A 55,579-nucleotide genomic window follows, 5' to 3' on the forward strand; every position below is an offset into this window, starting at 1 on the left:
GCTGAAAACACTATATAAGTGAGAACCTTGGGTTTGGAACGGTCAAGCAAGTCTTGACAACAAGCGGTTGTTCCCCCATAATCATCAGTTCTCTGCGGAGGGGTGCCCGAGTGGCTAAAGGGGGCAGACTGTAAATCTGTTGGCTTACGCCTACGTTGGTTCGAATCCAACCTCCTCCACCAGAATGCAAGTTGCAGCAGTTGTTTGGGAATCCATGGATCCTTGCGGGTGTAGCTCAATGGTAGAGCAGAAGCCTTCCAAGCTTACGACGAGGGTTCGATTCCCTTCACCCGCTCCAGCAACACAGAAGTAGCGCCCATGTGGCTCAGTGGTAGAGCACTCCCTTGGTAAGGGAGAGGTCGGCAGTTCGATCCTGCCCATGGGCACCAGAAGTACTCGGTGATTGTTTGCGCCCGGCGCAACGTACGGAAAAATCCTCTTAGGAGTCGAAAATGGCCAAGGGTAAGTTTGAGCGGACCAAGCCGCACGTGAACGTCGGCACGATCGGTCACGTTGACCACGGCAAGACCACGCTGACGGCAGCGATCACGACGGTTCTGACGCAGAAGTTTGGCGGCGAAGCGAAGGCATACGACCAGATCGACGCGGCGCCGGAAGAAAAGGCGCGTGGTATCACGATCAACACGGCACACGTCGAGTACGAAACGGCTAACCGCCACTACGCACACGTCGACTGCCCGGGCCACGCTGACTATGTGAAGAACATGATCACGGGCGCAGCGCAGATGGACGGCGCGATCCTGGTGTGCTCGGCCGCTGACGGCCCGATGCCGCAAACGCGTGAGCACATCCTGCTGGCGCGTCAGGTTGGCGTTCCGTACATCATCGTGTTCCTGAACAAGTGCGACATGGTGGACGACGCTGAGCTGCTGGAGCTGGTCGAGATGGAAGTTCGCGAACTTCTGTCGAAGTACGACTTCCCGGGCGACGAAACGCCGATCATCAAGGGTTCGGCCAAACTGGCGCTGGAAGGCGACAAGGGCGAGCTGGGCGAAGTGGCGATCATGAATCTGGCCGACGCGCTGGACACGTACATCCCGACGCCGGAGCGCGCAGTTGACGGTGCATTCCTGATGCCGGTGGAAGACGTGTTCTCGATCTCGGGTCGCGGCACGGTGGTGACGGGTCGCGTTGAGCGCGGCGTTGTGAAGGTTGGCGAGGAAATCGAAATCGTCGGTATCAAGCCGACGGTGAAGACGACCTGCACGGGCGTGGAAATGTTCCGCAAGCTGCTCGACCAGGGTCAGGCAGGCGACAACGTCGGTATCCTGCTGCGCGGCACGAAGCGTGAAGACGTGGAGCGTGGCCAGGTTCTGGCCAAGCCGGGTTCGATCAACCCGCACACGCACTTCACGGCTGAAGTGTACGTGCTGAGCAAGGATGAAGGCGGTCGTCACACGCCGTTCTTCAACAACTACCGTCCGCAGTTCTACTTCCGTACGACGGACGTGACGGGCTCGATCGAGTTGCCGAAGGACAAGGAAATGGTGATGCCGGGCGACAACGTGTCGATCACGGTGAAGCTGATCAACCCGATCGCGATGGAAGAAGGTCTGCGCTTCGCAATCCGCGAAGGCGGCCGTACGGTTGGCGCAGGTGTGGTTGCCAAGATTCTCGAGTAACGCCAGACAGTTCTCGTTGATCGGTAGTTTCGGGGTTGGCGGTGTCGTCAACCCCAAAATGGTTTAGGGGTATAGCTCAACTGGCAGAGCGTCGGTCTCCAAAACCGAAGGTTGGGGGTTCGATTCCCTCTGCCCCTGCCAACTCTCGCGCCTTATGTGGCGCTTCGTTAAGGTGTTATGGCGAATCCTTCCGTCGAAACTGTAAATACATCCGGCGATAAGCTGATGCTCGTCGCGGGCGTATTGTTAGTCTTGGCCGGGTTCGTGGGGTTCTTCTGGCTTGGTGGCCAGGAATGGTACGTCCGCGGAGCCGCCTTGGCTGTAGGTGCGATCGCGGGTGTTGCAGTCGGTCTTCTCTCCGCGCCTGGCAAGGGTTTCATCGCTTTCGCCAAAGACTCGTATAAGGAAGTCCGTAAGGTTGTTTGGCCTACCCGCAAAGAGGCTACCCAGACAACGCTCGTAGTGTTCGGCTTCGTGTTCGTCATGGCGATCTTTCTCTGGGTTAGCGACAAATCCATTGAATGGGCGATTTTCTCGGTGATTCTGGGTTGGAAATGATATGAGTGATACTCCGGCATCCCCGAGCGGCAAGCGTTGGTACGTCGTGCACGCCTACTCCGGTATGGAGAAGAGCGTGCAGCGTGCGCTTCAGGAGCGTATCGAACGTGCCGGCATGCAAGACCAGTTTGGTCAAATCCTCGTTCCGACTGAAGAAGTGGTCGAGGTAAAAGGTGGTCACAAATCGGTGACCGAGCGTCGTTTCTTTCCGGGCTACGTGTTAGTCGAGATGGAAATGACCGACGAGACGTGGCACCTCGTGAAAAATACGGCGAAGGTGACGGGTTTCGTAGGTGGTGCGCGTAATCGCCCGAGTCCGATCTCTCCGCGCGAAGTCGAGAAGATCATGTCGCAGATGCAGGAGGGCGTGGAGAAGCCACGTCCGAAGACCCTGTTCGAAGTCGGCGAAATGGTGCGAGTGAAGGACGGTCCGTTCACGGACTTCAACGGTAGCGTCGAAGAAGTGAATTACGAAAAGTCGCGCGTCCGTGTTTCCGTTACAATCTTCGGCCGCGCTACGCCGGTCGAACTGGAATTCGGCCAAGTCGAAAAGCTGTAATCCAGAATTCTACGGAGCGCACCAGTCGGTGCGCTCCGTATTTCGCGCTTACGGTCCGCGTAATGGCCGTTGAGGAGCGTCAGTATCCGATTTTCCGGGGAACACGCGCTACTACTCACTGAACAACCGCATGTGCCCATGTGGTGTTCCAAAGAGGTTTTCAACATGGCAAAGAAAATCATCGGCTTTATCAAGCTGCAGATTCCTGCAGGTAAAGCCAATCCGTCGCCGCCGGTCGGTCCGGCACTGGGTCAACGCGGCCTGAACATCATGGAGTTCTGCAAGGCGTTCAACGCGCAGACCCAGGCACTGGAACCGGGTCTTCCGATTCCGGTCGTGATCACCGCGTTCGCGGACAAGAGCTTCACGTTCGTTCTGAAGACGCCGCCGGCAACGGTTCTGATCAAGAAGGCAGCGAAGATCGACAAGGGTTCGAGCAAGCCGCATACCGACAAGGTCGGCAAGATCACCCGCGCTCAAGCTGAAGACATCGCCAAGACCAAGATGCCCGATCTGACGGCAGCTGATCTGGACGCAGCGGTTCGTACGATCGCTGGTAGCGCCCGCTCGATGGGCATCACCGTGGAGGGCGTGTAAATGGCTAAGCTTTCAAAGCGTCTGCAAGCATTTGCAGCCAAGGTTGATCGTCAAAAGCTCTACGCGATTGACGAAGCTCTGTCACTCGTGAAGGAATGCGCAAGCGCGAAGTTCGACGAGTCGATCGACGTCGCAGTGCAACTCGGCATCGACGCGAAGAAGTCGGACCAAGTGGTTCGTGGTTCGGTCGTTCTGCCGGCTGGTACCGGTAAGTCGGTCCGTGTCGCCGTTTTCGCACAAGGCGAAAAGGCTGAACAGGCTCGTGCGGCTGGCGCTGAAGTCGTCGGTATGGAAGACCTGGCCGAACAAGTCAAGGCCGGCAAGCTGGACTTCGACATCGTGATCGCTTCGCCGGACACGATGCGCGTTGTCGGTACGCTCGGTCAGATCCTCGGCCCGCGCGGCCTGATGCCGAACCCGAAGGTCGGTACGGTTACGCCGGACGTCGCGACTGCGGTGAAGAACGCCAAGGCTGGTCAGGTGCAATTCCGTGTCGACAAGGCCGGTATCATCCATGCCACGATCGGCCGTGCTTCCTTCGAGCCGACGGCTCTGCGTAGCAACCTGAACGCTCTCGTCGACGCGCTCCAAAAAGCGAAGCCGGCAACGAGCAAGGGTGTTTATCTGCGCAAGGTTGCACTGTCGAGCACGATGGGCGTCGGCGTTCGCGTCGATCAGGCATCGATCGCAGCGCAGTAATAGAATTCATCGCCTCGGCGAGAGTCGAGGCGGTTTTATGGGCTTTGGGCGGTCGCAAAGTGGCAGTCTGCATTGAGCGACCGGTTGTCAAAGACCGTTGGCGGGCACGCAGCGGGTAGGCGGGTCCTTAATGTAAAGCCAACGCAGATGGCGAACCCGAAAAGGTTTTGTAGTGATGAAGCCGGTCAATGTCCGCAGCAATGCGAATATTGGGCGGTTGAGATACTCCTGACTGGTCGGACGCCGTTATTGAACGCGGTACACAAGGCGCACGCTGCGTGTATCGAATCTGGAGGTTAACCGTGCCACTTAACAAAGAAAGCAAGCAGGCCGTCGTCGCTGAGGTTGCCGCGCAAGTCGCGAAAGCCCAGACCGTGGTTCTGGCTGAGTATCGTGGAATCGCGGTTGGCGATCTGACCAAGCTGCGCGCGAAAGCGCGTGAGCAACAGGTTTACCTTCGCGTGTTGAAAAACACGCTGGCGCGTCGCGCTGTTGAAGGTACCCCGTTTGCTCCGCTGGCAGAGCAGATGACTGGCCCCCTGATCTACGGCATCTCGGAAGATGCAATTGCTGCTGCTAAGGTCGTCAATGACTTCAGCAAGAGCAATGACAAGTTGGTCATCAAGGCTGGTTCCTACGAAGGCAAGGTGATGGACAAGGCTGGCGTGCAAGCGCTGGCGAACATCCCGAGCCGCGAAGAACTGCTCTCCAAGCTGTTGTACGTTATGCAAGCACCTGTTTCCGGCTTTGCGCGCGCTCTGGCCGCGCTGGCAGAAAAGAAACAAGGCGAAGAAACCGCTGCGTAATGCACTTCAGTCGAGCGTGATTGATCGCTGGCTGTATCCGAATTCAATTTAGGAGTATTTCAAATGGCAATCGCAAAAGAAGACATCCTCGAAGCCGTAGGCTCGATGTCGGTTCTGGAACTGAACGAGCTGGTTAAGGCGTTCGAAGAAAAGTTTGGCGTGTCGGCAGCTGCTGTTGCAGTGGCAGGCCCGGCAGGCGGCGGCGCTGCTGCTGCTGCTGAAGAGCAAACCGAATTCACGGTCAACCTGACGGAAGTCGGCGCGAACAAGGTTTCGGTCATTAAGGCTGTTCGTGAACTGACGGGTCTCGGCCTGAAGGAAGCGAAGGACCTGGTCGACGGTGCACCGAAGCCTGTTAAGGAATCGGTACCGAAGGCTGCTGCTGAAGAAGCCAAGAAGAAGCTGGAAGAAGCCGGCGCGAAGGCTGAAATCAAGTAAGTTTCAGCGCGCTGTGCGAAGGCTGGCGGTTTTCCACCGCCGGCCTTTTTGTGCTTTGTGGGGACCACGTTTTTGTCAGCTAATTTCGGCAAAAACTGAAGCCCCAGAAGCCAAAGAAAATCGCCATTCGGCAACATTGACCGGCGATTCTCTTTGTCTTCTGAAGCGACTGCAGAAGGCAAGTTTGGTCGGGTAGCGGGCAACATAGGCATCCGCTGCCGTCAGCCAGCGGTTGGTAGCGGCCAACCACCAAGCTTCTAGGCTCGTTCAAGCCATCGGACGGCCATCGGGTCTCAGTCGGTGAACACTCGGGTTGTCTCATCAAGGTATCCTGCCTCGACAACAATGCCCGCCGTGATTCGGAGATCGTATGCAATATTCCTTCACCGAGAAGAAGCGCATTCGCAAGAGTTTTGCGAAGCGCCCCATCGTTCACCAAGTACCTTTCCTGCTGGCTACCCAGCTTGAATCATTCAGCACGTTTCTGCAAGCAGACACGTCGTCGACGCAACGCAAGCCGGAAGGCCTGCAAGCTGCGTTTACCTCCGTTTTCCCAATTGTTTCGCATAACGGGTTCGCTCGTCTAGAGTTCGTCAGCTACATGCTGTCGCCGCCGGCATTCAACATCAAGGAATGTCAGCAGCGCGGTTTGACGTACTGTTCGGCCCTGCGCGCGAAAGTGCGTCTCGTGCTGCTCGACAAGGAATCGCCGAGCAAACCGGTCGTGAAGGAAGTGAAAGAACAGGAAGTGTACATGGGCGAAATTCCGCTCATGACGCCGACGGGTTCGTTCGTCATCAACGGCACGGAACGTGTGATCGTTTCGCAGTTGCACCGTTCGCCGGGCGTGTTCTTCGAGCACGACAAGGGCAAGACGCACAGCTCGGGCAAGCTCCTGTTTTCGGCACGTATCATTCCTTACCGCGGTTCGTGGCTCGATTTCGAGTTCGACCCGAAGGACGTGCTGTACTTCCGCGTCGACCGTCGCCGCAAGATGCCGGTCACGATCCTGCTGAAGGCAATCGGCCTCACGCCGGAACAGATCCTCGCAAACTTCTTCGTGTTCGACAATTTCACGCTGATGCCGGAAGGCGCACAGATGGAATTCGTGCCGGAGCGTCTGCGTGGTGAAGTCGCGCGTTTCGACATCACGGACCGTGATGGCAACGTGATCGTCCAGAAGGACAAGCGGATCAACGCGAAGCACATTCGCGACCTCGACAACGCCAAGACCAAGTTCATCTCGGTTCCGGAAGACTATTTGCTCGGCCGCGTGCTGGCGAAGAACGTCGTCGACGGCGACACGGGTGAAGTCATCGCTAACGCGAACGACGAAATCACGGAAACCGTGCTCGAGAAGCTGCGCGAGTCGAAGATCAAAGACATCCAGACGCTCTACACGAACGATCTGGATCAAGGTCCGTACATCTCGTCGACGCTGCGTATCGACGAAACCGCGGACAAGATGGCCGCGCGCATCGCGATCTACCGCATGATGCGTCCGGGCGAACCGCCGACCGAAGAAGCGGTCGAGGCGCTGTTCAACCGTCTGTTCTACAGCGAAGACGCATACGACCTGTCCAAGGTGGGTCGTATGAAGTTCAATCGCCGTGTCGGCCGCGACGAAATCGTCGGACCGATGACGCTGCAAGACGACGACATCCTCGCCACGATCAAGATCCTGGTCGAGCTGCGTAACGGCAAGGGCGAAGTGGACGACATCGACCACTTGGGCAATCGTCGTGTGCGTTGCGTCGGCGAACTGGCGGAAAACCAGTTCCGCGCGGGTCTCGTGCGTGTCGAGCGTGCTGTGAAGGAACGCCTCGGCCAGGCCGAAAGCGAAAACCTGATGCCGCACGACCTGATCAACTCGAAGCCGATTTCGTCGGCGATTCGCGAGTTCTTCGGTTCGTCGCAGCTGTCGCAGTTCATGGACCAAACGAACCCGCTGTCGGAAATCACCCACAAGCGCCGTGTTTCGGCACTTGGTCCGGGCGGTTTGACGCGTGAGCGCGCTGGCTTTGAAGTCCGCGACGTGCACCCGACTCACTACGGTCGCGTGTGCCCGATTGAAACGCCGGAAGGTCCGAACATCGGCCTGATCAACTCGCTCGCTCTGTACGCGCACCTGAACGAATACGGCTTCCTCGAAACGCCGTATCGCAAGGTCGTGGACAGCAAGGTGACGGATCAAATCGATTACCTGTCGGCGATCGAAGAAGGCCGTTATGTGATCGCTCAGGCGAACGCGGCCGTGGCGGAAGACGGCTCGCTGACCGACGAACTGGTGTCGTCGCGTGAAGCAGGCGAAACGCTGATGGTCACGCCGGACCGCATCCAGTACATGGACGTGGCGCCGTCGCAGATCGTGTCGGTGGCAGCATCGCTGATTCCGTTCCTCGAGCACGATGACGCGAACCGCGCATTGATGGGTTCGAACATGCAGCGTCAGGCTGTGCCGTGTCTGCGTCCTGAAAAGGCCGTGGTCGGTACGGGTATCGAGCGCACGGTGGCCGTCGACTCGGGTACGACGGTTCAGGCATTCCGCGGCGGCGTGGTCGATTATGTCGACGCAGGCCGTATGGTGATCCGCGTGAACGACGACGAAGCTGTTGCTGGCGACGTCGGCGTGGACATCTACAACCTGATCAAGTACACGCGTTCGAACCAGAACACGAACATCAACCAGCGCCCGATCGTGAAGGTCGGCGACATCGTGTCGCGTGGCGACGTGCTGGCTGACGGCGCATCGACCGACCTCGGCGAACTGGCTCTCGGCCAGAACATGCTGGTCGCGTTCATGCCGTGGAACGGCTACAACTTCGAAGACTCGATTTTGATCTCGGAGAAGGTGGTTGCCGACGACCGTTACACGTCGATCCACATTGAAGAACTGAACGTCGTTGCTCGCGATACGAAGCTCGGACCGGAAGAAATCACGCGCGACATCTCGAACCTGGCTGAAGTGCAACTTGGCCGTCTCGATGAGTCGGGCATCGTCTACATCGGCGCTGAAGTCGAAGCAGGCGACGTGCTGGTCGGCAAGGTCACGCCGAAGGGCGAAACCCAGCTGACGCCGGAAGAAAAGCTGCTGCGCGCGATCTTCGGTGAAAAGGCTTCGGACGTGAAGGACACGTCGCTGCGCGTGCCGTCGGGCATGAGCGGCACCGTGATCGACGTTCAAGTGTTCACGCGTGAAGGCATTCAGCGCGACAAGCGCGCGCAACAGATCATCGACGATGAACTGAAGCGCTATCGCCTCGACCTGAACGACCAGCTGCGTATCGTGGAAGGCGACGCGTTCCAGCGTCTCGCACGTATGCTGACCGGCAAGGTCGCGAACGGCGGTCCGAAGAAGCTCGCGAAGGGCACGAAGATCGAACAGGCTTACCTGGAAGATCTGGATCACTACCATTGGTTCGACATCCGCCTCGCGGACGAAGAAGCAGCGGCACAGCTCGAAGCGATCAAGGACTCGATCGAACAGAAGCGTCACCAGTTCGATCTGGCGTTCGAAGAAAAGCGCAAGAAGCTCACGCAAGGCGACGAATTGCCGCCGGGCGTGTTGAAGATGGTCAAGGTGTATCTGGCAGTCAAGCGCCGCCTGCAGCCTGGCGACAAGATGGCCGGCCGTCACGGTAATAAGGGTGTGGTGTCGAAGATCGTTCCGATCGAAGACATGCCGTACATGGCCGACGGCCGTCCGGCTGACGTCGTTCTGAACCCGCTCGGCGTGCCGTCGCGGATGAACGTGGGTCAGGTTCTCGAAGTGCATCTGGGTTGGGCCGCGAAGGGTCTCGGCTGGCGTATCGGCGAAATGCTGCAGCGTCAGGCGAAGATCGAAGAACTGCGCGAATTCCTGACCAAGATCTACAACGAGTCGGGCCGCGCCGAAGAGCTGGACAGCTTCACGGACGACGAGATCGTCGAACTGGCGAAGAACCTGCGCGAAGGCGTGCCGTTCGCTACGCCGGTGTTCGACGGTGCGACGGAAGAAGAAATGTCGCGCGCGCTGGATCTGGCATTCCCGGACGACATCGCGAAGAACCTCGGCATGACGCCGTCGAAGAACCAGGTGCGTCTGTACGACGGCCGCACGGGCGAAATGTTCGAACGTACGGTGACGGTCGGCTACATGCACTACCTGAAGCTGCACCACTTGGTCGACGACAAGATGCACGCGCGTTCCACGGGCCCGTACTCGCTCGTGACGCAGCAGCCGTTGGGCGGTAAGGCGCAATTCGGTGGCCAGCGTTTCGGTGAAATGGAAGTGTGGGCGCTCGAAGCGTACGGCGCATCGTACGTGCTGCAGGAAATGCTGACGGTGAAGTCGGACGACGTGACAGGCCGGACCAAGGTTTATGAAAACCTGGTCAAGGGCGATCACGTGATCGACGCCGGCATGCCGGAATCCTTCAACGTGTTGGTGAAGGAAATCCGCTCGCTCGGTATCGATATCGACCTCGACCGCAACTAATCGGACTACGGAGAGAAAGCAATGAAAGCTCTGCTCGATCTATTCAAGCAAGTCCAACAGCCTGAAGTTTTTGACGCGATCAAGATCGGTCTGGCTTCGCCGGACAAGATCCGTTCGTGGTCGTTCGGTGAAGTGAAGAAGCCGGAAACCATCAACTACCGGACGTTCAAGCCGGAACGCGATGGTTTGTTCTGCGCGAAGATCTTCGGGCCGATCAAAGACTACGAATGCCTTTGCGGCAAGTACAAGCGCCTGAAGCACCGTGGCGTGATCTGCGAGAAGTGCGGCGTTGAAGTGACGCTGGCGAAAGTGCGTCGCGAACGCATGGGCCACATCGAACTGGCCTCGCCGGTTGCACACATCTGGTTTTTGAAGTCGCTGCCGTCGCGTCTGGGCATGGTGCTCGACATGACGCTGCGCGACATCGAACGCGTGCTGTATTTCGAAGCATATGTGGTGATCGATCCGGGCATGACGCCGCTGAAAGCGCGGCAGATCATGACCGAAGAGGATTACTACAACAAGGTCGAAGAATACGGTGACGAATTCCGTGCCGAGATGGGCGCGGAAGGCGTGCGCGAACTGCTGCGCGCGATCAACATCGACGAACAGGTCGAGATGCTGCGCACCGAACTCAAGAACACGGGTTCGGAAGCGAAGATCAAGAAGTACGCGAAGCGCCTGAAGGTGCTCGAGGCTTTCCAGCGTTCGGGCATCAAGCCTGACTGGATGGTGCTCGAAGTGCTGCCGGTGCTGCCGCCGGAACTGCGTCCGCTGGTGCCGCTGGACGGCGGCCGTTTCGCGACGTCGGACCTGAACGACCTGTATCGCCGCGTGATCAACCGTAACAACCGGTTGAAGCGTCTGCTCGAACTGAAGGCGCCTGAAATCATCGTCCGCAACGAAAAGCGGATGCTGCAGGAAGCCGTCGATTCGCTGCTCGACAACGGTCGTCGCGGTAAGGCCATGACCGGCGCGAACAAGCGTCCGTTGAAGTCGCTCGCTGACATGATCAAGGGTAAGGGCGGTCGTTTCCGTCAGAACTTGCTCGGTAAGCGCGTTGACTACTCAGGCCGTTCGGTGATCGTGGTCGGCCCGACGCTCAAGCTGCATCAGTGCGGTCTGCCGAAGCTGATGGCGCTCGAACTGTTCAAGCCGTTCATCTTCAACAAGCTCGAAGTGATGGGTGTCGCTACCACCATCAAGGCTGCGAAGAAGGAAGTCGAGAACCAGACGCCGGTGGTGTGGGACATTCTCGAAGAAGTCATTCGCGAACATCCGGTCATGCTGAACCGTGCGCCGACGCTGCACCGTCTTGGCATTCAGGCTTTCGAGCCGGTGCTGATCGAAGGTAAGGCAATCCAGCTGCACCCGCTCGTTTGCGCGGCGTTCAACGCCGACTTCGACGGTGACCAGATGGCTGTTCACGTGCCGCTGTCGCTGGAAGCGCAGATGGAAGCGCGCACGCTGATGCTGGCGTCGAACAACGTCCTGTTCCCGGCCAACGGCGATCCGTCGATCGTGCCGTCGCAGGATATCGTGCTCGGTTTGTACTACGCGACCCGTGAAGCCGTGAATGCTAAGGGCGAAGGCCTGACGTTCACCGGCGTTTCGGAAGCGCTGCGTGCCTACGAGAACAAGGAAGTCGAGCTCGCCTCGCGCGTCAACGTGCGGATCACCGAAATGGTCCACAACGAAGACAAGTCGGAAGGTGCGCCGGCGTTCGTGCCGAAGATCACGCTTTACCCGACCACCGTCGGCCGTGCAATCCTGTCGGAAATTCTTCCGCCGGGCCTGCCGTTCTCGGTGCTCAACAAGCCGCTGAAGAAGAAGGAAATCTCGCGCCTGATCAACACCGCGTTCCGCAAATGCGGTCTGCGTGAAACGGTGATTTTCGCCGACCAGTTGATGCAGTCGGGTTTCCGTCTGGCAACGCGCGCTGGTATCTCGATCTGCGTCGACGACATGCTCGTGCCGCCGCAGAAGGAAACCATCGTCGGCGACGCCGCGAAGAAGGTGAAGGAATACGACCGTCAGTACATGTCGGGTCTCGTCACGTCGCAAGAGCGCTACAACAACGTGGTCGACATCTGGTCGGCAACGTCGGAAGCGGTCGGCAAGGCGATGATGGAACAGCTGTCGACGGAGCCGGTCACGGATCGCGACGGCAACGAAACGCGTCAGGAATCGTTCAACTCGATTTACATGATGGCGGACTCGGGTGCTCGTGGTTCCGCGGTTCAGATTCGTCAGCTGGCCGGTATGCGTGGCCTGATGGCGAAGCCGGACGGCTCGATCATCGAGACGCCGATTACGGCGAACTTCCGTGAAGGCCTGAACGTGTTGCAGTACTTCATCTCGACCCACGGCGCACGTAAGGGTCTGGCTGATACGGCACTGAAGACGGCAAACTCGGGTTACCTGACGCGTCGTCTGGTCGACGTGACGCAGGATCTGGTGGTGGTCGAGGACGATTGCGGTACGTCCAACGGCGTCGCCATGAAGGCGTTGGTCGAAGGCGGTGAAGTCGTCGAAGCGCTGCGTGACCGTATTCTCGGTCGCGTGACGGTGGCTGACGTCGTCAATCCGGAATCGCAGGAAACGCTGTACGAAACGGGCACGCTGCTCGACGAAGACGCGGTCGAAGAAATCGAACGCCTCGGCATCGACGAAGTGCGCGTGCGTACGCCGCTGACTTGCGAAACGCGTTACGGTCTGTGCGCAGCCTGCTACGGCCGCGACCTGGGCCGCGGCTCGTCGGTCAATGTCGGCGAAGCAGTTGGCGTGATCGCTGCGCAGTCGATCGGCGAACCGGGCACGCAGCTCACGATGCGTACGTTCCACATCGGTGGTGCGGCATCGCGTGCGGCGGTTGCTTCGTCGGTTGAAGCGAAGTCGAACGGTACGGTGCGTTTCACGGCAACCATGCGTTACGTCACCAACGCGAAGGGCGAGCAGATCGTCATCTCGCGTTCGGGCGAAGCGATGATCACCGACGACCACGGTCGCGAGCGCGAACGTCACAAGGTGCCGTACGGCGCGACGCTGTTGCAACTGGACGGTGCGCAGATCAAGGCCGGCACGCAACTGGCAACGTGGGATCCGATGACGCGTCCGATCATCACCGAGTGGGGCGGTACGGTGAAGTTCGAAAACGTCGAAGAAGGCGTGACGGTTGCCAAGCAGATCGACGATGTGACGGGTCTGTCCACGCTGGTCGTGATCGACGTGAAGCGTCGTGGTTCGCAAGCTTCGAAGACGGTGCGTCCGCAGGTCAAGCTGCTCGACGCGAACGGCGAAGAAGTCAAGATCCCGAACACCGAGCACTCGGTGCAGATCGGCTTCCAGGTCGGCGCTCTGATCACCGTGAAGGATGGTCAGCAAGTGCAGGTCGGTGAAGTGCTGGCACGTATCCCGGTTGAATCGCAGAAGACGCGTGACATTACCGGTGGTCTGCCGCGTGTGGCTGAACTGTTCGAAGCACGTTCGCCTAAGGACGCGGGTATCCTGGCGGAAGTCACGGGTACGACGTCGTTCGGTAAGGACACGAAGGGCAAGCAGCGTCTCGTTATCACGGACCTCGAAGGCAACCAGCACGAGTTCCTGATCGCGAAGGAAAAGCAGGTTCTGGTGCACGATGGTCAGGTCGTCAACAAGGGCGAAATGATTGTCGACGGTCCTGCCGATCCGCACGACATCTTGCGTCTGCAAGGTATCGAAGCGCTGTCGCGTTACATCGTGGACGAAGTGCAGGACGTGTACCGTCTGCAAGGCGTGAAGATCAACGACAAGCACATTGAAGTGATTGTTCGTCAGATGCTGCGCCGCGTGCAGATTACGGACAACGGCGATACGCGTTTCATCCCGGGCGAACAGGTCGAGCGGTCGGATATGCTCGATGAGAACGACCGTATGATCGCGGAAGACAAGCGTCCGGCAACGTACGAAAACGTGCTGCTCGGTATCACGAAGGCCTCGTTGTCGACCGATTCGTTCATCTCGGCGGCGTCGTTCCAGGAAACGACCCGCGTGCTGACCGAAGCGGCGATCATGGGCAAGCGCGACGACCTGCGTGGTCTGAAGGAAAACGTGATCGTCGGCCGTCTGATTCCGGCCGGTACGGGTCTCGCGTTCCACAAGGCACGTAAGAGCAAGGAACTGTCCGACCGCGAGCGTTTCGATCAGATCGCAGCGGAAGAGTCGTTCGAGTTCGGTACGCCGGAAACCCCGGCCGCCGAACAGCAGCACTCAGGCGAGTAAGCTCAGGTCAGTAGGTCCAGGCGGTGCAAGCCGCTTGGAGCTCTAGCCAGCGAAGCCGCTCAGTTTCGACTGAGCGGCTTTTTTTATGCGCTTTCTTTTTGTGCGCTTGCCCATGCTTTGTTAGCCCGAATGGCTAACGTTGCAGTAAAGCGCGGGCGCAGCACGAATGCGTTGGTAAAATTCGTGTCACCGGCATCACGCTGCTTCTCTCAAATTCATGTCCCGTCCGCTCGAAATCCTCAACGAAGTCTTCGGTTACCCCGCGTTCAGAGGACAGCAGGGCGAAATTGTCGAGCACGTCGCCGGCGGCGGCGATTGCCTCGTGCTGATGCCGACGGGCGGCGGCAAGTCGCTCTGCTATCAGATTCCGTCGCTGGTGCGCCGTGAAGGCGGGTTCGGAACCGGCATCGTCGTTTCTCCGCTGATCGCGCTGATGCAGGATCAGGTGGCCGCGCTTACGGAAGTGGGTGTGCGGGCGGCGTATCTGAATTCGACGCTGTCGAGCGCAGAGGCGATGGCGACTGAGCGCGCGTTGCGCGACGGTGAGATCGACCTGCTTTACGTGGCGCCGGAGCGTTTGATGACGCCCCGTTTCCAGGAGCTACTGGAGCGTACGCGCATCGGGTTGTTCGCCATCGACGAAGCGCATTGCGTGTCGCAATGGGGGCACGATTTCCGGCCGGAATACATCCAGTTGTCGGTGTTGCACGAGCGGTTTCCTGACGTGCCGCGAATCGCACTCACGGCGACGGCGGATGCCATCACGCGGGACGAGATCATCCACCGTCTCGCCTTGGATGACGCACGTATTTTCGTGTCGAGCTTCGACCGGCCGAACATCCGCTATCGAATTGTCGAAAAGGACAACGCGCGTACGCAGTTGCTGGACTTCATCCGCGCGGAGCATTCGAAGCCGGACGGCACGACTGACGCCGGCGTCGTCTATTGCCTCTCGCGTCGCAAGGTCGAAGAGACTGCGGAGTGGTTGAAAGAAAAAGGGATGCGCGCGCTGCCGTATCACGCCGGCATGGAGTTTGAAATCCGCCAGAAGCATCAGGAGATGTTTCAGCGTGAAGAAGGAATCGTGATGTGCGCGACGATCGCGTTCGGCATGGGCATCGACAAGCCGGACGTGCGCTTCGTGGCTCACCTGGACTTGCCGAAGAGCGTCGAAGGCTACTACCAGGAAACCGGTCGCGCGGGGCGCGACGGCATGCCGGCGAACGCATGGATGGCCTACGGTCTCGGCGACGTCGTCCAGCAGCGCAAAATGATCGACGAATCCGACGCCGACGACGCACACAAGCGCGTGCAAACAGGCAAGCTGGACGCGCTGCTCGGTCTGTGTGAAGCGGCGACATGCCGGCGAGTGCGACTTCTCGCGTATTTCGGCGAGTCGAGCAAGCCATGCGGCAACTGTGACAACTGTCTTGAGCCACCGGCTACATGGGATGCGACGCGGGAGGCGCAGATGGCGCTCTCGTGCGTGTTCCGTGCTCAGCGGGCGAGCGGTTTTCATTTCGGCGCCGGCCATCTGATCGATATTCTGCGCGGCAACAGCAGCGAAAAAATCCTTCAGCGAGGCCACGAGAAGCTGACCACGTTCGGTATCGGTTCGGCGCTCGGCGAACCAGAGTGGCGCGCGGTGTTTCGCCAGCTTGTCGCGTTCGGCTATCTGACCGTCGACCACGAGGGATTCGGCTCGCTGGTTCTAACCGAGGCAAGCAAACCGGTGCTCAAGGGCGAGCAGAACGTCACGATGCGCCGCTACGTCAAGCCGACGCGTACCCGTCAATCGTCCGGGCGCACCAGTGAGCGCGCCGACCCGACAATCGGCATGGGCCCGCGCGAACGTGCGCGCTGGGAACGGCTGCGTGCGTGGCGCACCGAAACGGCGAAGAGCGACGGCGTGCCGGCGTACGTGATCTTCCACGACGCGACTTTGGCTGAAATCGCCCGTAACGGCCCCGACTCCATCGAAGATTTGCGCGGCATTCCGGGTATGGGTGCGCGCAAACTCGACCGTTTCGGCGACGAGTTGCTAGAAGTCGTTGCCGCTGACTGAGCGCTCAGCGAGCGCCTGGGCAGGTCCGCAGGGGTGCGAAACGTCGCAACCTGTTGACTCCCTTAGTATTTTCGGAATATTATGCTAGGTTCCGGTTCTTGGAATGCCTGCGCGCGAAGTCAAATCATGCGCTGGCGGACGGGTCCGGAAGTTCGATGCGCAATCGTTTCTGCTTTGCCCGGAAACAGATGCGTCGATTTTGTTCAATTTCAGGAATAAACAATGCCAACCATCAATCAACTGGTTCGCAAAGGCCGCGCGTCGGAAACGACGAAGAGCAAGAGCCCGGCTTTGCAGGACTGCCCCCAGCGTCGCGGCGTGTGCACCCGTGTGTACACCACGACGCCGAAGAAGCCTAACTCGGCACTGCGTAAGGTTGCCAAGGTTCGTCTGACGAACGGCTTCGAAGTCATTTCGTACATCGGTGGTGAAGGCCACAACCTGCAGGAACACTCGGTCGTGCTGATTCGCGGCGGCCGTGTGAAGGACTTGCCGGGTGTGCGTTACCACATGGTTCGCGGCTCGCTGGATACCCAGGGCGTCAAGGATCGTAAGCAGGCTCGCTCGAAGTACGGTGCGAAGCGTGCCAAAGCTGGTAAATAAGCTGGCAAGTAATTAGCCGGTCAGTAGTTTCAGGTCGCCTGCATAGGCGGTAATAGCGGTGGTGCCGGAATCGCCGGTGCTGTCGAGTAAGTGGTCACCCGACCAGGCTGGTAAGTCGTCAGAGATGAATCGGGTTAGTTGGTGGCCGCGGGGCTAAAAATAGCTCCAACTGAAAAGTTAAAGGAAGAAACATGCCGCGTCGTCGCGAAGTCCCCAAGCGGGAAGTGTTGCCGGATCCGAAGTTCGGTAACGTTGATGTAGCTAAGTTCATGAACGTGCTGATGCTCTCCGGCAAGAAGTCGGTTGCCGAGCGTATCGTGTACGGCGCTTTCGAACAGATCCAGACCAAGGGTGGCAAGGACCCGCTGGAAGTGTTCACGGTAGCGCTCAACAACGTTAAGCCGGTGGTCGAAGTGAAGAGCCGCCGCGTTGGTGGTGCGAACTATCAGGTTCCGGTCGAAGTGCGCCCGTCGCGTCGTATGGCATTGGCGATGCGTTGGCTGCGTGAAGCCGCGAAGAAGCGCAGCGAGAAGTCGATGGCCCTGCGTCTGGCAGGTGAACTCTCCGAAGCGGCCGAAGGCCGTGGCGGCGCAATGAAGAAGCGCGACGAAGTTCACCGGATGGCAGAAGCCAACAAGGCGTTCTCGCACTTCCGTTTCTAAGCTTCCCGAACCCGGGATTAGCAGAAAAAACGGAAAGAAATTCCGGGCGGGTGCGCTTACAAAGCGCCTCGCCCGTTTGTGTTACAGCGCGATGGGTATTTTCTCGCATCGCGTCATCCCAATAGAGGATCAAAGTGGCTCGCAAGACACCTATCGAGCGCTACCGTAACATCGGTATTAGCGCTCACATCGACGCCGGCAAAACGACGACGACCGAGCGCATCCTGTTCTACACCGGCGTGAACCACAAGATTGGTGAAGTTCACGACGGCGCTGCCACCATGGACTGGATGGAGCAGGAGCAGGAACGCGGCATCACGATCACGTCCGCTGCTACCACGGCGTTCTGGAAAGGCATGGCCGGCGACCGCGCTGAGCACCGCATCAACATCATCGACACCCCGGGCCACGTTGACTTCACGATTGAAGTTGAGCGCTCGATGCGCGTGCTCGACGGCGCGTGCATGGTTTACTGTGCTGTGGGTGGCGTTCAGCCCCAGTCGGAAACCGTGTGGCGTCAGGCTAATAAGTACAAGGTTCCCCGTCTCGCGTTCATCAACAAGATGGACCGCACCGGCGCGAACTTCTTCAAGGTTTACGACCAGCTCAAGCTGCGTCTGAAGGCGAACCCGGTTCCGGTCGTGGTGCCTATCGGCGCGGAAGAGAACTTCACGGGCGTCGTCGATCTGCTGAAGATGAAAGCGATCATTTGGGACGAAGCGTCCCAAGGCACGAAGTTCTCGTACGAAGAAATTCCGGCGGAACTGGCTGACTCGTGCACGGAATGGCGCGAGAAAATGGTCGAAGCGGCTGCCGAGTCGAGCGAAGAATTGATGAACAAGTACCTGGAAGAGGGCGAGCTCTCTGAAGCGGAAATCATCAAGGGTCTGCGCGACCGTACGATCGCTTGCGAAATCCAGCCGATGCTGTGCGGCACCGCGTTCAAGAACAAGGGCGTGCAACGCATGCTGGACGCCGTGCTCGACTTCCTGCCTTCGCCGATCGACATCCCGCCGGTTACCGGCGAGCTGGAAAACGGTGAAAAGGGCGAGCGCCGCGCTGCCGACGACGAAAAGTTCTCGGCACTGGCGTTCAAGATCATGACCGACCCGTTCGTCGGCCAGCTGATCTTCTTCCGCGTGTACTCGGGCGTCGTGAATTCCGGCGACACCGTGCTGAACGCGACCAAAGACAAGAAGGAACGTTTGGGTCGTATTCTGCAGATGCACGCGAACCAGCGCGAAGAAATCAAGGAAGTCCGCGCAGGCGACATCGCAGCAGCAGTCGGCCTGAAAGACGCGACGACCGGCGACACGCTGTGCGATCCGCAAAGCCCGATCGTGCTCGAACGCATGATTTTCCCGGAGCCGGTGATTTCGCAGGCTGTTGAGCCGAAGACGAAGCCTGACCAGGAAAAGATGGGTCTGGCGCTGAACCGTCTGGCACAAGAAGATCCGTCGTTCCGCGTTCAAACGGACGAAGAATCGGGCCAAACCATTATTTCGGGCATGGGCGAGCTCCACCTGGAAATTCTGGTTGACCGTATGAAGCGCGAATTCGGCGTGGAAGCGACTGTCGGCAAGCCGCAAGTTGCTTACCGCGAAACGATTCGCGGTAAGGCGGAAGACGTTGACGGCAAGTTCGTCAAGCAGTCGGGTGGTCGTGGCCAGTATGGTCACGCGGTCATCACGCTCGAGCCGAATGAGCAAGGCAAGGGCTACGAGTTCCTCGACGAGATCAAGGGCGGTGTGATTCCGCGCGAATACATCCCGGCGGTGGACAAGGGTATCCAGGAAACGCTGAAGGCAGGCGTGCTGGCAGGCTTCCCGGTCGTCGACGTCAAGGTTCACCTGACGTTCGGTTCGTACCACGACGTTGACTCGAACGAAAATGCGTTCCGCATGGCCGGCTCGATGGCGTTCAAGGAAGCAATGCGCAAGGCTCAACCGGTCATCCTCGAACCGATGATGGCTGTGGAAGTCGAAACGCCTGAAGATTACATGGGCAACGTGATGGGCGACCTGTCGGGTCGTCGCGGCATCGTGCAGGGCATGGACGACATGGTTGGCGGCGGCAAGATCGTTCGCGCCGAAGTCCCGCTGTCGGAAATGTTCGGCTACTCGACGTCGCTGCGTTCGCTGACCCAAGGTCGTGCAACGTACACGATGGAGTTCAAGCACTACTCCGAAGCACCGCGTAACGTGTCCGAAGCGATCATCAACGCGAAGTCGAAGTAATCGCGCGGCAAGTCATTCAACGATTAACTTTTTGAAAGAAGAGAAACATGGCTAAAGGTAAATTCGAACGGACCAAGCCGCACGTGAACGTCGGCACGATCGGTCACGTTGACCACGGCAAGACCACGCTGACGGCAGCGATCACGACGGTTCTGACGCAGAAGTTTGGCGGCGAAGCGAAGGCATACGACCAGATCGACGCGGCGCCGGAAGAAAAGGCACGTGGTATCACGATCAACACGGCACACGTCGAGTACGAAACGGCTAACCGCCACTACGCACACGTCGACTGCCCGGGCCACGCTGACTATGTGAAGAACATGATCACGGGCGCAGCGCAGATGGACGGCGCGATCCTGGTGTGCTCGGCCGCTGACGGCCCGATGCCGCAAACGCGTGAGCACATCCTGCTGGCGCGTCAGGTTGGCGTTCCGTACATCATCGTGTTCCTGAACAAGTGCGACATGGTGGACGACGCTGAGCTGCTGGAGCTGGTCGAGATGGAAGTTCGCGAACTTCTGTCGAAGTACGACTTCCCGGGCGACGAAACGCCGATCATCAAGGGTTCGGCCAAACTGGCGCTGGAAGGCGACAAGGGCGAGCTGGGCGAAGTGGCGATCATGAATCTGGCCGACGCGCTGGACACGTACATCCCGACGCCGGAGCGCGCAGTTGACGGTGCATTCCTGATGCCGGTGGAAGACGTGTTCTCGATCTCGGGTCGCGGCACGGTGGTGACGGGTCGCGTTGAGCGCGGCGTTGTGAAGGTTGGCGAGGAAATCGAAATCGTCGGTATCAAGCCGACGGTGAAGACGACCTGCACGGGCGTGGAAATGTTCCGCAAGCTGCTCGACCAGGGTCAGGCAGGCGACAACGTCGGTATCCTGCTGCGCGGCACGAAGCGTGAAGACGTGGAGCGTGGCCAGGTTCTGGCCAAGCCGGGTTCGATCAACCCGCACACGCACTTCACGGCTGAAGTGTACGTGCTGAGCAAGGATGAAGGCGGTCGTCACACGCCGTTCTTCAACAACTACCGTCCGCAGTTCTACTTCCGTACGACGGACGTGACGGGCTCGATCGAGTTGCCGAAGGACAAGGAAATGGTGATGCCGGGCGACAACGTGTCGATCACGGTGAAGCTGATCAACCCGATCGCGATGGAAGAAGGTCTGCGCTTCGCAATCCGCGAAGGCGGCCGTACGGTTGGCGCAGGTGTGGTTGCCAAGATTCTCGAGTAAAATCGCAGATTGACGTATTTGCTGTAAGTGGTGCCCGGAGCCGGGCGCCCGCCCTCAGCGGGCATCCGGCTCTACGTTCTTTTACTGTCTGGCGGTGCAATATCGCCTCGCTCTTTCCAAGGAATTGTCATGCAGAACCAGAAAATCCGTATTCGCCTGAAGGCTTTCGACTATCGCCTGATCGATCAATCGGCTGCTGAAATCGTCGACACGGCAAAGCGGACTGGCGCAATCGTTCGTGGTCCGGTTCCCCTGCCGACCCGTATTCAACGCTTCGACATCCTGCGTTCGCCGCACGTCAACAAGACGTCGCGCGACCAGCTCGAAATCCGTACGCACCAACGTCTGATGGACATCGTCGATCCGACGGATAAGACCGTTGACGCATTGATGAAGCTGGACCTGCCGGCTGGCGTGGACGTGGAAATCAAGCTGCAATAAGGCTTCAAAGCGTTGCCTGGCGTACCTGGCAACGCTAAGTCATTGATTGCTTGCGGAAAACGAGAGGCCTCGCTATAATAGTGGGCTTTTCGCGCATTTGCGCAAAAAAGTCGGTGTGCTGCAGCATGAATTCATGCCCGAAACGGCACCGGCATTTTGTAAATTAGCCCCGACCAATCGCAGTCGGGAATGGAGAAAACGATGAGCCTTGGACTCGTAGGTCGCAAGGTTGGCATGACCCGTATCTTCACGGCAGAAGGGGATTCGATTCCCGTTACCGTGCTGGACGTGTCCGACAACCGCGTGACGCAGATCAAGACTGTTGAAACCGACGGCTACACGGCCGTGCAGGTTGCATTCGGTACGCGCCGTGCATCGCGCGTGACGAAGCCGTTGGCCGGTCATCTCGCCAAAGCCGGTGTTCAAGCCGGTGAAATCCTCAAAGAATTCCAGATCGATGCTGCCAAGGCTGCCGAGTTGTCGAACGGCACCGTGGTCGGTCCCGACCTGTTCGAAGTAGGCCAGAAGGTCGACGTGCAAGGCGTGTCGATCGGTAAGGGCTACGCCGGTACCATCAAGCGTTACAACTTCGCATCCGGCCGTGCATCGCACGGTAATTCGCGCTCGCACAACGTGCCGGGTTCGATCGGTATGGCGCAGGATCCGGGTCGTGTTTTCCCGGGTAAGCGCATGACCGGTCACATGGGTGACGATACGGTAACCGTGCAAAACCTCGAAATCGCTCGTATCGACGCTGACCGCAAGCTGTTGCTGGTCAAGGGCGCCGTTCCGGGTGCGAAGGGTGGCAAGGTATTCGTTACGCCGGCCGTGAAGACGCGTGCCGTGAAAGGAGCGAAATAATGGAACTTAAGCTCCTGAATGCCAATGGTCAGGAAGGTGCAGGCGTTAGCGCGTCGGACGTCGTGTTCGGCCGCGATTACAACGAAGCCCTGATTCACCAGGTGGTGGTGGCGTATCAAGCGAATGCCCGTAGCGGTAACCGCGCGCAGAAGGACCGTGAGCAAGTCAAGCACACGACCAAGAAGCCGTGGCGCCAGAAGGGTACGGGTCGCGCCCGTGCCGGTATGTCGTCGAGCCCGTTGTGGCGCGGCGGTGGCCGGATCTTCCCGAATTCGCCGGAAGAAAACTTTTCGCACAAGGTCAACAAGAAGATGCATCGCGCAGGTCTCTGCTCGATCTTCTCGCAGCTGGCCCGCGAAGGCCGTATCTCGGTAGTCGACGAGCTGACGCTCGAAGCGCCGAAGACGAAGCTGCTGGCCGAAAAATTCAAGGCGATGGGTCTCGACTCCGTGCTGGTGATTACCGACACGGTTGACGAAAACCTGTACCTCGCGTCGCGCAACCTCGCCCATGTGGCAGTTGTCGAGCCGCGTTACGCCGACCCGCTGTCGCTGATCTACTTCAAGAAGATCCTGATCACGAAGGCTGCGGTCGCCCAGATCGAGGAGTTGCTGTCATGAGCGAGATTCGCAAGAACGATCATCGTTTGATGCAGGTCCTGCTCGCGCCGGTGATCTCCGAAAAGGCGACGCTGGTGGCCGACAAGAACGAGCAAGTCGTGTTCGAAGTCGCGCCCGATGCCACGAAGCAGGAAGTGAAAGCTGCAGTCGAGCTGCTGTTCAAGGTGGAAGTCAATTCCGTCAACGTGCTGGTCTCGAAGGGCAAAGCCAAGCGCTTTGGCCGCTTCATGGGCAAGCGCAAGGACGTGAAGAAGGCGTATGTCTGCCTGAAGCCCGGCCAGGAAATCAACTTTGAAGCGGAGGCCAAGTAATCATGGCAATCGTTAAAGTTAAGCCGACTTCGCCGGGCCGCCGTGCGATGGTCAAGGTGGTCAACAAGGATCTGCATAAAGGCAAGCCGTTCGCACCGCTGCTCGACTCGCAATCCACGACCGCCGGCCGTAACAACAACGGCCACATCACGACCCGTCATAAGGGTGGTGGTCACAAGCATCACTATCGTGTCGTCGATTTCCGTCGCAACAAGGACGGTATCGCAGCGAAGGTCGAACGCCTTGAGTACGATCCGAACCGTAGCGCGAACATTGCGCTGGTTCTGTACGCAGACGGCGAACGCCGCTACATCATCGCTCCGAAGGGTATCACCGTCGGTCAGCAACTGATGTCAGGTTCGGAAGCGCCGATTCGTGCAGGCAACACGCTGCCGATCCGCAACATTCCGGTCGGTACGACGATTCACTGCATCGAAATGCTGCCTGGCAAGGGCGCGCAAATGGCGCGTTCGGCTGGTACGTCGGCGATGCTGCTGGCTCGTGAAGGCATCTACGCACAGGTCCGCCTGCGCTCGGGTGAAATCCGCCGCGTCCACGTTGAGTGCCGCGCGACGATTGGTGAAGTTGGCAACGAAGAGCATAGCCTCCGTCAAATCGGTAAGGCTGGCGCGAACCGCTGGCGCGGTATCCGCCCGACGGTGCGTGGCGTTGCAATGAACCCGGTCGATCACCCGCACGGTGGTGGTGAAGGCAAGACGGCTGCAGGTCGCGATCCGGTGAGCCCGTGGGGCACACCTGCTAAGGGTTATCGCACCCGCAGCAACAAGCGCACGACGAGCATGATCGTCCAGCGCCGTCACAAGCGTTAAGGAGTAGGCAATGGCACGTTCTGTAAAAAAAGGTCCGTTCTGCGACGCCCATTTGCTGAAGAAAGTTGAGGCGGCAGCAGCTTCGCGGGATAAGAAGCCGATCAAAACCTGGTCGCGTCGCTCGACGATCCTCCCGGATTTCATCGGTCTGACGATCGCCGTTCATAACGGCCGTCAACACGTTCCGGTGTACATCTCGGAAAACATGGTCGGCCACAAGCTTGGCGAGTTCGCACTGACCCGTACGTTCAAGGGTCACGCAGCCGACAAGAAGGCTAAGAAATAAGGGGCTCATGATGGAAGTGAAAGCAATTCATCGCGGTGCCCGCATCTCGGCGCAGAAAACGCGCCTTGTGGCTGACCAGATCCGCGGTTTGCCGGTCGACAAGGCGCTGAACGTTCTGACGTTTTCGCCGAAGAAGGCTGCGGGAATCGTGAAAAAGGTCGTGCTGTCGGCGATCGCGAATGCGGAGCATAACGAAGGCGCCGATATCGATGAGCTCAAGATCACGAGCATCTACATCGACAAGGCTGCGTCGCTCAAGCGTTTTACCGCGCGCGCTAAAGGCCGCGGTAACCGCATCGAGAAGCAATCCTGTCACATCACTGTGACGGTCGGGAATTAAGGGGTCATACGATGGGACAGAAAATTCATCCGACTGGCTTCCGTTTGGCCGTCAGCCGCAATTGGGCGTCGCGTTGGTACGCGAACAACAACAATTTCGCGGCGATGTTGCAGGAAGACATCGGTGTTCGTGAATACCTGAAGAAAAAGCTGAAGAACGCGTCCGTCGGGCGCGTTGTGATCGAGCGTCCTGCAAAGAACGCCCGTATCACGATTTTCAGCTCGCGTCCGGGTGTCGTGATCGGTAAGAAGGGTGAAGACATTGAACTGCTGAAGTCCGAGCTGCAAAAGCGCATGGGCGTTCCGGTTCACGTCAACATCGAAGAAATCCGTAAGCCGGAAACCGATGCGCAACTGATCGCGGATTCGATCACGCAACAGCTCGAGCGCCGGATTATGTTCCGCCGCGCGATGAAGCGTGCGATGCAAAACGCGATGCGTCTGGGTGCTCAAGGCATCAAGATCATGAGCGCTGGCCGCCTGAACGGTATCGAAATCGCTCGTACGGAATGGTATCGCGAAGGTCGCGTGCCGCTTCATACGCTGCGTGCTGATATCGACTACGCAACGTCGGAAGCAAAGACGACGTACGGCATCATCGGCGTGAAGGTGTGGGTCTACAAGGGCGACACGCTCGGCCGCAACGACGCACCGGTGGTTGAAGAAGTCGCCGAAGAAAAGCGTCCGCGCCGCAACGCACGTCCGGGTGGCGATCGCCGTCCGCGTCGCGATGGTGAAGGTGGTGGCCCGGCAGGTGCACGCCGTGGCGCTCCCCGTCGTGCTGGCGGTGCCGGCGACGGCGGGAAGACTGGAGAATAACGATGCTGCAACCGAAACGCAGAAAGTATCGCAAAGAGCAGAAGGGTCGTAACACCGGTATCGCTACCCGCGGCAACGCGGTGTCGTTCGGTGAGTTCGGCCTGAAGGCTATCGGTCGTGGTCGCTTGACCGCGCGCCAGATTGAAGCGGCACGTCGTGCAATGACGCGTCACATCAAGCGTGGTGGCCGCATCTGGATCCGCATCTTCCCGGACAAGCCGATCTCGCACAAGCCGGCTGAAGTACGGATGGGTAACGGTAAAGGTAACCCTGAGTACTACGTCGCAGAGATTCAACCGGGCAAGATGCTGTACGAAATGGACGGCGTAACCGAAGAGCTGGCACGCGAAGCGTTCCGTCTGGCTGCAGCTAAGCTGCCGCTCAAGACGACGTTTATCGTGCGTCAGCTCGGCGCCTAAGGAGCAAATGATGAAGGCTTCCGAACTTCACCAGAAAGATCAGGCCGCGCTCAACAAGGAGCTGTCGGACCTGTTGAAGGCGCAATTCGGCCTGCGCATGCAACTCGCGACCCAGCAGCTCACGAACACGAGCCAGCTGAAGAAGGTTCGTCGCGACATCGCACGTGTGCGGACCGTCCTGACTGAGAAGGCGAACCAGAAATGAACGATAGCGTAAAAACCTCGCTCAAGCGGACGCTGGTCGGCAAGGTCGTCAGCAACAAGATGGACAAGACGGTCACCGTGCTGGTTGAGCACCGCGTGAAGCACCCGATCTACGGCAAGTACGTTGTGCGTTCGAAGAAGTACCACGCGCACGACGATGCGAACACGTACAACGAGGGCGACCTCGTTGAAATCCAGGAAACGCGTCCGATTTCGAAGACGAAAGCTTGGGTTGTGGCTCGCCTGGTCGAGGCTGCTCGCGTCATCTGACGCCGCAATGTTGTAGAAGTAATTGAAATCGCAGTAAGTTTCGCTTGCAAGACCGAGATTATTTGTTATAATCTCGGTCTTCCCTCTTTTATGGGAGCCCCGTCGCGGGCGAAGTTGGTGGGGGAAGCGGATCGGGCGCCAGTCTGTTCCGAAGGATTCACCGGATTGCGATGGCGGGTTTCGTTTGCCGTCGCTGCTGTTCATACCCAAGCAGCCGATTGGCTGACGGGACCAAGACTGACCGGGTACGCCATGGTGGTGTGGCCGGATTAAGTTGGGAAAGATAAACCATGATCCAGACCGAAACTCGGCTTGAAGTGGCCGACAACACGGGTGCACGTGAAGTCATGTGCATCAAGGTGCTCGGCGGCTCGAAGCGTCGTTATGCCAGCATTGGCGACATCATCAAGGTGACCGTCAAAGAAGCAACGCCGCGCGGGCGCGTGAAGAAAGGCGAAATTTATAACGCCGTGGTGGTTCGCACCGCCAAGGGCGTGCGCCGTCAGGACGGCTCGCTGATCAAGTTCGATGGCAACGCCGCTGTGTTGTTGAATGCCAAGCTCGAACCTATTGGCACCCGTATTTTCGGGCCTGTCACGCGCGAGTTGCGCAGCGAACGATTCATGAAGATCGTTTCGTTGGCACCTGAAGTGCTGTAAGGAGTCGCGATGAACAAGATTCGCAAAGGTGACGAAGTTATCGTCATCACCGGCAAAGATAAAGGCAAGCGCGGCGTCGTGCTGTCCGTTGGCGAAGGCAAAGTGATTGTCGAGGGTATTAACCTCGTCAAGAAGCACGTCAAGCCGAACCCGATGAAGGGTACGACGGGCGGTGTGGAAGCCAAGACGATGCCGCTGCAAATTTCGAACGTCGCATTGGTCGACGCGAATGGCAAGGCGTCGCGTGTAGGCATCAAGGTCGAGGGAGACAAGAAAGTCCGTTTCCTTAAAACGACCGGTGCCGAGCTGAGCGCCTGACGCTGCGGAGTAAAAAAATGGCTCGTTTGCAAGAGTTTTACAAAGAAAAGGTTGTACCCGGCCTCATCGAGAAGTTCGGTTACAAGTCCGTGATGGAAGTGCCGCGCATCACCAAGATCACCCTGAACATGGGTCTTGGCGAAGCCGTTGCTGACAAGAAGATCATCGAAAACGCCGTTGGCGACCTGACGAAGATCGCAGGCCAGAAGCCGGTGATCACGAAGGCACGCAAGGCAATCGCTGGCTTCAAGATCCGTCAAGGCTATCCGATCGGTGCAATGGTCACGTTGCGTGGTCAAGCAATGTACGAATTTCTGGACCGTTTCGTGACGGTCGCGCTCCCCCGTGTGCGTGACTTCCGTGGCGTGTCGGGTCGTGCATTCGATGGTCGCGGCAACTACAACATCGGTGTGAAAGAGCAGATCATTTTCCCCGAAATCGACTACGACAAGATCGACGCACTGCGTGGGCTGAACATCAGCATCACGACGACTGCGAAGACCGACGACGAAGCAAAGGCTCTGCTCGCCAGCTTCAAGTTCCCGTTCAGAAACTGAGGTTACCGTGGCTAAACTGGCACTGATCGAACGTGAAAAGAAGCGTGCTCGCCTGGCCGCTAAGTACGCTCCCAAGCGTGCAGAGCTGAAAGCGATCATCGGCGATATGAGCAAGTCGGACGAAGAGCATTACGCAGCACGTCTGGAACTGCAACAACTGCCGCGCAACTCTAATCCGACCCGTAAGCGCAATCGTTGCGCAATTACCGGTCGCCCGCGTGGCACGTTCCGTAAATTCGGGCTGGCGCGTAACAAGATTCGCGAAATCGCGTTTCGCGGCGAGATCCCTGGCCTGACCAAGGCGAGCTGGTAATAGGAGAAACGTAAATGAGCATGAGTGATCCTATCGCCGATATGCTGACTCGCATCCGCAATGCGCAGATGGTTGAGAAAGTCTCGGTGACTATGCCCTCGTCGAAAGTCAAGGTTGCGATTGCGCAGGTCCTGAAGGACGAAGGCTATATCGATGATTTCGCAGTGAAGTCCGAAGGTGCGAAGTCTGAATTGAACATCGTGTTGAAGTACTACGCTGGCCGTCCGGTCATCGAACGCATTGAACGCGTTTCGAAGCCTGGTCTGCGTGTGTACCGCGGCCGTAACGACATCCCCGTGGTCATGAATGGCCTCGGCGTGGCAATCGTGTCGACGCCGAAGGGCGTGATGACGGACCGCAAGGCGCGTGCAACGGGCGTTGGCGGCGAAGTCATCTGCTACGTCGCTTAAGGCCGAAAGGAGAGAAACATGTCTCGAGTAGGTAAAAGCCCGGTCGCGCTGCAAGGCGCAGAAGTGGCCCTGAGCGACGATCGCATCACCGTCAAGGGCCCGCTGGGTACGATTACGCAGGCGGCAAACCGCCTCGTGAAAGTGGTGAACGACAACGGCACGCTGAATTTCGAGCCGGTTGACGAAAGCCGCGAAGCGAATGCGATGTCGGGCACGATGCGCGCACTGGTTGCGAACATGGTGAACGGCGTGACGAAGGGTTTCGAGCGCAAGCTGACGCTGGTTGGCGTTGGCTACCGCGCACAGGCGCAAGGCGACAAGCTGAACCTGTCGCTGGGTTTCTCGCACCCTGTGGTGCACCAGATGCCGGAAGGCGTCAAGGCTGAGACCCCGACGCAAACCGAAATCGTGATCAAGGGGATCAACAAACAACAAGTTGGCCAGGTCGCTGCAGAAGTGCGCGGCTATCGCCCGCCGGAGCCCTATAAGGGCAAGGGTGTGCGTTACGCCAATGAGGTTGTGATCCTCAAAGAAACGAAGAAGAAGTAAGGGTGCGCAATCATGGATAAGACTCAATCTCGCCTGCGCCGCGCTCGTCAGACGCGTATCAAGATCTCTGAGCTGCAGGTCGCGCGTCTCGCCGTGCATCGCACGAACACGCACATCTATGCGCAAGTGTTCTCGCCGTGCGGCACCAAGGTGCTCGCCAGCGCGTCGACGCTCGAAGCCGAAGTGCGTGCGCAACTGGCTGATCAAACGGGCAAGGGCGGCAACGTCGCTGCTGCCACGCTGATCGGTAAGCGCATCGCAGAAAAGGCTAAGGCTGCCGGCATCGAATCCGTCGCCTTCGACCGTTCGGGTTTCCGTTACCACGGCCGCGTGAAAGCGCTGGCTGATGCGGCGCGCGAAGCCGGACTCAAGTTCTAAGGGAAGAATTCGTCATGGCAAAGATGCAAGCGAAAGTTCAGGCTGACGAACGCGACGACGGCCTGCGCGAAAAGATGATTTCGGTCAACCGCGTGACCAAGGTTGTGAAGGGCGGCCGGATTCTCGGTTTCGCCGCACTGACCGTGGTTGGCGACGGCGATGGCCGCATCGGCATGGGCAAGGGCAAAGCGAAGGAAGTTCCGGTTGCTGTTCAAAAGGCAATGGAACAAGCTCGCCGTAACATGTTCAAGGTGCCGCTGAAGAACGGTACGTTGCAACACGAAGTGCATGGTAAGCACGGCGCATCCGCAGTTCTCCTCGCTCCGGCGAAGGACGGTACGGGCGTGATCGCTGGTGGCCCGATGCGCGCAGTGTTCGACGTAATGGGCGTGCAAAACGTGGTTGCTAAGAGCCACGGTTCGACGAACCCGTACAACCTCGTTCGTGCAACGCTCGACGGTCTGCGCAAGCAGTCCACGCCGGGCGACATCGCGGCGAAGCGCGGCAAGTCCGTCGAAGATATTCTGGGCTAAGGTGGACACCATGTCTGATAAAACTGTCAAGGTCCAGCTCGTCAAGAGCCTGATCGGCACCCGTGAGACGCACCGTGCAACGGTGCGTGGCTTGGGCCTGCGCCGACTCAACTCGGTCAGCGAGTTGCAGGACACGCCGGCTGTGCGCGGCATGATCAACAAGGTTTCGTACCTCGTTAAGGTCATCAGCTAAGCGGCTGACCAGGACTCAAGGAGTTGATAATGGAATTGAATAACCTGAAGCCGGCTGAAGGCTCGAAGCACGCTAAGCGTCGCGTCGGCCGTGGTATCGGCTCCGGTCTGGGCAAGACGGCTGGCCGCGGTCACAAGGGTCAGAAGTCGCGCTCAGGCGGCTTTCACAAGGTTGGCTTCGAAGGCGGTCAAATGCCGCTGCAACGTCGCCTGCCGAAGCGTGGCTTTACTTCGCTGACGAAGGAATTCGTTGGTGAGGTGCGTCTCTCGGATCTGGAAAAGCTGCCGGTCGATGAAATCGATCTGCTGGCTCTGAAGCAGGCCGGCTTGGTCGGCGAGTTGATCAAGAGCGCCAAGATCATCGCGACGGGCGAGCTCAAGCGCAAGGTCGTTGTGAAGGGTCTGGGTGCGACGAAGGGTGCGCGCGCTGCTATCGAAGCAGCCGGCGGCTCTTTTGCCGAGTAACGCGCAAGCTAATTGCCGTCACTAGCATTTGCATCGGAGAAGGTACTTGGCTAACAGCCCGAGTCTCGCAAAACCCGGTCGCGGCGCGGCGAAGTTCGGCGATCTGCGTCGGCGGGCAGTGTTCCTGCTGCTGGCGCTGATCGTCTACCGTATCGGCGCGCATATTCCGGTGCCGGGTATTGACCCGGACCAGCTGGCAAAGCTTTTCCAAAGCCAGTCGGGCGGCATCCTTGGCATGTTCAACATGTTTTCGGGTGGCGCACTTTCGCGGTTCACGATTTTTGCGCTGGGGATCATGCCGTATATTTCGGCGTCGATCATCATGCAGTTGCTGGCGATTGTCTCGCCGCAGCTCGAAGCGCTGAAAAAGGAAGGGCAAGCGGGTCAACGGAAGATTACGCAGTACACGCGTATCTTCACGGTCCTGCTGGCGACGTTCCAGGCGTTCGGCATTGCCGTGGCGTTGGAAAATCAGCCTGGCCTGGTGATTGATCCGGGAATGGTTTTTCGGTTGACGACGGTCGTGACGCTGGTGACCGGCACGATGTTCCTGATGTGGCTGGGTGAGCAGATCACGGAGCGCGGGCTTGGCAACGGTATCTCGATCATTATTTTCGGCGGGATTGCAGCGGGCTTCCCGAATGCAATCGGTGGTCTTGTTTCGCTGGTGCAAACCGGTTCGATGAGTCCGATATCCGCGATTATCGTCGTCGCGCTGATTGCTGCTGTGACGTATCTGGTGGTGTTCATCGAACGCGGCCAGCGCAAGATTCTTGTGAACTACGCAAAGCGGCAAGTCGGTAACAAGATTTACGGCGGTCAGTCTTCGCATTTGCCGCTGAAATTGAACATGTCGGGCGTGATTCCGCCGATCTTTGCATCGTCGATCATTCTCTTCCCGGCAACCATCCTGAACTGGTTTAGTTCGGGGTCGCGTACCAGCTGGTTCGCAGACACGTTGCACAACGTGGCCGAAGCCCTTAAGCCCGGTCAACCCGTGTACGTGTTGCTGTACGCGTTGGCGATCGTTTTCTTCTGTTTCTTCTACACCGCACTGGTGTTCAACAGCAGAGAGACGGCCGACAACCTGAAAAAGAGTGGCGCTTTCGTCCCAGGCATCCGCCCGGGCGATCAAACGGCCCGATACATTGACCGCATCCTCACGCGTCTGACGCTGGCCGGTGCGATCTACATCGTGTTCGTTTGTCTGCTGCCCGAGTTTCTGGTGCTGCGCTGGAACGTGCCGTTTTATTTTGGTGGAACGTCGCTGCTGATCATTGTCGTCGTCACAATGGATTTCATGGCGCAGGTGCAGTCGTACGTTATGTCGCAACAGTATGAATCGCTGCTGAAGAAAGCTAATTTCAAAGGCGGCGGCGTCCCGATGCGTTGAAAGGACTTATGGCCAAAGACGATGTGATCCAGATGCAGGGTGAAGTCATCGAAAACCTGCCTAATGCTACCTTCAAGGTGAAGCTGGAAAACGGCCATGTCGTATTGGGACACATATCTGGGAAGATGCGGATGCACTACATCCGGATCTTGCCGGGCGACAAGGTGACGGTTGAATTGACGCCTTACGATCTGTCGCGTGCGCGGATCGTGTTCCGGGCGAAGTGATTTGAAAAAAGGGTAATATCATGAAAGTGATGGCATCGGTTAAGCGCATTTGCCGCAATTGCAAGATCATCAAGCGCAAAGGCGTTGTGCGCGTGATTTGCAGCTCTGATCCGCGCCACAAACAGCGTCAAGGCTGAACGCCGCGCTTTTGCTTGCGCTTTTTGTTTGAGGAAAAACAATGGCTCGTATCGCAGGGGTTAACATCCCGAATCACCAGCATACCGAAATCGGCCTCACGGCTATCTACGGTATCGGCCGCACGCGCTCGCGCGACATTTGCGTCGCTGCTGGTGTGGCATTTTCGAAGAAGGTCAAAGACCTGAACGACGCAGACCTCGAAAAGCTGCGTGAAGAAGTCGGCAAGTTCATCGTTGAAGGCGATCTGCGCCGTGAAACGACGATGAACATCAAGCGCCTGATGGATCTCGGCTGCTACCGTGGCGTTCGGCATCGTAAGGGCTTGCCCCTGCGCGGCCAACGTACGCGTACGAATGCCCGTACGCGCAAGGGTCCGCGTCGTGCAGCGCAATCGCTGAAGAAGTAAGCGGAACTGACAGTTACAGGAAAACGTAATGGCTAAGGCTTCGAACAACTCCGCGGCGCAACGCGTTCGCAAGAAGGTCAAGAAGAACGTCGCCGAGGGCGTGGTTCACGTTCACGCGTCGTTCAATAACACCATCATCACGATCACTGATCGTCAAGGCAATGCACTTGCTTGGGCAACGTCGGGTGGTCAGGGCTTCAAGGGTTCGCGTAAGTCGACCCCGTTTGCAGCCCAGGTGGCAGCCGAATCGGCTGGCCGCGTGGCGATGGAATACGGCGTGAAGAACCTCGAAGTGCGGATCAAGGGCCCCGGTCCTGGCCGTGAGTCGGCGGTGCGCGCGTTGCATGGTCTTGGCATCAAGATCACCGCGATCTCCGACGTGACTCCCGTCCCGCACAACGGCTGCCGTCCGCCGAAGCGTCGTCGTATCTAAGACGCTTGTTTTGCCAGCGCCTGTTGCCGCCCTGCGCGGCGGCAGGCTGCTTGCGCTATTGAATTGACTAAGCCCACCGTTCGACCCAAAGGGTTCGGACTAGCGCGAATGCATGCATTTGCGTGATTAATCATAGAAGGAATCAACGTGGCACGTTATATCGGCCCTAAGGCCAAGCTGTCCCGCCGTGAAGGCACTGACCTTTTCCTGAAGAGCGCCCGTCGTTCGCTCGCTGACAAGTGCAAGCTTGACAGCAAGCCCGGCCAGCACGGCCGCACCTCGGGTGCACGTACGTCCGACTACGGCACGCAGTTGCGCGAAAAGCAAAAAGTGAAGCGCATCTACGGTGTCCTCGAGCGCCAATTCCGCCGTTACTTCGCTGAAGCTGACCGCCTGAAGGGCAACACGGGTGAAAACCTGCTGCAACTGCTCGAATCGCGTCTGGATAACGTCGTGTATCGCATGGGCTTCGGCTCGACGCGCGCTGAAGCGCGTCAGCTGGTGAGCCACAAGGCGATCACGGTGAACGGCGTTGTGTCGAACATCCCGTCGATGCAAGTGAAGGCTGGCGACGTCGTTGCTGTCCGCGAACAGAAGAAGAAGCAGGCGCGTATTCTCGAAGCGCTGTCGCTGGCTGAGCAAGGCGGTCTGCCGAGCTGGGTCGCTGTTGATTCGAAGAAGTTCGAAGGCACGTTCAAGCAGAAGCCGGAACGCAGCGACATCGCTGGCGATATCAACGAAAGCCTGATCGTCGAATTGTATTCGCGGTAATCGGATTAACGGCCGGGGCACCTCGATTGCGCTAAGCAAGGGGGCGTCTCGGCTGTTTATTTTCAGGTTGTTACCGGTCAGCCTTATCGGTGTAACGAGCCGAGGGTATTGAAAAGGAAAACCTATGCAAACCAGTTTGTTGAAGCCCAAGATCATCGCTGTTGAATCGCTTGGTGAGAGCCACGCGAAAGTGGTCATGGAACCGTTTGAACGCGGTTACGGCCACACCTTGGGTAACGCGCTCCGGCGCGTGCTGCTGTCGTCGATGGTGGGCTATGCGCCGACCGAGGTGACGATCGCAGGCGTCGTGCATGAGTATTCGACGCTCGACGGTGTGCAAGAGGATGTGGTCAACCTGTTGTTGAACCTGAAGGGCGTGGTCTTCAAGCTGCATAATCGTGACGAAGTGACGGTTACGCTGCGCAAGGAAGGCGAAGGCGTTGTCACCGCTGGCGACATCGAACTTGCGCACGATTGCGAAGTGATCAACCCGGATCACGTGATTGCGCATCTGTCGAAGGGCGGCAAGCTCGACGTGCAGATCAAGGTCGAAAAGGGCCGCGGCTATGTGCCGGGCAATGTGCGTCGTTATGGCGAAGAGTCGGCCAAGATCATCGGCCGTATCGTGCTGGATGCGTCGTTCTCGCCGGTTCGCCGCGTGAGCTATGCCGTGGAAAGCGCCCGCGTCGAACAGCGTACCGACCTCGACAAGCTCGTGATGAACATCGAAACCAACGGTGTGATTTCGCCGGAAGAAGCGATCCGTCAATCGGCGCGCATTCTGGTCGATCAACTGTCGGTCTTCGCTGCTCTGGAAGGCACCGAAGCAACGGCTGAGGCGCCGTCGCGCGCGCCGCAGATCGATCCGATCCTGCTGCGCCCGGTTGATGATCTCGAGCTGACGGTTCGTTCCGCGAACTGCCTGAAGGCCGAGAACATTTACTACATCGGCGACCTGATCCAGCGCACGGAAAACGAGCTGCTCAAGACGCCGAATCTGGGCCGCAAGTCGCTGAACGAAATCAAGGAAGTACTGGCGTCGCGTGGTTTGACGCTCGGCATGAAACTCGAGAACTGGCCGCCGGCTGGTCTGGACAAGTAATCCCGGGGCAGAACCCCGTCGCTGCACTGGCAAAGACGCGGATTTTCCTTTAAAATCCGCGTCTTGTCTTTTTTCACTACCGGCCCGTGCACTCGCTACCGTTGGGAAACCGCGGGAAGTTCGAGAGCGATAGAAGAGCTGGACCAAAACTTTGAATCGAAGGAATTAACATGCGTCACCGTCATGGTTTGCGGAAACTGAACCGCACGAGCAGCCACCGTCTGGCAATGCTCCGTAATATGTCCAACTCGCTGATCGAGCACGAAGTCATCAAGACCACGCTGCCGAAGGCGAAAGAACTCCGTAAAGTCGTCGAGCCGCTGATCACGCTCGGCAAGAAGCCGTCGCTGGCAAATCGTCGTCTGGCATTCAACCGCCTGCGCGATCGTGACTCGGTCACGAAGCTGTTCGAAGTTCTGGGCCCGCGTTACGCTACCCGCCCGGGCGGCTACCTGCGCGTGCTGAAGTTCGGCTTCCGCGTTGGTGACAACGCTCCGATGGCACTGGTCGAACTGCTCGACCGTCCGGAAGTTGAAGAAGTCGAAGTGCAAGAAGCTGAGTAAGCTTTTTAGCATCAAAAGAAAGCCAGGCGCCAAGCCTGGCTTTTTTGTTTCCAGCGCCATAACGCGCGCGCCAGAATGCGGTGCGCGCGGCCATCTGCCGCATCGCCGCCGCGGCGCCGTCTGCGGTAGGGCAAGGCTAGGTGATACGATATCGGCACTTGAATCGTGCCTGGCCGGAGCCATCTGTGAGCGTGAATGTGACCTTGATTCTGACGACGGTGCCTGACGCGGCCGTGGCTCAGAAGCTTGCTGCGGATGCCTTGGCCACACGGCTATGCGCCTGCGTCACGCAGCTAGGTGCCGTGCAGTCCAGCTATCACTGGCAGGGCGCGATCGAAACGGCGCACGAGATCCAGTTGCTGTTCAAGACTAGCGCGGCGCGTGCGCTTGAACTCGAGCAGTTCATTCAGGCTCACCATCCCTACGACACGCCGGAGATCCTCTCGTGGCAAGCGACGGCATCGGCCGCGTACGGCCAGTGGATCACTGCTGAAACTCAACGTACCCTCCATGTTTAACGGTCTCGACCGACGCGCGCGCAATGCGCTGCGTACGCTATTTTTCCTAGTTGGTTGCGTGTTTTTTGCGCAGTTCGGCACGCTGGCTCGTGCTGCGGATGACTTCCTTGATCCGGCGGTCGCCTTCAAATTCAGCGCGAAGGAGAGGCCCGGCGAAGTCGAGGTGACCTACAAAATCGCGGATGGCTACTACATGTACCGCGAGCGCTTCGCCTTCGCGACCCGCAACGGAACGACCACGATCGGTGAGCCGCAATTGCCCGCCGGGCACGTCAAGTTCGATCAGACCTTTAACAAGGACGTCGAGACGTATCGGAACGAATTGACGATCCGGATTCCCGTTAAGCAAGCGGCCGGACCATTTGATCTGGCGGTGACGTCGCAGGGTTGTGCCGATGCCGGCATCTGCTACCCGCCTATGGAGCGCGTGTACCACGTCAGCGGCGCGGCTCTGCAACCGGCTGGCAGCGCGCAAGGCCCGAACGCCAATGGTGCGCAACAATCGGCCGCCGCAAGCACCTCATGGTATGAGCGCGCCACCAGCGCGGACTACGCGCAGTCGCTGCTGCAAGGCGGCGGCTTCTTCGCGATCGTCGGACTTTATTTCATCGCCGGCGCAGTGCTGAGTCTGCTCCCTTGTTCGTATCCGATGATTCCGATTCTTTCGGCGATCATTATCGGAGAAGGTGCGCGAGTGACACGTGCTCGCGGATTTTCGCTGTCGGCGGCCTACGTGATCGGTATGGCGCTCGTGTACACGGCGCTTGGCATTGGCGCGGCACTGATCGGGCAAAGCCTCGGCGCGTGGTTGCAGAATCCGTGGGTGCTGGGTGCTTTTGCCGTGCTGCTGACGGTTTTCGCGCTAACCCTGATCGCCGGCTTTGATATCGCGCTTCCGCAGCGTTGGCAGGACGGCGTCTCGCGCGCATCGGCGGGACGTTCCGGAGGCAAGTTTGCAGCGGTTGCCGTGATGGGCGCGCTGTCCGCGCTGGTGGTCGGCGCCTGCATGACCGCTCCGCTCTTCGCAGTGCTGGCGTTCATTGCGCATACAGGCGACGCGCTGCTCGGCGGCGCGGCACTATTTTCGATGGGACTTGGCTTGGGCGTGCCGCTGCTGATTCTCGGTCTTGGCGCGGGCACGCTGTTGCCGCGCGCCGGCGCATGGATGGACGGCGTCAAGGTGTTCTTCGGCGTGGTGCTGCTCGCGGCGGCGCTGTGGATCGTCTGGCCGGTGCTGGGCGCGGCGGCGACCATGCTCTTGAGCGCGCTCTGGTTGCTGGTCGCCGCTGTCTCCCTCGGTTTGTTCGCGGCACCGGCCGCGCAGGCTTCCGTGTGGCGCCGGCTCGGCCGCGGTATCGGCGTCGCGCTGGCCGTCTGGGCAGCGGTCCTGCTGGTCGGGCTGGCGGCGGGTTCATCGGATCCTCTGCGCCCGCTTGCCGTCCTGGCGGCGCGCGGCGGCGAGGCGGGCGTCGCGGGCGCTTCGAATAAGCCGGGCAGCGCGCCGCAGAGCGATCTGACGTTCGCCCAGGTTCGGTCATCGAATGAACTCGACGAGGCTGTCAAAACGGCTGCACAGCCCGCTATGCTCGATTTTTACGCCGACTGGTGCGTCAGCTGCAAAGAAATGGAGAAATTCACCTTCAGCGACGCGCGTGTCCAGGCGAAATTGAAGCAGATGAATCTGCTGCGCGCCGACGTCACCGCCAATAACGCCGACGATCAGACGTTGCTCAAGCGTTTCAGCCTGTTCGGGCCGCCGGGGATCATCTTCTTCGATCGGAGTGGCAAGGAAGTGCTGCGCGTCGTCGGATATGAGTCAGCGGATAAGTTCTTGCGCAGTCTGGACCGGGCGCGTGAGTCCGGGGCATGACGGTTTATGAGGGGCCCGCTAAGGCGCCTGGCGTGTCTGCGGTAGTCAGCGGCACGCGGTGACCGTAGGGCGCGTCTTGCAGCCGCGGCGAAAAGCCGAAGCGGATCACCACGATCGCCGGCTCGTCGAGAGCCGGCGTGTCGCTCAATCGGATCTCGGTTCTGATTCGCGGCCGGCTGGAGACTTCCCTGAAACGGGGAATTGAGCGCGCAACGCAGCGTGTCGAGCTGAATGTCGAGGGCAAGACGATCGCCGTCGAATTCGATTAGCGAGTGCCCGTGCACCATGAGACGCGAACTAACCACGACTTCGCAGAGACTGACGGCGCGCGCCGACTCAAGCGCCAAACAAAAAACGGAGGCTCGACTCACCGGCCGCCCTCCGTTTATCCCAACGCCAGAGCCGCCGCGAAAGGCGGCGTGTCGGGTTACTTCTGCGAACGCAAAATCCGCGCGGCATCCAATGCGAAATAGGTCAGCACACCATCCGCGCCGGCCCGCTTGAACGCCAGTAGCGATTCCATCATCGCCTTGTCATGATCGAGCCAGCCGTTCTGCGCGGCCGCTTTCAGCATGGCGTACTCGCCGCTCACTTGGTACACGTAGGTCGGGAACTGGAACTCGTCTTTCACGCGGCGCACGATATCCAGATACGGCATGCCTGGCTTGACCATCACCATGTCCGCACCTTCGTTGATGTCCGCTTGCACTTCGCGCAGCGCTTCATTCGAATTGGCCGGGTCCATCTGGTAGGTCATCTTGTTGCTTTTGCCGAGGTTCGTGGCGGACCCTACGGCATCGCGGAACGGGCCGTAAAACGCCGACGCGAACTTGGCGGCATAAGCCATGATGCGAGTATGGACGTGATCTTCGCTCTCGAGCATCTCGCGAATGGCGCCGATGCGGCCGTCCATCATGTCCGACGGCGCGACGATATCGACGCCCGCTTCAGCCTGTGCACGTGCCTGCTCGACCAGAATCTCGACTGTCTCGTCGTTGATGACGTAGCCGGCTTCGTCGAGCACGCCGTCCTGGCCGTGGCTCGTGTACGGATCGAGTGCGACATCGGTCAGCACGCCCAGTTCGGGGAAGTTCTTTTTGAGTTCGCGAACCGCGCGCGGAATCAGACCGGCCGGGTTGGTTGCTTCGCGGCCGTCAGGCGTTTTCAGTGCAGGTTCGATGGCGGGAAACAGCGACAGCACCGGCACGCCCAGTTCGACGCATTGCTCGGCCACGCCCATCAACAGATCCACCGAGACGCGCTCGACGCCCGGCATCGACGGAACGGCTTGCCGCACGTTCGTGCCTTCGACGATAAAGACCGGGTAGATCAGATCGTTGGTGGTGAGGATATTTTCCCGCATCAGACGACGCGAGAAGTCGTCGCGGCGCATGCGGCGCGGACGGTGGTGGGGATAGAAGCTCATAGACGAATCGAAGAAACGTGGATGTGTGGAGTGGCCAAGTAACGCCTGTCTCCGCTGCCGGAAACTTTTCGAGACAATGGTATATCATACCGATCGAGCAAGGCGCCTTGCGCTGACCTCCCCGCTTCTCCTCCCTGAGCGGGTGCCTGTCGTTTTTTCGATTAGGCTGTTTGACCCGCCGTTAAAGCGGCGGGTTTTTTTATGGACGGCCGCAATAGCGTTTTCTCCTATCCGGCAGCGCTCTCCTCGCTTACTGAGGCGCGTCTGCTTCGCCCTTCGCGTCGGGGATCAGCCAGCTTTCGATCAACTCGTGCGCCTCGTCGATACCGACGCGTTTGAGCGCCGAGAACAACTGGGCAGTCAATTCTCCGCGATAGCCGGCGGCGCGATATTCAGCCAGACCTTTCTGAGTCGCGCGCAGCGCATTCACGCTTTCCTGACGGGTCAATTTGTCGCACTTGGTGAGCAGCGTGTGGATCGGCTTGCCGGTCGGCGCGAACCACTCGATCATGCGGCGATCCAGATCCGTCAGCGGGCGGCGCGAGTCCATCATCAGGATCATGCCGCGCAATTGCGAGCGCGACTGCAGATAAGTGGACAGCAGCGCTTCCCAATGCGCTTTGGCCGCGCCCGGCACTTCCGCGTAGCCGTAGCCCGGCAGATCGACCAGATGCGCGGTCGGCTCGTCCGCCTTGCCCACCGAAAAGTAATTGATGTGCTGCGTACGGCCCGGCGTCTTGCTGGCGAAGGCCAGCCGCTTCTGATTGCACAGAATATTGATGGCCGTCGACTTGCCTGCGTTCGAGCGCCCCGCGAAGGCGATCTCGGGTTGCGAAGTGGCCGGCAGATCACGCAAGTGATTGACGGTCGTGAAAAAGCGGGATTGGTGGAGCAGGAAGGACATGATCAGGCCAGGATTCGAGACGCCGGGGAACCCGGAGTGGGGACGGGTCAAGCCCGACTGGCGTCTTAGCGATTAGCGAGTTATTGTACAATACGATGGTTTACTGAAAACCTGAGGGGGCCAGCCCACGTGCCTTGGCGGCTCCCGGCGGTCACTCGGTCGCCGTCGTATTTTGCAAAACCTTCAAGAAAAACGCCGGGCCTGGCGCGATGCGGCAGGTTTGGGGGCTCTCTAAAAATCCCACAAGACGAGACAGGGTGTGCGAATGAATCGACTGAGCAAGACTCTGATGGTGCTTCATGTAGCGGCAGGTCTTTCAGGTTTGGCAATTCAGGCACGAGCAGCAGATCCGGCAAAGCCGGACGTCAATCGGGGGCAGGCAATCGCGGTGCAGGTTTGCGCGTCGTGTCACGGCGCGGACGGCAACAGTGCCGGCGGCGCGTATCCGAAGCTGGCGGGCCAACACCCTGAGTATCTCGTCAAGCAGCTCAAGGATTTCAAAACGCAGCCGGGCGCCAAGCAGCCGGCGCGCAACAATGCGATCATGGCGGGCATGGCGGCGGCGCTCTCCGATCAGGACATGGTCAATGTCGCGGCTTATTTCGCGGCGCAGACCCCGAAGCCTGGTTACGCGCACAACAAAGACACTGTTCCGCTAGGACAGAAGATTTATCGCGGCGGGATTGCCGACAAGGGCGTACCGGCATGCGCAAGCTGCCACGGGCCGACCGGTCAGGGAATTCCGTCGCAGTATCCGCGGCTGTCGGGACAGTGGTCGGAATACACGGTGGCGCAGTTGCTGGCGTTCACGCAAGGTCCTGGCGCACGTAACAACAACGAGGCGATGCATGCCATTGCAACGCGTCTGTCGGACAGCGAGATCAAGGCTGTAGCCGATTACATCGCGGGCTTGCACTAGGAATAGGAAGCCCGCACGCAAGTGCAACCGGCCCGGCGAGGCCGGTACAAAACAAGAAAAGGGTGGGGGCGTCGTGCCTACGACAGCCCTTCACCCTTTTTTGCTGTTCAGTCGGAGTATGAATGAGCGTCACCACGTCGGGTTTGCAGTCGAAGTCGGGCAATCGCATTACGCGTAGCGTCATCGAAGTCTTGAGCTCGATGCGTTTTGCCATTTCGTTGCTCGTGATTCTGTCGATCGCCAGCATTATCGGCACCGTCCTCACGCAGGACGATCCGTATCCCAACTACGTCAATCAGTTCGGCCCGTTCTGGGCGGACATCTTCCGCTCGCTGAGCCTGTACACGGTGTACAGCTCGTGGTGGTTCATGCTGATTCTCGGCTTCCTGATGGTGTCGGTGTCGCTGTGCGTGATCCGCAACGCGCCGAAAATGGTCGCCGACGCGAAGAGCTGGAAGGACAAAGTCCGCGAAGGCAGCTTGCGCGCGTTCCATCACAAGGGCGAGTTCGCGGTGCAGGGCACGCGTGCAGAGACCTCGGCCGCGCTCGCCAAACTCTCGGGCAGGCTCGGCTACAAGTTCGTCACGCGTGAGTCCGAAGGCGCGACCCTGATCGCCGCCAAACGTGGCGCGCTGACCAAGTTCGGCTACATCTCGGCTCACCTTGCGATCGTGGTGATCTGTCTGGGCGGTTTGCTCGACAGCAATCTGCCGATCAAGCTGCAAATGTGGCTGTTCGACAAGTCGCCGATCCGCGCCAACACGGTGATCAACGACATTCCGCCGGAACACCGTTTGTCGCAATCGAACCCCACGTTCCGCGGCTACGCATGGGTTCCGGAAGGGCAGCACGTTTCCACGGCGATTCTGAACCAGCCGGACGGCTCGCTGATCCAGGATCTGCCGTTTTCGATCGAGCTGAACAAATTCATCGTCGACTATTACTCGACGGGCATGCCGAAGCTGTTCGCGAGCGACATCGTGGTGGTGGATCACAAGACCGGCGCGCGCGTGCCGGCCCGCGTCGAAGTGAACCAGCCGTTCACCTACGACGGCGTGTCGATCTATCAGTCGAGCTTCCAGGACGGCGGCTCGCAAATGCAGATGACGGCCTACCCGATGAGCGGCGCCAGCGCGAAGAGCGCGCCGTTCGGCGGCACGATCGGCGGCAATGCGCCGTTGAGCACGGCCACGCCGCTTGCGGACGGCCAGACGGTGGAATTCACCGATTTCCGCGCGATCAACGTCGAAAACATCCAGAACGGCAGCGGCCAGACCGATGCGCGCGGCGTCGCGGCGCACCGCACGTTGAAAGAAGCGTTCGACGAGCGTCTCGGCTCCGGCGCCAAGACCTCGAAGCCGCTCGATCTGCACAATGTCGGCCCGTCGGTGCAATACAAGGTGCGCGACAAGGACGGCCAGGCGCGCGAATACAACAACTACATGCTGCCGGTGGACGTCTCGGGCGAAAAGATGTTTCTCGCCGGCATGCGCGTGAATCCGGACGATCCGTTCCGCTACCTGCGCATTCCCGCCGACAGCGGCGGCACGGTCAAGGACTGGATGAATCTGCGCGCCACGCTGGAGGATCCGGCCATGCGCGCCTCGGCCGCTCACCGTTTCGCGCTGCGCTCGGTGCCCGGTTCGAACACCGAATTGCAGCAGCATCTTGAAGAAAGCGCGTTGCGCGTGCTGACCCTTTTTGCTGGCGCGGATAACAGTATCAAGATGCCGAACGGCCAGCCGGTCGGCGGCTTCCAGGCGATTGCCGGCTTTATCGACCATTCGGTGCCGAAGGGCGAGCAGGAAAAGGCGGCCGGGTTGCTGCTGCGCATGCTGGAAGGCTCCACGTGGGATCTGTACCAACTGTCCCGCCAGCAACTCGGCGAGCCCGAAGCGGTGGCCAATGCAGACGCCAGCCGCTTCATCCAGAGCTCGATCAACGCGATATCCGACAGCTTTTTGTATGGATCGCCGGTCTACTTGCAACTTGACTCCTTCAAGCAGGTGCAAGCTTCGGTATTTCAGTTGACGCGCGCGCCGGGCAAAAAAGTCGTGTATCTTGGCAGCCTGCTCCTCGTGTTGGGCATCTTCTCGATGTTCTACGTCCGCGAACGGCGCCTGTGGTTCTGGCTCAAAGACACCGATCACGGCACGAACGTCGTGATGGCGATGTCGAGCGCGCGCAAGACGCTCGATTTCGAGAAAGAGTTCGTTCAGACGCGGGACGCCGTAGGCGCCGCACTGGGCGCCAAACTCACTGAAGCATCCGACGCCGCCAGCGCTTCCGACAAATCCGGCAACGCCGGCGCGCCGTCCGCAAGCTCACAAGATTCGACCCGGTAAGATCATGGACTTGACTCAGGTTTCCTCCTCCTCTTCACCCTCGCGGCCCAAGAAGGCGCCCGCGAGTGAAGCGCCCAACCTCGCCCAGTACGACGAGCGGCCATTTCTGAAACGGCTCGGTATCGTCGACTGGCTGTTTGCCCTCGCGATGGTCGCGGGCGCCGGGTTTGCGCTGTCGCGCTACCACCCGTTCATGAATTACTACGACAAGCTGGTGCTCTGCTGCGCCGTGCCGGTGTTCGTGGTGCTCGGCTGGCGCTGGAAACCGGTGCGCCCGCTGATGGTGGGGATCGCGGCGCTGTCGCTGCTGGCCATCCAGATCTATCACGGTGATCTGAGCCGCGCGGACAACGCGTTCTTCCTCAAGTACTTCCTGTCGAGCCAGTCCGCGATTCTGTGGATGAGCGCGCTCTTCGTGTTCGCCACCGTGTTCTACTGGATCGGCCTGCTGTCACGTTCGCCGACCGGCGCGGCGATCGGCTCGAAGATGACGTGGGCGGCCGTGCTGATGGGCTTTGTCGGCCTGATGGTGCGCTGGTACGAGTCGTACCTGATCGGCGCGGATGTGGGTCATATTCCTATCTCGAACCTGTACGAAGTGTTCGTGCTGTTCAGCCTGATCACGGCGCTTTTCTACCTGTACTACGAGCAGCACTACAACACGCGGGCGCTTGGCGCGTTCGTGCTGCTGGTGATCAGCGCCGCGGTCGGCTTCCTGATGTGGTACTCGGTGGCGCGCGACGCGCAGCAGATTCAGCCGCTGGTTCCTGCGCTGCAAAGCTGGTGGATGAAGATTCACGTGCCGGCCAACTTTATCGGTTATGGCAGCTTCGCGCTGTCGGCCATGGTGGGCGTCGCGTACCTGGCCAAAGAGCGCGGCGTGCTGGCTGACCGCCTGCCGGCGCTCGAAGTGCTCGACGACGTGATGTACAAGTCGATCGCCGTCGGTTTTGCATTCTTCACGATCGCGACGATTCTCGGCGCGCTGTGGGCCGCTGAAGCCTGGGGCGGCTACTGGAGCTGGGACCCGAAGGAAACGTGGGCGCTGATCGTCTGGCTGAACTATGCAGCGTGGCTGCATATGCGCCTCATGAAGGGGCTGCGCGGTACGGTCGCGGCATGGTGGGCGTTGACCGGGCTGCTAGTGACGACCTTCGCCTTCCTGGGCGTCAACATGTTCCTGTCGGGCTTGCATAGCTACGGCAAGCTGTAAGATTTGCCGCTCTGACCCGACTGAAAACCGCCGTGCGCTGCGCACCGGCGGTTTTTTTATGGCTGGCGGAATATTCGCTGCATCCAGAGTGTTCGCTCTGACAGTACCTATGGATGACGGGACGGACGCCCGGACGAGCGATCATCACTATGGCCCCGTAAGATGTATAGCCCGATGGGCCGGCAAGGAGCACCACGATGTGGATCAAGCGTAGCGACAGAATTCAACTCAACGGCGACGACATTGCGCGCAGCGAAATCACGCCGCAGCGTGTTTTTCAGAACCGGCGGCGCGTGTTGCAGGCGGCCGGCGCGGCGGCGCTCGGCAGTTTGATCGGCGTGAACGGCGAGGCGCTGGCGGCTTACACGTCGCCGGACCCGAAGGCGCAAAAGCTGGCGGCGAAAACCAACACCCGATTCGTCGCGCTCGACAAGATCACGCCGTACAAAGACATCACCACGTATAACAACTACTACGAATTCGGCACCGACAAGGCCGATCCCGCGCACAACGCCGGGACGCTGCGGCCGCATCCGTGGAAGGTGAGCGTCGAGGGCGAGATCAAGAATCCGAAGGTCTACGACATAGACGAATTGCTCAAGGTCGCGCCGCTCGAGGAGCGCGTGTACAGGTTGCGCTGCGTGGAAGGCTGGTCGATGGTGATTCCGTGGATCGGCGTGCCGCTCTCGGAGTTGATCAAGCGTGTGCAGCCGACTGGCAACGCCAAATACGTGCAGTTCATCACGTTGGCCGATCCGTCGCAAATGCCCGGGCTGTCGACCCCCGTGCTCGATTGGCCGTACTCCGAAGGTCTGCGCATGGACGAGGCGATGAATCCGCTGACGTTCCTCACCATGGGCCTCTACGGCCAGGTGTTGCCCAATCAGAACGGCGCGCCGGTGCGCGTCGTGGTGCCGTGGAAATATGGGTTCAAGAGCGCGAAATCGCTGGTGAAAATCCGTTTCCTCGACAAGCAGCCGCCGACCAGTTGGAACACGTATGCGTCGAACGAATACGGCTTTTATTCGAACGTGAATCCGAATGTCGATCACCCGCGCTGGAGTCAGGCGACCGAGCGGCGTATCGGCGAGGACGGTTTCTTCACACCCAAGCGTAAGACGTTGATGTTCAACGGTTACGGCGATCAGGTCGCATCGCTTTATCAGGGCATGGACCTGAAGAAAAATTTCTGAGCGACGCGAGCATGGCTTCCGATACGGATACGCAACCTGTTACCCAGACCGAACGCATAGCGCCACGTGCGCAGGCGTCCGCGTCGAACGCGAAGCGGGCCGCAACCGGGGCGCGCTGGATCGTGCCGGCCAAAGTCGTCGTATTCATCGCGGCGTGGTATCCGCTTGCGCGCATCGTGCTGTTCGGCTTGACTGACCGGCTCGGTGCGAATCCGATCGAGTTCATCACGCGTTCGACGGGTCTGTGGACGCTCGTCTTTCTCTGCATCACGCTGGCCGTGACGCCGTTGCGGCGGCTCACCGGCGTCGCCGCATTCGTGCGCTTTCGCCGGATGCTCGGGCTCTACGCGTTCTTTTACGCGACGCTGCATTTCACCACTTACCTGTGGTTCGACAAGTGGTTCGATGTCGCCGAGATTATCAAGGACATCGGCAAGCGGCCGTTCATCACGGTGGGCTTCGCGGCATTCGTGTTGCTGATCGTGTTGGCCGTGACGTCACCGCGCGCGATGGTGCGCAAACTCGGGCGCCGCTGGCAGATGCTGCATCGGTTCATCTATGCGATCGGTGCGCTCGCGATCCTGCACTTCTGGTGGATGAAGGCGGGCAAACACGATCTGATCTTGCCGAAGATTTACGGTGCGATCATGGTGGCGTTGCTCGGCTGGCGTTTGCTTGTCTGGTTGCGTGACAGGATGTCAAAGGCGCGTTGACTCGCCACGGGCGCAGCGGTCGATCACGCAAACAAAAAAGAGGCGATGCCGCAGTGGCATCGCCTCTTTTACGTTGCGCAACGATTGACGCGAAGTATGACGTTTACGCCGGCAAAATCTTTTCGCCCGCAAACAGCTGTTGGACCTCTTCGCGCGCGCGAACCACATGTACCTGTGTACCATCAACCATCACCTCGGCCGCGCGCGGACGGGTGTTGTAGTTCGAGCTCATCACAAAGCCGTATGCGCCGGCCGAGCGGATCGCCAGCAGATCGCCCGGTTCGACCGCGAGCAGGCGTTCGCGGCCGAGCCAGTCGCCGCTCTCGCAAACCGGACCGACCACGTCGTACACGTGAGCCGGCACATCGCGCTTCACGACCGGGTCGATTGCGTGATACGCCTCGTACATGGCAGGGCGCGCCAGATCGGTCATGGCCGCGTCGACGATCGCGAAATTCTTTTCCGCGCCCGGCTTCAGAAACTCGACGCGCGTAAGCAGCACGCCGGCGTTGCCGACCAGCGAGCGACCTGGTTCGAAATACACTTCGCGATGGCCGTGACCGCGCGCTTCGATGCGATCCAGCACAGTGCGCACGAACTCGCCGATTTCCGGCGGCGTTTCGTCGTCGTACGTGATGCCAAGACCGCCGCCCACGTCGATATGGCGAATCTTCACGCCGTCCTGCTCGATCTGCTCGACCAGTTCCAGAACCTTGTCGACCGCGTCCAGATACGGCGCGACCTCCGTGATCTGCGAGCCGATATGGCAGTCGATACCGACCACCTCGAGATTCGCCATCGCCGCGGCTGCCTGGTACGTGGCGCGCGCGTCTTCGAAGGCGACGCCGAACTTGTTCGACTTCAGTCCGGTGGAAATATAGGGATGCGTCTTAGCGTCGACGTCCGGATTCACACGCAGCGAGACGGGCGCCTTCTTGCCCATTTCGGCGGCGACCGCATTCAGGCGGTCCAACTCAGGGATCGATTCGACGTTGAAGCATTTCACGCCGGCTGCGAGTGCGTCGCGCATTTCGTCCGCGTTCTTGCCGACGCCGGAAAACACCGTGTTTTCCGCTTTGCCGCCGGCGGCGAGCACGCGTGCCAGTTCGCCGCCCGAAACGATGTCGAAGCCGGCGCCGAGGCGCGCGAACACGTTTAACACCGCGAGATTGCTATTGGCCTTGACGGCGACGTGCACGCTCGCGCGGCGGCCGGCGCAAGCACCTGCGTAGGCGTTCCACGCAGCGGTGAGCGCGGCGCGCGAATACACGTAGAGCGGCGTGCCGAACTGCTCGGCGAGAGAGACGGCGGACACGCCTTCGGCGTGCAGCACGCCGTCGACGTAGTCAAATGCGGATCGAGTCATGCGAAAGTCTTATTGAGCGGGGGTGACGACAGAAGCAGGCAGCGGCGCCGACGGAGCGGATGCGGCGGAGGTGGGCGGCGCGGCGAGTTCGTTTTCCGGCGCCAACGAAAGCGGTGTGCCGGAGGTATCCGGAACGGTGCTCATGTCGGTGGATGTTGCCGGGGCTGAATGTGCGACGTCCGGCGGCGTTTGCGTGCGATCGATCGGCTTGGCCGGTAGCGGCGGCACGGTGGGCAAATAGAGCGAACCGCGTTGTCCGCAGCCAGCGAGTGCACAACCTGCGAGAATGGCTAAAACCGCTACAATCGCGCGGTCGGGCGCCGCCGCGCGCATCCGAGATACGACTCGCATGACTGTCCCTGAATAAATAATCGATGGAGTTTAGCATGTCCGATAGTGAATACCTGACCCGCGCGGAAGCCGCGCTAGCCGCCATCGAACGTGCGCTCGACGACACCGATGCCGACATCGAACTCGAGCGCAGCGGCAACGTCCTGACCCTCGAATTCGAGAACCGCTCGAAGATTATCGTGAACCTTCAGCCGCCCATGAGCGAGATCTGGATCGCCGCGAAGGCGGGCGGTTTCCACTTCCGATTCATCGACGGCGAGTGGCGCGACACGCGTAGCGGCACGGAGTTTTTCGCCGCACTGTCGGAGTACGCGACGCAGCAAGCCGGCGAACCGGTTCACTTCGAAGCGTAGAAACCGCGGGACGAAGTGCGCCGCTCAAGCGGCCGAATCGATCGCCCAGACCGCACAAGCAAAACGGCCGCGCATGATTCGCGCGGCCGTTTTGCTTTTTGAGCGACTTCGAGCGGATGCGTCAGTGTCCGCGGAACAGATTCATGATGTCCTGCTTCTCCTGCTCGCCGACCTGCTCGGGCGCTGCCGCCGACGCGCCGCTCGCTTCGGCATCCAGCGCCGCCTGACTGATGCCGACCGTGGCGACGAAACCATGCCCCGGCGTGAAGTCGTCGAAATACAACTCCGCGCCGAGTTCGGTCAGGCCGTCGGGCATCGGCATCTTGTACTCCGGCACGCCTTTGAGCGCCCGCCCCATGTATTCGACCCACACGGGCAACGACAGGCCGCCGCCAGTCTCCTTGTCGCCGAGGCTGCGCGGGTTGTCGTAGCCGATCCACGCAATGGCCGTGAGCGTGTGCTGATAACCCGCGAACCACGCGTCGCGCGAATCGTTGGTCGTACCCGTCTTGCCGGCGAGGTCGGTGCGCTTGAGCGCATTGGTCTTGGCGCCCGTGCCGCGTTGCGCGACGCTTTGCAGCAGGCTGTTCATCACATACGCATTACGCGGTTCGATGGCGTGCGGCGCGCTTTGCGCGGCCACCAGCGGTTGCGCGTGCGCGACTACGATGCCTCGCTGATCGGTGACTTCGGCGATCAGATACGGGTTGATCCGATAGCCGCCGTTGGCGAACACCGAATACGCGCCCGCCATCTGCAGCGGCGTGACGAGACCTGCGCCCAGCGCCATTGGCAGATAAGCCGGATGACGATCCGCGTCGAAGCCGAAGCGCGTGATGTACTGCTGCGCGTACTTCGTACCGATCTGGTTCAGAATGCGGATCGACACCAGGTTTCTCGACCGCTGCAACGCGGTGCGCATGGTCATCGGGCCGTCGAAGCCGCCGCCGTAGTTCTTCGGCTCCCACGCCTGGCCGCCGGTTTCAGCCGCGCTGAAGAAGAGCGGCGCGTCGTTGATCACGGTTGCCGGCCCGAGCCCCTTTTCGAGCGACGCCGAATAGATGAACGGCTTGAAGCTCGAACCCGGCTGACGCCACGCCTGAGTTACGTGATTGAACTTGTTCTTGTTGAAGTCGAAACCGCCGACCAGCGCGCGGATCGCGCCGTCTTGCGGGACCACGGAAACGAACGCGCCTTCCACCTGCGGCAATTGCGTGATCGACCAGTTGCCGTCGTCGTTCTTGATGAGCCGGATGATCGCGCCCGGCCGCACACGTTGATTCGGCTGCGCGCGCGGCCCGAGAGCGAATTGCACATAGCGCAGGCCGTCACCCTGGATCGTCGCGACATTGCCGTCGATGAACGTGACCTGCACCTGCTTCGGACTCGCGGCGGTGACCACGGCGGCAATGATCTCGCCGTTGTCCGGGTGCTCGAGCAGCGCGTCGTCGATGGCCTGCTCACGGTCGTCGGCGTCGGAAGGCAGCTCGATGAAGGCTTCCGGGCCGCGATAACCGTGGCGCCGTTCGTAGTCCATCAGACCTTTGCGCAGCGCTCGGTAAGCGACGTCCTGATCGGCCGAATCGATCGTGGTCACCACGTTCAGTCCGCGCGTATAGGCTTCTTCCCGATACTGCGCGTACATCATCTGACGCACCATTTCCGCGACGTATTCCGCGTGCACGCTGAATTCCTTGCCCGCGCCCTTGACCACGAGCGGCTGCCTGCTCGCTTCGTCGTACTGTTGCTGCGTGATGTAGTGCAACTCGTACATGCGCTGCAGGATGTACTCCTGCCGCACCTTGGCGCGCTTCGGGTTGACCACCGGGTTATACGCGGACGGCGCCTTCGGCAGCCCGGCCAGCATGGCGGATTCGGCCAGCGTCAGATCCTTCAGGTCTTTGCCGAAATAGACGCGCGCCGCGCTTGCGAAACCGTAGGCGCGCTGACCGAGATAGATCTGATTCATGTACACCTCGAGAATCTGATCTTTGGACAGCTTCGACTCGATCTTGTACGCGAGCAGCATCTCGTAGATCTTGCGCGTGTAGGTCTTCTCGCTGGAGAGGAAGAAGTTGCGCGCCACCTGCATGGTGATCGTGCTCGCGCCCTGGGTGGCGTGGCCATTGGTCAGCGCGACGATGCCCGCGCGCGCAATGCCGGTGAGGTCGACGCCGCCGTGATCGTAGAAGCGCGCGTCTTCAATGGCGAGGATTGCCTTCTTCAGACTATCGGGCACGTCCTGAATATGGACGATGTCGCGCCGTTCCTCGCCGAACTCGCCGATCAGCACGTGGTCGGCTGTGTAGATACGCAACGGCACCTTGGGACGGTAGTCGGTCAACGCATCGAGCGACGGCAGATTGGGCGTGGCGACGACGAGCGCATAGCCGAGCACCAGCAGCACGCACAGAATGCCTGCGACGATCAGACCCACGAAGCCGATGATGAGCTTCAGCCACAGCGGGCGTTTGCGCTTCTGCGGCGCGGGCGGCGGGGACGTAGGAGACGTGGATTGCATATGGGCACCAAAAAACAGTCCCGCGATTATAGCCGCCAGGCTTTTCAGCTTTCGGCATGCTTACTGACACGTCTTCACAAGTCTGCGCGCCGCGCGGGAATGACCTCACTGTAGTCCCTTTGATCGCCTGCAGGACGCGCATGACTCAACGTTAGCCATTTGGCTGAGTGTCGCGCGGCGCCGCGTCTACGCACAATTCCTCCTCATCACTCGCGTTCGAATGGTTCGTCGCGTGAGTCAGAGGGAGGGCGTCATGGCATTAAAAAGATCCTGGCTTCAGGCAGTGCAACCCGGTGCGCATCGTTATGCCGCGGGGATCGATGTGGGTTCGCAGGCCGTGCGCCTTGTCGTGCTCAGTCATCGGGCGCGCCCGCCTGCAGCACTGCATATCGAATACGTGAGCACCGTGCCGCTTCCCGCCGGTGCCATGGCCGGCGCCGAAATCGCCGACCGGCATGCGGTGGCGCGTGCCTTGCGCGACGCGTTTGCCGGACTGCCGCACGCGTGTGCGACGCGCGCCTTGCGATGCGCGATGGCGCTGCCCGCGTCGGCTACCGTGACCGCCACGGTGCCGCTCGCGCGACTTGCCGCGCAGAGCGGTTGCGCGGAAGACGGCGGGCATCAGTTGGCTGAACTCGAGCCGGCGGTGATGAGTGAAGTCGAGCGCATTGCCGGCCTCGAACGGCATGCCCTTGCAGTCGACTGGTATGTCGACGAAACGCCTTCGCCAGTGCGCTGCGTGACTATCGCCGCGACCGCGCGGCAACATCTCGAAGCGCGAATCGAATGTGCGGCGATCGCCGGCATCTCGCTTACCGCCATCGACGGTGAGCCGCATGCCGCGTTGCGCGCCATGCGCTATGCGGCGAGTTATGAACTCGATCCGCACGAGCCCTATGTCGCGTTGTGGATCGGCACGGACGGCGTGTATGGCTGGCGGATCGCCGACGACGGCATCGCCGGCGAAATGCGCTACCCGGCACCGGAACACGCCGATCTCGCCGATGCGTTACGCGACCTGGCGCACGGTCCCGAACTCGACTGCGCGTTGTTGAGCGGTGAGGTCGATCTGCTCGACGGCGTGGGTTTCTCGACCGCGGATATCGCGGACGTGCTGGGCTGCTCGGTGCTGCCGTTCGAATGCGCGGTGCTGGGCGGCCACGAGCGGCCGTTGAGCGACCCGTTGTTGCACGAGCCGTCCGGTGCGGTCGCGTTCGGGCTTGCGTTGCGCGGGGTGCTCGAATGACGGGCGGCGTGTTGCACGCGGCAGTCTCGAACTCGGGGACTCCGTTACGTGGCGAGCGCTTCGCACGAGGGTGGCTCGGCGGTTTCAACTTGCTGCCTTACCGGCAACGCAACGCACGGCTCGCGCGTCGGCGGTGTCTGCTCGAATGGATTGCCGCCGCTTTCGCCGGTTGTGCCGCTGTCTTCGCATTGGCCGGCTGGCAGGCGGTCGAGCGAGCGCGCCTCGATGCACGGCGTGAGTCGATCGAGCAATCGCTCGCGCAATTATCAGCGCCGCTCGCGGAGCACGCGGCATTGCTCCGCACGCGTGACGAACAACGCCAGAACGTGGCACGCGCAAAGAGTTTGTCCGATCCACTCACGCATTTACGCGATCTCTTTGATGCGCTGAGTTTCGAGCCGGGTGACGGCGTGCTGTTGCAGCAGTTGCGCCACCGTGAAGATGAGACCGAGTTGCTGGCGAGCTCGCGCGGCCATATCGCTTCGGCCGAGTGGCTCAAACGCCTGAGTGCGATTCACGGCGTGAAAGGGGTGGAGGTAAGCGACCTGCATAGCTCGGCTTCGCGCGGCGGGGCCGCTTCGCAGGCAAGCATGACCGGTCCGGTCGAATTCGGCGCGCGTCTGCGGTGGAACGAGACGGCGCAAAAAACGACCCGCACGGGCGGGTCTGCCGCACAGCGTTCTGTGAAGTCTGAACAATCAAGAGGTGCGAAATGAGTACGGCCTTTGTCGAATTTGGCGGCGTGGCGCGCGCGCGCTTTTCACTTTCTCATTGGATGGCGCGCGCGCGTTTGCCGCTCGACGCATGGAGCGGGCGCCGCCGCTGGGCGGTCGCTTTGCTGATTGCCGTGCTGGTGTTCGGCCTTGGTACACACGGCTGGATTGTCGCGGACCTCGGCGGTGTCGAAGCGAGCCGGGCGGCGTTGGAAGCGGGCAGCCTGCGTCTCGCGAACGCAAGGCGCGCGCTTGCGCAATTGCCAGCGCTGCGCCGCGAAGCCGCCGCGGGTCCGATTGGCGCTTCGCTTGTCTCTTCGCTCGGCACTTCGATCGCGCGGTCATCGGGGCCGTGGAGTTCCGCCGACGACGTAAGCATCGTCTCCGAACTGGCTGCGCAGAATAGCGTCGCGTTGCTCTCGGTGGAGCCTGGCGCCGCGAGCGGAGCGGGTGCTGAGCGCATGCGGCCGCTGCAACTGACTGCGCGCACTGACTTCGTCCATCTCATGGCGTTTATGCGCGGGCTGTCGGACCTGCCGGTGCTGATCGTGCCTGTCGATGTGACCGTCAAGCGCGAGGCCGCCGCACTGTCGGTCAGCGCCACGCTGCGCGTGTTCAATGCGCTGCGGCCCGCGCCATCGGCAGCCTCCGTAGATGCGTTCGTCGAAGACAGCCTCGATTCGGATGACGAAGAAAACGTCGTCTTCTTCGATCCGTTTTCGCAACCACAGATGCAGGCGGCGGGCGAACTGCCCGACGTTTCGCAACTGCGTCTGGTCGGATTGCTGCGCGATCGCGCGCGAGGGCTGGCATTGCTCGATACACCGGACGGCGTCACGGTCGTCGAATCCGGAGAGCAGATCGGCGCCGAACGTGTCACGAGGCTGGACGCGTTCGGCATTACCCTCGTGAAGGGCGGCGCGACACGCACGCTGGCACTGACGGAGACTTCGTGATGAGACTGGCGAAGCCGTTTCCCTTTGCGTCTTCGGGCGTCGATACGTGTGCGTCGGCAGGCCGGCAAGTGTGCGTCGGTCTATGGGTCAGCGCGGCGCTGGCTGTCGGCGTTGCACGGGCGTCGACTCAACCGCTGCCGCCGTTGCCTCCCGAGATGCCGCTCGATGGCGCGGTGACGCCGCTCGATGTCTCGTACGACTTACCGCCGCTGCCAGGCGACGCTTCCGCCGCGGTGCCCAATCCGTTCCGACAGGACGCCGCCGGCGATGCTGACGCATCGCGTGCGAGCGCGGCGGCCGGCGATGCTCACGCGGATGCGCCGTCCTCCGACGCGCGCGCTGCCGACGCCACCAACGCCGACGCCACCAACGCCGACGCCACCGACGCCAGCAATGCCTCCGCCTCCGCCAGCGACACCATCGCCAGCGACGCCACCACCGCCACCGACGGCCCGGTGCCGCAGCGACGGCAATCCAATGCCGCGGCTCGCGACAATGCCACCGGCTCCGCCGCGCTCGAAGGGCCTCCGGTGCCGCTGCCGCCGCTCGCGCGTCTGAGCGGCGAGCTGCGCAGTGCCGCCGACGCAGGCCTCGCCCCCGACGACAAACCGATCTCGATGAATTTTCAGCGTGCAGAACTCGGCGCCGTGCTCAATGCGTTTGCCCGGTTCACAGGATTGAACATCGTCGCGAGCGAAAGAGTGCGCGGCGCTGTCTCGCTGCGGCTCGACAAGGTGCCGTGGCGCACCGCGTTCGATACCTTGCTCGACGTCAACGGCCTCGCGATGGAGCGCCATGGCAACGTGATCTGGGTCGCGCCGATTGCCGATCTGGCCGCGCGCGAGCGGCAGCGCTTCGAAGCGCACGCCCGGGCCGCCGATCTCGAGCCGCTCGCGAGCCGCACGTTCGAGCTGCACTACGCGCACGCCGAGGACGTCAGGCGGCTGCTGACCGGTTCCGGCGCCCAGCGGGTCCTGTCCAAACGCGGTGCCGCCACTGCCGATCCGCGCACCAATCTACTGTTCGTGACCGATCTCGAAGCGCGCCTCGCGCAGATTGCGGCACTGCTCGCCTCGATCGACCGGCCGACGCGCCAGGTGTTGATCGAAGCGCGCATTGTCGAGGGCGAACATGGGTTTTCGCGCAACCTCGGCGTGAAACTCTCGATGGCGGCCAGCAATACCGACGGCACCGCGAGAGGTTTCACCGACGCCGTCTACGATCTGTCGGCCCGGCCGATTGCAGGCTTCGACGCGGCGACCGCTGGTCTGACGTTATTCGCCGCGGGCGCGACGCGGCTGCTGAACATCGAGCTGAGCGCGC

62 protein-coding genes and 4 tRNA genes (1 of these 66 cut by a window edge) are annotated in these 55,579 nt (G+C 60.2%); 60 read left to right on the top strand and 6 right to left on the bottom strand.

The window, feature by feature from the left end; genetic code table 11:
* Positions 1–96: 96 nt before the first annotated feature.
* The 11 genes from P0D71_RS19095 (at position 97) to rplL (ending at position 5,300) form a co-directional block, all read left to right on the top strand.
* Positions 97–182, top strand: a tRNA-Tyr gene (locus P0D71_RS19095).
* Positions 183–224: 42 nt separating this feature from the next.
* Positions 225–298: transfer RNA gene (locus tag P0D71_RS19100), tRNA-Gly, on the top strand.
* A 16-nt stretch (positions 299–314) separates the two neighbouring features.
* A tRNA-Thr gene (locus P0D71_RS19105) sits at positions 315–389 on the top strand.
* Between the two features lie 63 nt (positions 390–452).
* Positions 453–1,643: an elongation factor Tu gene (gene tuf / locus P0D71_RS19110; RefSeq protein ID WP_007180138.1), complete on the top strand. Its 1,191-nt coding sequence runs from the start codon at positions 453–455 to the stop codon at positions 1,641–1,643.
* A 65-nt stretch (positions 1,644–1,708) separates the two neighbouring features.
* Positions 1,709–1,784 (top strand) — tRNA-Trp (locus P0D71_RS19115).
* Between the two features lie 36 nt (positions 1,785–1,820).
* A complete protein-coding gene (gene secE, locus P0D71_RS19120) occupies positions 1,821–2,201 on the top strand; it encodes a preprotein translocase subunit SecE (protein WP_408187767.1) in 381 nt (126 codons plus the stop codon).
* A 1-nt stretch (position 2,202) separates the two neighbouring features.
* Complete coding sequence (gene nusG / locus P0D71_RS19125) at positions 2,203–2,760, top strand: transcription termination/antitermination protein NusG (RefSeq protein ID WP_007180147.1); 558 nt, start codon at positions 2,203–2,205, stop codon at positions 2,758–2,760.
* 165 nt (positions 2,761–2,925) lie between these two features.
* Positions 2,926–3,357, top strand: a complete 432-nt coding sequence (gene rplK, locus P0D71_RS19130) for a 50S ribosomal protein L11 (RefSeq protein WP_007180146.1) — start codon at positions 2,926–2,928, stop codon at positions 3,355–3,357.
* A complete protein-coding gene (rplA, locus tag P0D71_RS19135; RefSeq protein ID WP_007180145.1) occupies positions 3,358–4,056 on the top strand; it encodes a 50S ribosomal protein L1 in 699 nt (232 codons plus the stop codon).
* 302 nt (positions 4,057–4,358) lie between these two features.
* A complete protein-coding gene (gene rplJ / locus P0D71_RS19140) occupies positions 4,359–4,862 on the top strand; it encodes a 50S ribosomal protein L10 (protein WP_008922978.1) in 504 nt (167 codons plus the stop codon).
* Positions 4,863–4,925: 63 nt separating this feature from the next.
* Positions 4,926–5,300, top strand: coding sequence for a 50S ribosomal protein L7/L12 (gene rplL / locus P0D71_RS19145; protein ID WP_091798332.1), 375 nt, complete (start codon positions 4,926–4,928; stop codon positions 5,298–5,300).
* A gap of 75 nt (positions 5,301–5,375) precedes the next feature.
* Here the strand turns inward: rplL and P0D71_RS19150 are convergent, their stop codons facing one another.
* Positions 5,376–5,546, bottom strand: coding sequence for a hypothetical protein (locus P0D71_RS19150; protein ID WP_408187768.1), 171 nt, complete (start codon positions 5,544–5,546; stop codon positions 5,376–5,378).
* Between the two features lie 124 nt (positions 5,547–5,670).
* Between P0D71_RS19150 and rpoB the strand changes: the two genes are divergently transcribed.
* The 39 genes from rpoB to P0D71_RS19345 all read left to right on the top strand — a co-directional run bounded on the left by rpoB (position 5,671) and on the right by P0D71_RS19345 (position 38,306).
* The gene (rpoB, locus tag P0D71_RS19155) at positions 5,671–9,777 is read left to right on the top strand and encodes a DNA-directed RNA polymerase subunit beta (RefSeq protein ID WP_091798340.1); all 4,107 of its coding nucleotides are present in this window, start codon (positions 5,671–5,673) and stop codon (positions 9,775–9,777) included.
* A 21-nt stretch (positions 9,778–9,798) separates the two neighbouring features.
* Positions 9,799–14,037, top strand: coding sequence for a DNA-directed RNA polymerase subunit beta' (rpoC, locus tag P0D71_RS19160; protein WP_091798343.1), 4,239 nt, complete (start codon positions 9,799–9,801; stop codon positions 14,035–14,037).
* A gap of 217 nt (positions 14,038–14,254) precedes the next feature.
* Positions 14,255–16,102, top strand: coding sequence for a DNA helicase RecQ (gene recQ, locus P0D71_RS19165; protein ID WP_408481591.1), 1,848 nt, complete (start codon positions 14,255–14,257; stop codon positions 16,100–16,102).
* A 222-nt stretch (positions 16,103–16,324) separates the two neighbouring features.
* A complete protein-coding gene (gene rpsL, locus P0D71_RS19170) occupies positions 16,325–16,705 on the top strand; it encodes a 30S ribosomal protein S12 (RefSeq protein ID WP_006998493.1) in 381 nt (126 codons plus the stop codon).
* A gap of 191 nt (positions 16,706–16,896) precedes the next feature.
* Complete coding sequence (rpsG, locus tag P0D71_RS19175; RefSeq protein ID WP_006053291.1) at positions 16,897–17,367, top strand: 30S ribosomal protein S7; 471 nt, start codon at positions 16,897–16,899, stop codon at positions 17,365–17,367.
* 134 nt (positions 17,368–17,501) lie between these two features.
* The gene (fusA, locus tag P0D71_RS19180) at positions 17,502–19,604 is read left to right on the top strand and encodes an elongation factor G (protein WP_091798348.1); all 2,103 of its coding nucleotides are present in this window, start codon (positions 17,502–17,504) and stop codon (positions 19,602–19,604) included.
* 47 nt (positions 19,605–19,651) lie between these two features.
* Entirely contained in the window at positions 19,652–20,842 is a 1,191-nt protein-coding gene (gene tuf, locus P0D71_RS19185; RefSeq protein ID WP_007180138.1) for an elongation factor Tu, read from the top strand.
* Between the two features lie 129 nt (positions 20,843–20,971).
* Positions 20,972–21,283 (top strand): 30S ribosomal protein S10, encoded by a 312-nt coding sequence (gene rpsJ / locus P0D71_RS19190; protein ID WP_006998489.1) that lies wholly within the window; start codon positions 20,972–20,974, stop codon positions 21,281–21,283.
* Between the two features lie 201 nt (positions 21,284–21,484).
* Positions 21,485–22,144, top strand: coding sequence for a 50S ribosomal protein L3 (gene rplC, locus P0D71_RS19195; protein WP_007180137.1), 660 nt, complete (start codon positions 21,485–21,487; stop codon positions 22,142–22,144).
* Complete coding sequence (rplD, locus tag P0D71_RS19200) at positions 22,144–22,764, top strand: 50S ribosomal protein L4 (RefSeq protein ID WP_007180136.1); 621 nt, start codon at positions 22,144–22,146, stop codon at positions 22,762–22,764. Before rplC ends, rplD begins: the two co-directional genes overlap by 1 nt.
* Positions 22,761–23,075, top strand: coding sequence for a 50S ribosomal protein L23 (gene rplW, locus P0D71_RS19205; protein ID WP_007180135.1), 315 nt, complete (start codon positions 22,761–22,763; stop codon positions 23,073–23,075). Before rplD ends, rplW begins: the two co-directional genes overlap by 4 nt.
* Before the next feature lie 2 nt (positions 23,076–23,077).
* The gene (gene rplB, locus P0D71_RS19210; protein ID WP_091798350.1) at positions 23,078–23,905 is read left to right on the top strand and encodes a 50S ribosomal protein L2; all 828 of its coding nucleotides are present in this window, start codon (positions 23,078–23,080) and stop codon (positions 23,903–23,905) included.
* 10 nt (positions 23,906–23,915) lie between these two features.
* Positions 23,916–24,191 carry a 30S ribosomal protein S19 gene (rpsS, locus tag P0D71_RS19215; protein ID WP_004199273.1) on the top strand — a complete coding sequence of 92 codons (276 nt, stop codon included), beginning with the start codon at positions 23,916–23,918 and terminating at the stop codon, positions 24,189–24,191.
* A 7-nt stretch (positions 24,192–24,198) separates the two neighbouring features.
* A complete protein-coding gene (gene rplV, locus P0D71_RS19220) occupies positions 24,199–24,531 on the top strand; it encodes a 50S ribosomal protein L22 (protein ID WP_007180133.1) in 333 nt (110 codons plus the stop codon).
* Positions 24,532–24,542: 11 nt separating this feature from the next.
* Positions 24,543–25,349 carry a 30S ribosomal protein S3 gene (gene rpsC, locus P0D71_RS19225; protein WP_007180132.1) on the top strand — a complete coding sequence of 269 codons (807 nt, stop codon included), beginning with the start codon at positions 24,543–24,545 and terminating at the stop codon, positions 25,347–25,349.
* 2 nt (positions 25,350–25,351) lie between these two features.
* Positions 25,352–25,768 (top strand): 50S ribosomal protein L16, encoded by a 417-nt coding sequence (gene rplP, locus P0D71_RS19230; protein WP_007180131.1) that lies wholly within the window; start codon positions 25,352–25,354, stop codon positions 25,766–25,768.
* 10 nt (positions 25,769–25,778) lie between these two features.
* The gene (gene rpmC / locus P0D71_RS19235) at positions 25,779–25,973 is read left to right on the top strand and encodes a 50S ribosomal protein L29 (protein ID WP_007180130.1); all 195 of its coding nucleotides are present in this window, start codon (positions 25,779–25,781) and stop codon (positions 25,971–25,973) included.
* Positions 25,970–26,242 (top strand): 30S ribosomal protein S17, encoded by a 273-nt coding sequence (rpsQ, locus tag P0D71_RS19240; protein ID WP_007180129.1) that lies wholly within the window; start codon positions 25,970–25,972, stop codon positions 26,240–26,242. The genes rpmC and rpsQ overlap by 4 nt, the downstream gene beginning before the upstream one ends.
* Positions 26,243–26,532: 290 nt before the next feature.
* Positions 26,533–26,901, top strand: a complete 369-nt coding sequence (gene rplN, locus P0D71_RS19245) for a 50S ribosomal protein L14 (RefSeq protein ID WP_006052212.1) — start codon at positions 26,533–26,535, stop codon at positions 26,899–26,901.
* A gap of 9 nt (positions 26,902–26,910) precedes the next feature.
* Complete coding sequence (gene rplX / locus P0D71_RS19250) at positions 26,911–27,219, top strand: 50S ribosomal protein L24 (RefSeq protein ID WP_006052213.1); 309 nt, start codon at positions 26,911–26,913, stop codon at positions 27,217–27,219.
* Positions 27,220–27,236: 17 nt separating this feature from the next.
* Entirely contained in the window at positions 27,237–27,776 is a 540-nt protein-coding gene (rplE, locus tag P0D71_RS19255) for a 50S ribosomal protein L5 (protein ID WP_006052214.1), read from the top strand.
* Between the two features lie 7 nt (positions 27,777–27,783).
* Positions 27,784–28,089 (top strand): 30S ribosomal protein S14, encoded by a 306-nt coding sequence (gene rpsN / locus P0D71_RS19260; protein WP_006052215.1) that lies wholly within the window; start codon positions 27,784–27,786, stop codon positions 28,087–28,089.
* A 14-nt stretch (positions 28,090–28,103) separates the two neighbouring features.
* Positions 28,104–28,499 (top strand): 30S ribosomal protein S8, encoded by a 396-nt coding sequence (gene rpsH / locus P0D71_RS19265; RefSeq protein ID WP_006052216.1) that lies wholly within the window; start codon positions 28,104–28,106, stop codon positions 28,497–28,499.
* An 18-nt stretch (positions 28,500–28,517) separates the two neighbouring features.
* Entirely contained in the window at positions 28,518–29,048 is a 531-nt protein-coding gene (rplF, locus tag P0D71_RS19270) for a 50S ribosomal protein L6 (RefSeq protein ID WP_012434569.1), read from the top strand.
* Between the two features lie 12 nt (positions 29,049–29,060).
* Positions 29,061–29,426: a 50S ribosomal protein L18 gene (rplR, locus tag P0D71_RS19275; RefSeq protein ID WP_144137971.1), complete on the top strand. Its 366-nt coding sequence runs from the start codon at positions 29,061–29,063 to the stop codon at positions 29,424–29,426.
* A gap of 14 nt (positions 29,427–29,440) precedes the next feature.
* A complete protein-coding gene (gene rpsE / locus P0D71_RS19280; protein WP_007180127.1) occupies positions 29,441–29,959 on the top strand; it encodes a 30S ribosomal protein S5 in 519 nt (172 codons plus the stop codon).
* A 10-nt stretch (positions 29,960–29,969) separates the two neighbouring features.
* Positions 29,970–30,152, top strand: a complete 183-nt coding sequence (gene rpmD / locus P0D71_RS19285) for a 50S ribosomal protein L30 (RefSeq protein WP_007180126.1) — start codon at positions 29,970–29,972, stop codon at positions 30,150–30,152.
* A 29-nt stretch (positions 30,153–30,181) separates the two neighbouring features.
* Positions 30,182–30,616, top strand: a complete 435-nt coding sequence (rplO, locus tag P0D71_RS19290) for a 50S ribosomal protein L15 (RefSeq protein WP_007180125.1) — start codon at positions 30,182–30,184, stop codon at positions 30,614–30,616.
* A gap of 46 nt (positions 30,617–30,662) precedes the next feature.
* Entirely contained in the window at positions 30,663–32,009 is a 1,347-nt protein-coding gene (gene secY / locus P0D71_RS19295) for a preprotein translocase subunit SecY (RefSeq protein ID WP_091798353.1), read from the top strand.
* 8 nt (positions 32,010–32,017) lie between these two features.
* Positions 32,018–32,236: a translation initiation factor IF-1 gene (gene infA, locus P0D71_RS19300; RefSeq protein WP_408481594.1), complete on the top strand. Its 219-nt coding sequence runs from the start codon at positions 32,018–32,020 to the stop codon at positions 32,234–32,236.
* Between the two features lie 20 nt (positions 32,237–32,256).
* On the top strand, positions 32,257–32,373 hold the full coding sequence (rpmJ, locus tag P0D71_RS19305; protein ID WP_004199844.1) for a 50S ribosomal protein L36: 117 nt from the start codon (positions 32,257–32,259) through the stop codon (positions 32,371–32,373).
* A gap of 41 nt (positions 32,374–32,414) precedes the next feature.
* Positions 32,415–32,780, top strand: a complete 366-nt coding sequence (rpsM, locus tag P0D71_RS19310; protein ID WP_006052223.1) for a 30S ribosomal protein S13 — start codon at positions 32,415–32,417, stop codon at positions 32,778–32,780.
* Between the two features lie 28 nt (positions 32,781–32,808).
* Positions 32,809–33,213, top strand: coding sequence for a 30S ribosomal protein S11 (gene rpsK / locus P0D71_RS19315; protein WP_006052224.1), 405 nt, complete (start codon positions 32,809–32,811; stop codon positions 33,211–33,213).
* A 147-nt stretch (positions 33,214–33,360) separates the two neighbouring features.
* Positions 33,361–33,984, top strand: coding sequence for a 30S ribosomal protein S4 (rpsD, locus tag P0D71_RS19320; protein WP_007180123.1), 624 nt, complete (start codon positions 33,361–33,363; stop codon positions 33,982–33,984).
* A gap of 124 nt (positions 33,985–34,108) precedes the next feature.
* Positions 34,109–35,086, top strand: a complete 978-nt coding sequence (locus P0D71_RS19325) for a DNA-directed RNA polymerase subunit alpha (RefSeq protein ID WP_028199575.1) — start codon at positions 34,109–34,111, stop codon at positions 35,084–35,086.
* Between the two features lie 170 nt (positions 35,087–35,256).
* On the top strand, positions 35,257–35,649 hold the full coding sequence (gene rplQ, locus P0D71_RS19330) for a 50S ribosomal protein L17 (protein ID WP_006052227.1): 393 nt from the start codon (positions 35,257–35,259) through the stop codon (positions 35,647–35,649).
* Between the two features lie 185 nt (positions 35,650–35,834).
* Positions 35,835–36,167: a divalent-cation tolerance protein CutA gene (gene cutA, locus P0D71_RS19335; protein ID WP_408301844.1), complete on the top strand. Its 333-nt coding sequence runs from the start codon at positions 35,835–35,837 to the stop codon at positions 36,165–36,167.
* On the top strand, positions 36,160–38,037 hold the full coding sequence (gene dsbD, locus P0D71_RS19340; protein ID WP_408481596.1) for a protein-disulfide reductase DsbD: 1,878 nt from the start codon (positions 36,160–36,162) through the stop codon (positions 38,035–38,037). The genes cutA and dsbD overlap by 8 nt, the downstream gene beginning before the upstream one ends.
* Positions 38,038–38,174: 137 nt before the next feature.
* Positions 38,175–38,306 (top strand): hypothetical protein, encoded by a 132-nt coding sequence (locus P0D71_RS19345; protein WP_408481598.1) that lies wholly within the window; start codon positions 38,175–38,177, stop codon positions 38,304–38,306.
* A gap of 158 nt (positions 38,307–38,464) precedes the next feature.
* Here the strand turns inward: P0D71_RS19345 and hemB are convergent, their stop codons facing one another.
* Both hemB and yihA read right to left on the bottom strand, forming a co-directional pair.
* Positions 38,465–39,463, bottom strand: coding sequence for a porphobilinogen synthase (gene hemB, locus P0D71_RS19350; RefSeq protein ID WP_091798361.1), 999 nt, complete (start codon positions 39,461–39,463; stop codon positions 38,465–38,467).
* Between the two features lie 250 nt (positions 39,464–39,713).
* Positions 39,714–40,367 carry a ribosome biogenesis GTP-binding protein YihA/YsxC gene (yihA, locus tag P0D71_RS19355; protein ID WP_091798364.1) on the bottom strand — a complete coding sequence of 218 codons (654 nt, stop codon included), beginning with the start codon at positions 40,365–40,367 and terminating at the stop codon, positions 39,714–39,716.
* A 265-nt stretch (positions 40,368–40,632) separates the two neighbouring features.
* Here yihA and P0D71_RS19360 point away from each other — a divergent pair, with 265 nt between their 5' ends.
* The 5 genes from P0D71_RS19360 (at position 40,633) to msrQ (ending at position 46,750) form a co-directional block, all read left to right on the top strand.
* On the top strand, positions 40,633–41,286 hold the full coding sequence (locus tag P0D71_RS19360) for a c-type cytochrome (RefSeq protein WP_091798367.1): 654 nt from the start codon (positions 40,633–40,635) through the stop codon (positions 41,284–41,286).
* A 122-nt stretch (positions 41,287–41,408) separates the two neighbouring features.
* Entirely contained in the window at positions 41,409–43,631 is a 2,223-nt protein-coding gene (locus P0D71_RS19365; protein WP_408481601.1) for a cytochrome c biogenesis protein ResB, read from the top strand.
* 4 nt (positions 43,632–43,635) lie between these two features.
* Positions 43,636–44,844 carry a c-type cytochrome biogenesis protein CcsB gene (gene ccsB, locus P0D71_RS19370; protein WP_408481603.1) on the top strand — a complete coding sequence of 403 codons (1,209 nt, stop codon included), beginning with the start codon at positions 43,636–43,638 and terminating at the stop codon, positions 44,842–44,844.
* A gap of 197 nt (positions 44,845–45,041) precedes the next feature.
* Positions 45,042–46,037: a protein-methionine-sulfoxide reductase catalytic subunit MsrP gene (gene msrP / locus P0D71_RS19375; protein WP_408481605.1), complete on the top strand. Its 996-nt coding sequence runs from the start codon at positions 45,042–45,044 to the stop codon at positions 46,035–46,037.
* A gap of 11 nt (positions 46,038–46,048) precedes the next feature.
* Positions 46,049–46,750 (top strand): protein-methionine-sulfoxide reductase heme-binding subunit MsrQ, encoded by a 702-nt coding sequence (gene msrQ, locus P0D71_RS19380; RefSeq protein WP_408481607.1) that lies wholly within the window; start codon positions 46,049–46,051, stop codon positions 46,748–46,750.
* A 103-nt stretch (positions 46,751–46,853) separates the two neighbouring features.
* On the opposite strand, the gene lysA is transcribed toward msrQ, so the two are convergent.
* Together lysA and lptM are read right to left on the bottom strand one after the other, a co-directional pair.
* Positions 46,854–48,116 carry a diaminopimelate decarboxylase gene (gene lysA, locus P0D71_RS19385; protein ID WP_408481609.1) on the bottom strand — a complete coding sequence of 421 codons (1,263 nt, stop codon included), beginning with the start codon at positions 48,114–48,116 and terminating at the stop codon, positions 46,854–46,856.
* 9 nt (positions 48,117–48,125) lie between these two features.
* Positions 48,126–48,467, bottom strand: coding sequence for an LPS translocon maturation chaperone LptM (gene lptM, locus P0D71_RS19390; protein WP_408481611.1), 342 nt, complete (start codon positions 48,465–48,467; stop codon positions 48,126–48,128).
* Between the two features lie 35 nt (positions 48,468–48,502).
* On the opposite strand from lptM, the gene cyaY reads away from it, so the two are divergent.
* Positions 48,503–48,820, top strand: coding sequence for an iron donor protein CyaY (gene cyaY / locus P0D71_RS19395; RefSeq protein WP_091798393.1), 318 nt, complete (start codon positions 48,503–48,505; stop codon positions 48,818–48,820).
* 121 nt (positions 48,821–48,941) lie between these two features.
* On the opposite strand, the gene P0D71_RS19400 is transcribed toward cyaY, so the two are convergent.
* Positions 48,942–51,341, bottom strand: coding sequence for a penicillin-binding protein 1A (locus P0D71_RS19400; protein ID WP_408481613.1), 2,400 nt, complete (start codon positions 51,339–51,341; stop codon positions 48,942–48,944).
* A gap of 253 nt (positions 51,342–51,594) precedes the next feature.
* On the opposite strand from P0D71_RS19400, the gene pilM reads away from it, so the two are divergent.
* The 4 genes in view from pilM to P0D71_RS19420 are tightly spaced (each overlapping or abutting the next) and all read left to right on the top strand, a layout consistent with a single transcriptional unit that may run on beyond the window.
* Positions 51,595–52,587, top strand: coding sequence for a type IV pilus biogenesis protein PilM (pilM, locus tag P0D71_RS19405; protein ID WP_408481615.1), 993 nt, complete (start codon positions 51,595–51,597; stop codon positions 52,585–52,587).
* Positions 52,584–53,303: a fimbrial assembly protein gene (locus P0D71_RS19410; RefSeq protein ID WP_408481617.1), complete on the top strand. Its 720-nt coding sequence runs from the start codon at positions 52,584–52,586 to the stop codon at positions 53,301–53,303. Before pilM ends, P0D71_RS19410 begins: the two co-directional genes overlap by 4 nt.
* The gene (locus P0D71_RS19415) at positions 53,300–54,256 is read left to right on the top strand and encodes a hypothetical protein (protein ID WP_408481618.1); all 957 of its coding nucleotides are present in this window, start codon (positions 53,300–53,302) and stop codon (positions 54,254–54,256) included. Before P0D71_RS19410 ends, P0D71_RS19415 begins: the two co-directional genes overlap by 4 nt.
* Positions 54,256–55,579, top strand: partial view of a type IV pilus secretin PilQ gene (locus tag P0D71_RS19420; RefSeq protein ID WP_408481620.1) — the 5' portion only. 473 nt of this gene lie beyond the right edge of the window; the window shows 1,324 of its 1,797 coding nt (coding positions 1–1,324); its start codon is at positions 54,256–54,258; the stop codon falls past the right edge of the window. Before P0D71_RS19415 ends, P0D71_RS19420 begins: the two co-directional genes overlap by 1 nt.

Source organism: Paraburkholderia sp. RL17-383-BIF-A, assembly GCF_046028015.1.
In the GTDB taxonomy this organism is placed as follows: Bacteria; Pseudomonadota; Gammaproteobacteria; order Burkholderiales; family Burkholderiaceae; genus Paraburkholderia.

Bases quoted from the DNA above. Each gene is read 5' to 3' on its own strand.
- tuf (WP_007180138.1), top strand. From the start codon at position 453: ATGGCCAAGGGTAAGTTTGAGCGGACCAAGCCGCACGTGAACGTCGGC.
- secE (WP_408187767.1), top strand. From the start codon at position 1,821: ATGGCGAATCCTTCCGTCGAAACTGTAAATACATCCGGCGATAAGCTG.
- nusG (WP_007180147.1), top strand. From the start codon at position 2,203: ATGAGTGATACTCCGGCATCCCCGAGCGGCAAGCGTTGGTACGTCGTG.
- rplK (WP_007180146.1), top strand. From the start codon at position 2,926: ATGGCAAAGAAAATCATCGGCTTTATCAAGCTGCAGATTCCTGCAGGT.
- rplA (WP_007180145.1), top strand. From the start codon at position 3,358: ATGGCTAAGCTTTCAAAGCGTCTGCAAGCATTTGCAGCCAAGGTTGAT.
- rplL (WP_091798332.1), top strand. From the start codon at position 4,926: ATGGCAATCGCAAAAGAAGACATCCTCGAAGCCGTAGGCTCGATGTCG.
- rpoB (WP_091798340.1), top strand. From the start codon at position 5,671: ATGCAATATTCCTTCACCGAGAAGAAGCGCATTCGCAAGAGTTTTGCG.
- rpoC (WP_091798343.1), top strand. From the start codon at position 9,799: ATGAAAGCTCTGCTCGATCTATTCAAGCAAGTCCAACAGCCTGAAGTT.
- recQ (WP_408481591.1), top strand. From the start codon at position 14,255: ATGTCCCGTCCGCTCGAAATCCTCAACGAAGTCTTCGGTTACCCCGCG.
- rpsL (WP_006998493.1), top strand. From the start codon at position 16,325: ATGCCAACCATCAATCAACTGGTTCGCAAAGGCCGCGCGTCGGAAACG.
- rpsG (WP_006053291.1), top strand. From the start codon at position 16,897: ATGCCGCGTCGTCGCGAAGTCCCCAAGCGGGAAGTGTTGCCGGATCCG.
- tuf (WP_007180138.1), top strand. From the start codon at position 19,652: ATGGCTAAAGGTAAATTCGAACGGACCAAGCCGCACGTGAACGTCGGC.
- rpsJ (WP_006998489.1), top strand. From the start codon at position 20,972: ATGCAGAACCAGAAAATCCGTATTCGCCTGAAGGCTTTCGACTATCGC.
- rplC (WP_007180137.1), top strand. From the start codon at position 21,485: ATGAGCCTTGGACTCGTAGGTCGCAAGGTTGGCATGACCCGTATCTTC.
- rplD (WP_007180136.1), top strand. From the start codon at position 22,144: ATGGAACTTAAGCTCCTGAATGCCAATGGTCAGGAAGGTGCAGGCGTT.
- rplW (WP_007180135.1), top strand. From the start codon at position 22,761: ATGAGCGAGATTCGCAAGAACGATCATCGTTTGATGCAGGTCCTGCTC.
- rplB (WP_091798350.1), top strand. From the start codon at position 23,078: ATGGCAATCGTTAAAGTTAAGCCGACTTCGCCGGGCCGCCGTGCGATG.
- rpsS (WP_004199273.1), top strand. From the start codon at position 23,916: ATGGCACGTTCTGTAAAAAAAGGTCCGTTCTGCGACGCCCATTTGCTG.
- rplV (WP_007180133.1), top strand. From the start codon at position 24,199: ATGATGGAAGTGAAAGCAATTCATCGCGGTGCCCGCATCTCGGCGCAG.
- rpsC (WP_007180132.1), top strand. From the start codon at position 24,543: ATGGGACAGAAAATTCATCCGACTGGCTTCCGTTTGGCCGTCAGCCGC.
- rplP (WP_007180131.1), top strand. From the start codon at position 25,352: ATGCTGCAACCGAAACGCAGAAAGTATCGCAAAGAGCAGAAGGGTCGT.
- rpmC (WP_007180130.1), top strand. From the start codon at position 25,779: ATGAAGGCTTCCGAACTTCACCAGAAAGATCAGGCCGCGCTCAACAAG.
- rpsQ (WP_007180129.1), top strand. From the start codon at position 25,970: ATGAACGATAGCGTAAAAACCTCGCTCAAGCGGACGCTGGTCGGCAAG.
- rplN (WP_006052212.1), top strand. From the start codon at position 26,533: ATGATCCAGACCGAAACTCGGCTTGAAGTGGCCGACAACACGGGTGCA.
- rplX (WP_006052213.1), top strand. From the start codon at position 26,911: ATGAACAAGATTCGCAAAGGTGACGAAGTTATCGTCATCACCGGCAAA.
- rplE (WP_006052214.1), top strand. From the start codon at position 27,237: ATGGCTCGTTTGCAAGAGTTTTACAAAGAAAAGGTTGTACCCGGCCTC.
- rpsH (WP_006052216.1), top strand. From the start codon at position 28,104: ATGAGCATGAGTGATCCTATCGCCGATATGCTGACTCGCATCCGCAAT.
- rplF (WP_012434569.1), top strand. From the start codon at position 28,518: ATGTCTCGAGTAGGTAAAAGCCCGGTCGCGCTGCAAGGCGCAGAAGTG.
- rplR (WP_144137971.1), top strand. From the start codon at position 29,061: ATGGATAAGACTCAATCTCGCCTGCGCCGCGCTCGTCAGACGCGTATC.
- rpsE (WP_007180127.1), top strand. From the start codon at position 29,441: ATGGCAAAGATGCAAGCGAAAGTTCAGGCTGACGAACGCGACGACGGC.
- rpmD (WP_007180126.1), top strand. From the start codon at position 29,970: ATGTCTGATAAAACTGTCAAGGTCCAGCTCGTCAAGAGCCTGATCGGC.
- rplO (WP_007180125.1), top strand. From the start codon at position 30,182: ATGGAATTGAATAACCTGAAGCCGGCTGAAGGCTCGAAGCACGCTAAG.
- infA (WP_408481594.1), top strand. From the start codon at position 32,018: ATGGCCAAAGACGATGTGATCCAGATGCAGGGTGAAGTCATCGAAAAC.
- rpmJ (WP_004199844.1), top strand. From the start codon at position 32,257: ATGAAAGTGATGGCATCGGTTAAGCGCATTTGCCGCAATTGCAAGATC.
- rpsM (WP_006052223.1), top strand. From the start codon at position 32,415: ATGGCTCGTATCGCAGGGGTTAACATCCCGAATCACCAGCATACCGAA.
- rpsK (WP_006052224.1), top strand. From the start codon at position 32,809: ATGGCTAAGGCTTCGAACAACTCCGCGGCGCAACGCGTTCGCAAGAAG.
- P0D71_RS19325 (WP_028199575.1), top strand. From the start codon at position 34,109: ATGCAAACCAGTTTGTTGAAGCCCAAGATCATCGCTGTTGAATCGCTT.
- rplQ (WP_006052227.1), top strand. From the start codon at position 35,257: ATGCGTCACCGTCATGGTTTGCGGAAACTGAACCGCACGAGCAGCCAC.
- dsbD (WP_408481596.1), top strand. From the start codon at position 36,160: ATGTTTAACGGTCTCGACCGACGCGCGCGCAATGCGCTGCGTACGCTA.
- hemB (WP_091798361.1), bottom strand. From the start codon at position 39,463: ATGAGCTTCTATCCCCACCACCGTCCGCGCCGCATGCGCCGCGACGAC.
- yihA (WP_091798364.1), bottom strand. From the start codon at position 40,367: ATGTCCTTCCTGCTCCACCAATCCCGCTTTTTCACGACCGTCAATCAC.
- P0D71_RS19360 (WP_091798367.1), top strand. From the start codon at position 40,633: ATGAATCGACTGAGCAAGACTCTGATGGTGCTTCATGTAGCGGCAGGT.
- P0D71_RS19365 (WP_408481601.1), top strand. From the start codon at position 41,409: ATGAGCGTCACCACGTCGGGTTTGCAGTCGAAGTCGGGCAATCGCATT.
- ccsB (WP_408481603.1), top strand. From the start codon at position 43,636: ATGGACTTGACTCAGGTTTCCTCCTCCTCTTCACCCTCGCGGCCCAAG.
- msrP (WP_408481605.1), top strand. From the start codon at position 45,042: ATGTGGATCAAGCGTAGCGACAGAATTCAACTCAACGGCGACGACATT.
- msrQ (WP_408481607.1), top strand. From the start codon at position 46,049: ATGGCTTCCGATACGGATACGCAACCTGTTACCCAGACCGAACGCATA.
- lysA (WP_408481609.1), bottom strand. From the start codon at position 48,116: ATGACTCGATCCGCATTTGACTACGTCGACGGCGTGCTGCACGCCGAA.
- lptM (WP_408481611.1), bottom strand. From the start codon at position 48,467: ATGCGAGTCGTATCTCGGATGCGCGCGGCGGCGCCCGACCGCGCGATT.
- cyaY (WP_091798393.1), top strand. From the start codon at position 48,503: ATGTCCGATAGTGAATACCTGACCCGCGCGGAAGCCGCGCTAGCCGCC.
- P0D71_RS19400 (WP_408481613.1), bottom strand. From the start codon at position 51,341: ATGCAATCCACGTCTCCTACGTCCCCGCCGCCCGCGCCGCAGAAGCGC.
- pilM (WP_408481615.1), top strand. From the start codon at position 51,595: ATGGCATTAAAAAGATCCTGGCTTCAGGCAGTGCAACCCGGTGCGCAT.
- P0D71_RS19410 (WP_408481617.1), top strand. From the start codon at position 52,584: ATGACGGGCGGCGTGTTGCACGCGGCAGTCTCGAACTCGGGGACTCCG.
- P0D71_RS19415 (WP_408481618.1), top strand. From the start codon at position 53,300: ATGAGTACGGCCTTTGTCGAATTTGGCGGCGTGGCGCGCGCGCGCTTT.